At 65.5% G+C, this 45774-nt stretch carries 36 protein-coding genes; 22 read left to right on the top strand and 14 right to left on the bottom strand.

Annotation, left to right across the window (positions count from 1 at the left end; genetic code table 11):
• Positions 1-38: 38 nt before the first annotated feature.
• Together pnp and ACM9LZ_RS08860 are read left to right on the top strand one after the other, a co-directional pair.
• A complete protein-coding gene (pnp, locus tag ACM9LZ_RS08855; RefSeq protein WP_416619021.1) occupies positions 39-2162 on the top strand; it encodes a polyribonucleotide nucleotidyltransferase in 2124 nt (707 codons plus the stop codon).
• Between the two features lie 164 nt (positions 2163-2326).
• Complete coding sequence (locus ACM9LZ_RS08860; RefSeq protein ID WP_416619022.1) at positions 2327-3379, top strand: serine hydrolase domain-containing protein; 1053 nt, start codon at positions 2327-2329, stop codon at positions 3377-3379.
• Positions 3380-3482: 103 nt separating this feature from the next.
• Here ACM9LZ_RS08860 and ACM9LZ_RS08865 read toward each other — a convergent pair whose 3' ends face one another.
• The 7 genes from ACM9LZ_RS08865 to ACM9LZ_RS08895 form a co-directional block, all read right to left on the bottom strand.
• Positions 3483-5294 (bottom strand): FAD-dependent oxidoreductase, encoded by a 1812-nt coding sequence (locus ACM9LZ_RS08865; protein ID WP_416619023.1) that lies wholly within the window; start codon positions 5292-5294, stop codon positions 3483-3485.
• Positions 5295-5320: 26 nt separating this feature from the next.
• Positions 5321-6592: an AMP-binding protein gene (locus tag ACM9LZ_RS08870; protein ID WP_416619024.1), complete on the bottom strand. Its 1272-nt coding sequence runs from the start codon at positions 6590-6592 to the stop codon at positions 5321-5323.
• A 104-nt stretch (positions 6593-6696) separates the two neighbouring features.
• Positions 6697-7449 carry an SDR family NAD(P)-dependent oxidoreductase gene (locus tag ACM9LZ_RS08875; protein WP_416619025.1) on the bottom strand — a complete coding sequence of 251 codons (753 nt, stop codon included), beginning with the start codon at positions 7447-7449 and terminating at the stop codon, positions 6697-6699.
• On the bottom strand, positions 7446-8597 hold the full coding sequence (locus tag ACM9LZ_RS08880) for an LLM class flavin-dependent oxidoreductase (protein WP_416619026.1): 1152 nt from the start codon (positions 8595-8597) through the stop codon (positions 7446-7448). Before ACM9LZ_RS08880 ends, ACM9LZ_RS08875 begins: the two co-directional genes overlap by 4 nt.
• Positions 8598-8672: 75 nt before the next feature.
• On the bottom strand, positions 8673-9077 hold the full coding sequence (locus ACM9LZ_RS08885) for a GlcG/HbpS family heme-binding protein (protein WP_416619027.1): 405 nt from the start codon (positions 9075-9077) through the stop codon (positions 8673-8675).
• Between the two features lie 67 nt (positions 9078-9144).
• Positions 9145-11484: a TonB-dependent receptor gene (locus ACM9LZ_RS08890; RefSeq protein ID WP_416619028.1), complete on the bottom strand. Its 2340-nt coding sequence runs from the start codon at positions 11482-11484 to the stop codon at positions 9145-9147.
• Positions 11485-11611: 127 nt separating this feature from the next.
• Entirely contained in the window at positions 11612-12259 is a 648-nt protein-coding gene (locus tag ACM9LZ_RS08895) for a TetR/AcrR family transcriptional regulator (RefSeq protein WP_416619029.1), read from the bottom strand.
• Positions 12260-12653: 394 nt separating this feature from the next.
• Here ACM9LZ_RS08895 and leuC point away from each other — a divergent pair, with 394 nt between their 5' ends.
• The 7 genes from leuC (at position 12654) to ACM9LZ_RS08930 (ending at position 19606) form a co-directional block, all read left to right on the top strand.
• On the top strand, positions 12654-14078 hold the full coding sequence (leuC, locus tag ACM9LZ_RS08900) for a 3-isopropylmalate dehydratase large subunit (RefSeq protein ID WP_416619030.1): 1425 nt from the start codon (positions 12654-12656) through the stop codon (positions 14076-14078).
• Between the two features lie 3 nt (positions 14079-14081).
• Positions 14082-14714 (top strand): 3-isopropylmalate dehydratase small subunit, encoded by a 633-nt coding sequence (gene leuD / locus ACM9LZ_RS08905; protein WP_416619031.1) that lies wholly within the window; start codon positions 14082-14084, stop codon positions 14712-14714.
• Entirely contained in the window at positions 14711-15568 is an 858-nt protein-coding gene (locus ACM9LZ_RS08910) for an isocitrate lyase/PEP mutase family protein (RefSeq protein WP_416619032.1), read from the top strand. The genes leuD and ACM9LZ_RS08910 overlap by 4 nt, the downstream gene beginning before the upstream one ends.
• Entirely contained in the window at positions 15561-16499 is a 939-nt protein-coding gene (locus ACM9LZ_RS08915) for an NAD(P)-dependent oxidoreductase (protein ID WP_416619033.1), read from the top strand. Before ACM9LZ_RS08910 ends, ACM9LZ_RS08915 begins: the two co-directional genes overlap by 8 nt.
• A gap of 13 nt (positions 16500-16512) precedes the next feature.
• The gene (gene ilvD, locus ACM9LZ_RS08920) at positions 16513-18219 is read left to right on the top strand and encodes a dihydroxy-acid dehydratase (RefSeq protein ID WP_416619034.1); all 1707 of its coding nucleotides are present in this window, start codon (positions 16513-16515) and stop codon (positions 18217-18219) included.
• Positions 18220-18318: 99 nt separating this feature from the next.
• On the top strand, positions 18319-19044 hold the full coding sequence (locus ACM9LZ_RS08925; protein WP_416619035.1) for a GntR family transcriptional regulator: 726 nt from the start codon (positions 18319-18321) through the stop codon (positions 19042-19044).
• 70 nt (positions 19045-19114) lie between these two features.
• Positions 19115-19606: a flavin reductase family protein gene (locus ACM9LZ_RS08930; protein ID WP_416619036.1), complete on the top strand. Its 492-nt coding sequence runs from the start codon at positions 19115-19117 to the stop codon at positions 19604-19606.
• Positions 19607-19808: 202 nt separating this feature from the next.
• Here ACM9LZ_RS08930 and ACM9LZ_RS08935 read toward each other — a convergent pair whose 3' ends face one another.
• Positions 19809-20573, bottom strand: a complete 765-nt coding sequence (locus tag ACM9LZ_RS08935; RefSeq protein WP_416619037.1) for an SDR family NAD(P)-dependent oxidoreductase — start codon at positions 20571-20573, stop codon at positions 19809-19811.
• A gap of 223 nt (positions 20574-20796) precedes the next feature.
• On the opposite strand from ACM9LZ_RS08935, the gene hisD reads away from it, so the two are divergent.
• Genes hisD through ACM9LZ_RS08955 form a run of 4 tightly spaced genes read left to right on the top strand, consistent with a single transcriptional unit; the run spans position 20797 to position 24624 of the window.
• Positions 20797-22083, top strand: a complete 1287-nt coding sequence (gene hisD, locus ACM9LZ_RS08940; RefSeq protein ID WP_416619038.1) for a histidinol dehydrogenase — start codon at positions 20797-20799, stop codon at positions 22081-22083.
• Positions 22084-22093: 10 nt separating this feature from the next.
• A complete protein-coding gene (locus ACM9LZ_RS08945; protein WP_416619039.1) occupies positions 22094-23128 on the top strand; it encodes a LacI family DNA-binding transcriptional regulator in 1035 nt (344 codons plus the stop codon).
• Positions 23129-23149: 21 nt separating this feature from the next.
• Positions 23150-23860, top strand: coding sequence for an alpha/beta fold hydrolase (locus ACM9LZ_RS08950; RefSeq protein WP_416619040.1), 711 nt, complete (start codon positions 23150-23152; stop codon positions 23858-23860).
• Positions 23857-24624 (top strand): HpcH/HpaI aldolase family protein, encoded by a 768-nt coding sequence (locus ACM9LZ_RS08955; RefSeq protein WP_416619041.1) that lies wholly within the window; start codon positions 23857-23859, stop codon positions 24622-24624. The genes ACM9LZ_RS08950 and ACM9LZ_RS08955 overlap by 4 nt, the downstream gene beginning before the upstream one ends.
• Positions 24625-24688: 64 nt before the next feature.
• On the opposite strand, the gene ACM9LZ_RS08960 is transcribed toward ACM9LZ_RS08955, so the two are convergent.
• The 3 genes from ACM9LZ_RS08960 to ACM9LZ_RS08970 all read right to left on the bottom strand — a co-directional run bounded on the left by ACM9LZ_RS08960 (position 24689) and on the right by ACM9LZ_RS08970 (position 29538).
• Positions 24689-25666, bottom strand: coding sequence for a cupin domain-containing protein (locus tag ACM9LZ_RS08960; RefSeq protein ID WP_416619042.1), 978 nt, complete (start codon positions 25664-25666; stop codon positions 24689-24691).
• A 76-nt stretch (positions 25667-25742) separates the two neighbouring features.
• The gene (locus tag ACM9LZ_RS08965; RefSeq protein WP_416619043.1) at positions 25743-28316 is read right to left on the bottom strand and encodes a TonB-dependent receptor; all 2574 of its coding nucleotides are present in this window, start codon (positions 28314-28316) and stop codon (positions 25743-25745) included.
• Positions 28317-28494: 178 nt separating this feature from the next.
• Positions 28495-29538, bottom strand: coding sequence for a LacI family DNA-binding transcriptional regulator (locus ACM9LZ_RS08970; RefSeq protein WP_416619044.1), 1044 nt, complete (start codon positions 29536-29538; stop codon positions 28495-28497).
• Between the two features lie 196 nt (positions 29539-29734).
• Here ACM9LZ_RS08970 and ACM9LZ_RS08975 point away from each other — a divergent pair, with 196 nt between their 5' ends.
• Genes ACM9LZ_RS08975 through ACM9LZ_RS09000 form a run of 6 tightly spaced genes read left to right on the top strand, consistent with a single transcriptional unit; the run spans position 29735 to position 36412 of the window.
• A complete protein-coding gene (locus ACM9LZ_RS08975; RefSeq protein ID WP_416619045.1) occupies positions 29735-30868 on the top strand; it encodes an ester cyclase in 1134 nt (377 codons plus the stop codon).
• Positions 30869-30898: 30 nt separating this feature from the next.
• Positions 30899-32230, top strand: a complete 1332-nt coding sequence (locus ACM9LZ_RS08980) for an ABC transporter substrate-binding protein (protein ID WP_416619046.1) — start codon at positions 30899-30901, stop codon at positions 32228-32230.
• A gap of 4 nt (positions 32231-32234) precedes the next feature.
• Complete coding sequence (locus ACM9LZ_RS08985) at positions 32235-33134, top strand: carbohydrate ABC transporter permease (protein ID WP_416619047.1); 900 nt, start codon at positions 32235-32237, stop codon at positions 33132-33134.
• Positions 33134-33982, top strand: a complete 849-nt coding sequence (locus tag ACM9LZ_RS08990) for a carbohydrate ABC transporter permease (RefSeq protein ID WP_416619048.1) — start codon at positions 33134-33136, stop codon at positions 33980-33982. Before ACM9LZ_RS08985 ends, ACM9LZ_RS08990 begins: the two co-directional genes overlap by 1 nt.
• Positions 33983-34010: 28 nt before the next feature.
• Positions 34011-35066 (top strand): ABC transporter ATP-binding protein, encoded by a 1056-nt coding sequence (locus tag ACM9LZ_RS08995; protein ID WP_416619049.1) that lies wholly within the window; start codon positions 34011-34013, stop codon positions 35064-35066.
• A 5-nt stretch (positions 35067-35071) separates the two neighbouring features.
• Positions 35072-36412 (top strand): amidase, encoded by a 1341-nt coding sequence (locus ACM9LZ_RS09000; protein WP_416619050.1) that lies wholly within the window; start codon positions 35072-35074, stop codon positions 36410-36412.
• A 102-nt stretch (positions 36413-36514) separates the two neighbouring features.
• Here ACM9LZ_RS09000 and ACM9LZ_RS09005 read toward each other — a convergent pair whose 3' ends face one another.
• Positions 36515-38374 carry a family 43 glycosylhydrolase gene (locus tag ACM9LZ_RS09005; RefSeq protein WP_416619051.1) on the bottom strand — a complete coding sequence of 620 codons (1860 nt, stop codon included), beginning with the start codon at positions 38372-38374 and terminating at the stop codon, positions 36515-36517.
• Positions 38375-38512: 138 nt separating this feature from the next.
• On the opposite strand from ACM9LZ_RS09005, the gene ACM9LZ_RS09010 reads away from it, so the two are divergent.
• Positions 38513-38884, top strand: coding sequence for a hypothetical protein (locus tag ACM9LZ_RS09010; protein ID WP_416619052.1), 372 nt, complete (start codon positions 38513-38515; stop codon positions 38882-38884).
• Here the strand turns inward: ACM9LZ_RS09010 and ACM9LZ_RS09015 are convergent.
• Entirely contained in the window at positions 38854-41478 is a 2625-nt protein-coding gene (locus ACM9LZ_RS09015; protein WP_416619053.1) for a TonB-dependent receptor, read from the bottom strand. The two genes, ACM9LZ_RS09010 and ACM9LZ_RS09015, sit on opposite strands and share 31 nt — an antisense overlap.
• A 490-nt stretch (positions 41479-41968) precedes the next feature.
• On the opposite strand from ACM9LZ_RS09015, the gene ACM9LZ_RS09020 reads away from it, so the two are divergent.
• Positions 41969-43522, top strand: a complete 1554-nt coding sequence (locus ACM9LZ_RS09020) for a sulfatase (RefSeq protein ID WP_416619054.1) — start codon at positions 41969-41971, stop codon at positions 43520-43522.
• A 39-nt stretch (positions 43523-43561) separates the two neighbouring features.
• Positions 43562-44995 (top strand): sulfatase-like hydrolase/transferase, encoded by a 1434-nt coding sequence (locus ACM9LZ_RS09025; protein WP_416619055.1) that lies wholly within the window; start codon positions 43562-43564, stop codon positions 44993-44995.
• Positions 44996-45173: 178 nt separating this feature from the next.
• Here the strand turns inward: ACM9LZ_RS09025 and ACM9LZ_RS09030 are convergent.
• Positions 45174-45774 (bottom strand): sodium:solute symporter family transporter (locus ACM9LZ_RS09030; RefSeq protein WP_416619056.1); only part of this gene is annotated, 601 nt, incomplete at its 5' end.

Raw genomic sequence — 45774 nt, forward strand, 5'->3', positions numbered from 1 at the left:
CCGGGGTGTCACGGGTTTCGGATGGAAGGATCGATACAATGTTCAAGGTGTTCCGCAAGGAATTGGATTGGGGTGGGCGCAAGCTGGTCATCGAGACGGGCAAGATCGCCCGCCAGGCCGACGGCGCCGTCATGGTCAGCTATGGCGACACGGTGGTTCTCTGCACCGCCGTCGGCGCCAAGTCGCCGAAGCCGGGCGTGGATTTCTTCCCGCTGACGGTGAATTACCAGGAGAAGGCCTTTGCCGCGGGCAAGATCCCCGGCGGCTTCTTCAAGCGTGAAGGCCGGCCGACGGAAAAGGAAGTGCTGGTCAGCCGCCTGATCGACCGTCCGATCCGTCCGCTGTTCGTCGATGGCTATCGCTGCGAGACGCAGGTCGTCTGCACCGTGCTGAGCCATGATCTGGAGAACGATCCCGACATCGTCGCCATGATCGGCGCGTCCGCCGCGCTGACCATCTCCGGCCTGCCCTTCCTGGGCCCCATCGGTGCGGCCCGCGTCGGCTATGAAAACGGCCAGTTCATCCTGAACCCGACGGCCGATCAGGTGGAAAACGCCACCCTGGATCTGGTGGTCGCCGGTACGCAGGAAGGCGTGCTGATGGTCGAGTCCGAGGCCAAGGAGCTGTCGGAAGAGATCATGCTGGGCGCCGTCATGTTCGGCCATGCCCAGTTCCAGCCGGTGATCGACCTGATCATCAGCCTGGCCGAAGACTGCGCCAAGGAACCGCGCGACATCGCCCCGCCGGCCTTCGACAAGGAAGCCGTCAAGGCCCGCATCCTGGAAGTGGCCGGCGCCGACGTGAAGGCCGCCTATTCGATCCTGGTGAAGCAGGACCGGTATGCCGCCGTGGGCGCCGCCAAGGACAAGGCGAAGACCGAACTGAAGGAAGAGTTCGCGCCGGAAGCCATTTCCGAGATGTTCAAGGAAGTGGAAGCCGACGTGCTGCGCGGCGCGGTGCTGGACACCGGCAAGCGTATCGACGGCCGCACCACAGTCGATATCCGCCCCATCGTGGCCGAAGTGGGCATCCTGCCCCGGGCCCATGGTTCGGCCCTGTTCACCCGCGGCGAGACGCAGGCCCTCGTGGTCGCCACCCTGGGCACCAACCAGGATGAGCAGATCATCGACGCGCTGGAAGGCGAATACCGCGAAAACTTCATGCTGCATTACAACTTCCCCCCGTACAGCGTGGGTGAAGCCGGCCGCATGGGGTCTCCGGGCCGTCGTGAGATCGGGCATGGCAAGCTGGCCTGGCGCGCCATCCACCCGCTGCTGCCGACCAAGGAGGAATTCCCCTACACGCTGCGCGTCGTGTCGGAGATCACGGAGAGCAACGGCTCCTCCTCCATGGCCACGGTGTGCGGCACGTCCCTGTCGCTGATGGATGCCGGCGCCCCGCTGGCCCGCCCCATCGCCGGCATCGCCATGGGCCTGATCAAGGAAGGCGAGAAGTACGCCGTCCTGTCCGACATCCTGGGTGACGAAGATCACCTGGGCGACATGGACTTCAAGGTCGCCGGCACGGAGAAGGGTGTCACCGCGCTGCAGATGGACATCAAGATCACTTCCATCACGGAAGAGATCATGAAGGTCGCCCTGGCGCAGGCCCAGAAAGGCCGCATCCATATCCTGGGCGAGATGAACAAGGCGCTGAACACCGCGCGCGGGGAAGTGTCGGGCAACGCCCCGCGCATCACCGTCATCAATATCCCCAAGGACAAGATCCGGGACGTGATCGGTTCGGGCGGCAAGGTCATCCGCGAGATCGTGGAGCAGACCGGCGCCAAGATCGATATCGAGGATGACGGCACCGTCAAGGTGTCGGCCGTCGACAGCAAGTGCTCCGACGCCGCCATCAAGTGGATCAAGGGCATCGTGGCCGAGCCGGAAGTCGGCGAGGTCTATGACGGCAAGGTCGTCAAGGTGATGGATTTCGGTGCGTTCGTGAACTTCCTGGGTTCGCGCGACGGTCTGGTCCACATCTCCGAGCTGAAGAACGAGCGCGTGGCGAAGGTCACCGATGTCGTGAAGCAGGGCGACGCCGTCAAGGTCAAGGTCCTGGGCTTCGATGATCGCGGCAAGGTCAAGCTGTCCATGAAGGTCGTCGATCAGGCGACCGGCGAGGACATGTCCAAGAAGAAGGAAGAGGCCGAGGGCTGAGGCCCTACGGACCGCTTCCCTTTTCAGGGATTTGAGCTGTGGAAAGGCCGTCGGGGCAACCCGGCGGCCTTTTCTCATGCACAGACGCGGTGCAGGGCGGATAGGGGTGGCCGCGTAGAAGGTTGGCGGGAGCGCGATCCCGTGCCACCACCGGAGCCAGAGCCATGCCCAGCCGCCGCCTGTTCCTGACCGGCCTTGCCGCCGGTCTGCTGCCCCTGATCATCCCGGTATCTGCCGCACCGGCGCAGGCCATGCCGGCCGATCCGCTGTCACCCGACCTGCCGCAGGTCACCGAACAGATTCAGGCCGCCATCCGCCGGCACGGGCTGAATGGGGTGGCCGCCATCGCCCATCACGGGAACAGGGTCCTGTATCGCGGCTATTTCGGCGATATCGGTCCCGCCACGCCCCTGGAGGTCGCATCGGCCAGCAAATGGATCGCGGGGCTCGTCATCATGGCGCTGGTGGCCCAGGGCCGGTTGCGGCTGGACACCAGTTTGGCCGAGGCCGGATTGGCCGGGGAAGGGCCTAAGGCCGGAATCACACTGGCGCAATTGATGAGCCATACCTCCGCCCTGCCCGCCACGGGACCCGTCATGCAGCAGCGCCGCTATCCCACGCCGCGTGCGGCGGCACGGAAGCTGGCCGATATGGATATGATCGGGCAGCCGGGCACGGTCTTCGCCTATGCCGGTGTGTCGATGCAGGTGGCCGCCTTCATGGCCGAACAGGCGGGCGGAGCCGATTGGAACAGTCTGTTCCGGCGCCTGATCGCCGACCCGCTGGGTCTGTCGCCCGCCTGCCGGTGGGGCGACAAATGGGGGGTTGCGGGTGGGCTGGTCGCCAGCCCGGACGATTATGAGCGCCTGCTTCTGCTGATCGCCCGCCAGGGGCTGGCCGGCGACGGACGGCGTATCCTGCCGGCCGACATCTTCCCCATGATGGAACGCGACCGGATCGGCACCGCCGACCGGCGCGGACAACCCGAAACGGCGGCGGCCATGAAAGGCTATGGCATCGGCCTGTGGTGCGAGGCACAGGCAGCCGACGGGTCGTGCCCTGTCATTTCCAGCCCCGGCGCCTTCGGCACCTATCCCCGGCTGGACAGGTCACGCGACCTGGCCATCCTGCTGATGGTCCGGTCGCGCCTGCCACGTGTGGCATCGGACTGGCGGGCCGTCACGGCCGCCCTGGTGCGCGCGGCCGACGGGGGCTGATACTATTTTGCACGAGCGGCGCGCGATGACGGCACCAATGCCCGATGCCACCGCCGTGACAAGGACCCGCCTGCCGATGCCGGTCATGACACGACCTTCGAGATTACGGCCTGCCGGAACCGGGCCGCAGTGACGTCGCGCATGATTTCGGCATGGGGGATCCCGCAGCCGAGCCTGGTGAACCCGGCCGCTCCCCACCCAAATGATGCGCATGGTGGGCGGCCAGATAGCCGAAGGTCATGGCCGGCCCGATGGTGATGCCGCCGGCGACGATATTGCCGCCCGTCACGGCCGCCGCGTCGTTGCCGACCGCGTACAGGCCCGGCACCACGGAACCGTCCATGGAGAGCACCTGGGCATGGTGGTTGGTCGCCAGACCGGCATGCGTGCCGCCGCAACCCGCCGTGGCCTTCACCGCGAAGAAGGGTCCCTGGTCCAGTGGCCCGAGACAGGGGTGCGGCTTGTGGTCCGGGTCGCCGTTCACGATGTCGTAGACGCTCTCACCCCTGCCGAATTCGGGGTCGCACCCTTCGCGCGCATGGATGTTGAAACGATCGACCGTGTCCTTCAGTCCGTCCGGGTCGATGCCGGCGGCGGCGGCCAGTTCTTCTATCGTGCCGGCCGTTTTCAGATAGCCCGAGCTGATAAAGCTGCGGTGGGACATTGGCGACGGCGGCACCTCGCACAGCCCGTAGCGCTGCAGCGAGCGCCTGTCGCAAATGAACCAGGCCGCCGTCTCGGGCTCGTCGCGGGTCGCGCGCAGGAGGGCCGCACCCCAGTCGTGGTAGGAGGCGCCCTCACTGATGAAGCGGCGGCCGCGGCGGGTGACGCAGATCTGCCCCGGCACCGCGCGCTGGATGAACACGGGGAATGGCGACAGGTCGCCCTCGTCATGGGCCGCCCTGGTGACCGGGGAATAGGCGATCGGCGCCAGCACCCGGTCGTCGAACCGCCCGCCCGCAGCCTCGCCCATGCGGATGCCATCGCCCGTGTTGCCGTAGGGCAGCAAGCCCCAGGCGATACTGTTCGTCGCCACGTCACCCATGTCGGCACCCAACAGGCGGTTGCGCAGTGCTGTGTCATGGGGGAACCCCCCGGTGGCCAGCACGACGCCGCGCCGGGCCCAGATTTCGACATCGCGGCCACCGCGTTCCACCAGCGCGCCGGTGACGCGCCCCTGCTCCATGATCAGGCGCCTGACCGGCGTTTCGGTCCACAGATGGACGCCCTTGGCAAGCGCCGCGACGGCCAGACCGCCGATCAGCGCCCGTCCGCTGGTCAGCCGCGTGGGCTGTCCCGCCCGCAGCCTGTCCAGGGTATTGCCGGCCAGCAGCCGGATGACCCGCAGCATCGAGGAGAATTTCCGGCCCGCCGTGATGAAGGTCGACAGGTCCTCGTTGCCGATCTGCATGCCATAGGCCGTCATGGATTTCAGCGGCTTGCGCAGGCGGTGGAGGTCCCTGCCCAGGGGCCGGCCGTCCCATGCGCGCGTATAGACGCAGCGGCCACCCTTGCTGGCACCGGGGGCATTGGGGTGGTAGTCCGGCATCTCCTTGAAAAGCGTGAAGCGGACGGGCGTGTTCTGGACGATGAAATCCAGCATCTCCGGCGCCGCCTTCACATAGGCCTCAGCCCGCGCCGGGTCGAAACAGGGACCCGCCTCATGCCGGAGATAGGCCAGCGCCTCCTCTACGCTGTCGCGAATGCCCGCCGCCTGGGCCAGGCTGCTGCCCGGTACCCACAGCCAGCCGCCGGACCGCGCCGTGGCTCCCCCGAACACCGCCTCCTTCTCGGCAATGATCACATCCAGGCCGAGATGCCGGGCGGCCAGGGCCGCGACCATGCCGCCGCCGCCGGAGCCGACCACCAGAAGGTCGCAGACAGGACGTTCCTGCACCGATGCCTGGTTCTCCATCGTTCCCCCCCCCTCCAACCTTCCGTTCACCGGTCTTGTCTTAGATCCCGCACATGCGACGCCTTGCCCTGTGAGCGGGCGAGGCCGCCCGGCGGGCACAGCGATATCCGTGCCGTGACGCCGATATTCTCCTTGATGAGGCCGGCCAGCACCGCTGCCTGACGTTCAGCCTGCGCGGCATCGACCCCCGGTCGCGGCTCGACCTGCACCCTGACCTCGTCCATGCGCTGCGGCCGTGTGATCTCGATGACGAAATGCGGGGTGAAGGCGTCGCATTTCAGCAGCTGCTCCTCGACCTGGGTGGGAAAGACATTCACGCCGCGGATGATCAGCATGTCGTCGGACCGGCCGACGATCCTGGCCAGGCGGCGATAGGGCAGCCCGTCGGCCGGCAGCAGCCGCGTCAGGTCGCGCGTGCGGTAGCGGATGATGGGAAAGGCCTGCTTGGACAGCGAGGTCAGGACAAGTTCCCCCTCGGCCCCGTCCGGCAGGGGCTCGCCCGTTTGCGGATCGACGATCTCCGGCAGGAAATGATCCTCCCAGAGGGTGAGGCCGGGGGTGCCCGGCACCTCCTGCGCCACGCCCGGCCCCATCACCTCCGACAGGCCGTAGATGTCGGCAGCGGTCAGGTCGAAGGCGGTTTCGATCTCCCGGCGCATGGGTTCCGACCAGGGCTCGGCCCCGAAAATGCCGACGCGCAGCGACGAACTGCGTGGGTCGATGCCTTGCCGGCGGAATTCGTCCAGGATGGCCAGCATGTAGCTGGGCGTCACCATGATGATATCCGGCCGGAAATCCTGGATCAGCTTCACCTGCTTCTCGGTCTGCCCGCCGGACATGGGGATGACGGTGCAGCCCAGCGCCTCCGCCCCGTAATGGGCGCCCAGCCCGCCTGTGAACAGCCCATAGCCATAGGCGATATGGGCCCGCATTCCCGCCCGCCCGCCCGCCGCATGGATGGAGCGGGCCACCAACCCGGCCCAGGTGTCGATATCCTGCCTCGTATAACCGACCACGGTCGGCGTTCCGGTCGTGCCGGAAGAGGCATGGATACGCACAATCTCCGTTTCCGGCACCGCGAACAGGCCGAACGGATAGGCCGCCCGCAGGTCGCTTTTCGTTGTGAAGGGCAGGCGCGCCACGTCCGACAGGGTGCGGATATCCGTGGGCTCCACCCCCGTCGACGCGCAGGCCGCACGGAAGGAAGCGACGTTGCGCCAGGTATGTTCGACGGTCCAGCGCAGGCGCTCCAACTGGAGACGCCGTAGTTCTTCGATGGACCGGGGACCGTAATCCATATCCTTGACCTTTCCTGATCGGGCACACCTCGGGCGCAGCCGGCCGCCTTCGGAGACGAGCCTTCGCCCCCGTCCATCCCGCGCCGCTCAAACGAGAGGGATGCTCAGTTCATGAAGCCGCCATCAGCCGACAGGACGGCACCCGTGACGTAGGAGGCGGCATCGCCGGCCAGAAACGCGATGGCTTTCGCGATTTCCTTGGGATGGCCCAGCCGCTTCACCACGGTGCGGTCGATCATGTCCCGCATGATCTGATCCTTCATGGGATGGCCCCGCAGGTAATTGTGGGGCATGTCCGTGTCCAGGGGGCCGGGGCAGATGGCGTTGACCCGGATGCCGGGCCCCAGCTCCAGCGCCGCGATCTGGGTCAGGGTCAGCAACCCGGCCTTGGCGATGGAATAGGCGGCGGTGTTTGCCGTCGGCTTCTGCGCCGCGGAGGAGGAGACATTCACGATGGCGCCGGTCCCCTGCATCAGGGGGGCAATCGCGCGGATCATCAGGAAGGCCGACTTGCAGTTCACCTTCTGCACCCGGTCCCATTCATTGGCATCGGCAGCCAGAAGCGGAGAGAAGCTGAGGATGCCGGCATTGTTGATCAGCACATCCGCCCGCCCGTACTGCGTGCGGATATGCTGGCCCAGCGTGGACACCTGCAGGGCACTGGTGACATCAACCGCCCGGAAGCGGACGTCCAGCCCGCGCTGGCGGAAGCCGCCCTCTACAGAACCGTCCCTGTCCTTGCGGCGGTCGACGGCGACGACGCGCGCACCGGCCGCCCCGAACAGTTCACATATCTCCAGGCCGATGCCACCCATGCCGCCGGAAACGACGACGACCTTGTCCGCGAAGTCCATCATGCATCCGCTCCGGTCCCGGCCGGCAGGCGCAGCCCGGCCTTCTCCATCAGGGGCAGGATATTGCCGATGAAGTCCGGCAGGCCCCGCTCGTAATCCATCCAGGTCAGACAGAGCCCGTCAACACCCGCGTCGGCCAGCGCACCGATCTTATCGGCAATCTCCTGGTAGGAACCGACAAGGGGATAGCCGCCGATATGGGCCGCGACATGGCGCAGCATGACGGCCTTCTGTTCGTCGGGCATGTTTGTGCCGCCCATCATCAGACGGGTGAAGTTTTCCACTGCCTCCCGGTCGATCAGGGCGCCGCTGTAATGTTCCACATAGGCGCGCGCCGCTTCCGACGTGGGCGCGCCGGCGATGCTGGTGGCGACCCAGACCTGCATGTCCCGTCCCTGCTCGGCAGCCTTCGCCTTCAGCGCCGCCACCTGCTCCACGGCACTTTCCGGCTTGTCCGGATTGGGGGAGATGAAAGCGATGTCGGCCCAGCGGGCGGCAAAGGCGTGACCAGTGGCGGAGAAGGCAGCGTTCATCAAGGGCGGGCGCGGCGTCTGCACCGATTTCGGCAGCTGGAACCCACCCTCGACGGTCATGTATTTGCCATGCAGGTCGAAGGGCTCGTCCAGCGTCCACAGCTTGGTCAGCGCCTCCATCCATTCGGCACCCTGGGCATAGCGCTCGGCATGGCCCAGGGCACCGACGCCGAACATCTTCATTTCCGTTTCCATCCAGCCGGCCACGACATTCATCACGGCGCGGCCATTGGAGATGTGATCGATGGTCGATACCTGCTTGGCGGCGGCCACTACCGGCATCGTCATCATGTTGACGGTACAGACCAGGGCGATGCGGCTGGTGACGGCGGCCAGGCCGGCGGCCCAGGTGAAGGTTTCGAAGCTTTCGCCCCAGGGGTTGGTGGCACCACCGAAGCCGCGCCAGCGGGCGAACGGCACGGCAGCCTCGATGCCGGCCTCCTCGGCCATACGGACCAGACGGACATTCTGCGGCCAACTGATGCGGTGGCGGTCGGGCGAGGTGGTGATCGCCCCGGCACTCGACACGTTGAGCCCGAAGACGCCCAGTTTCATCTTGTTCCGGCTGAACAGGGGGCCGGTGGTCGCACAATCATGGCGATCGGCGGGTTTGCTCATGGCTGGCTGCTCCCATGGAGACGGTGGAAGGAGTCGGCGCCCGGACGGCGCCGACGGGTGCCCGCAAAGCGCGCGTCAGTCCTGCGACAGACGTCCGACCACGGTTTCCGCGATGGCATGATCCTGGGAATAATGCGCGCCGGCAATGCCGACCGCACCCACCGGCTGACCGTCCAGGGTGATCGGCATGCCACCGGGCAGGATGGACAGGCTCGTCTCGCCCATCACCGAGGACAGCAGGATCTGGTCACCCTTCACCATCTCCAGCACGGCGAGCGTGGGCGCGCCGAAGCTGGCCGAGGCGACGGCCTTGCGCTCGGCCACGGTCAGATTGACGAAGCCGGCGGCCTCGCTGCGGCCCGACGCGACGACGCGGCCGGCACGGTCAACGACGACGACGGCGACATTCACGCCCTGACCGGCACCGGCCTTGACGGCGTTGCTGACGATGGTCTGGGCGATATCGAAGGTAAGCGACATTCTGGTCTCCATGGGAAGGCTGGTCTTGGGTTTGAAACCGGCGGTCCGCTTGCGCTTGCCGGCCATGTCACTGGAACCGGTAGCGCAGGGTCACGCCATAGGTGGCGGGCGCGCCGGCGAAGCGGGTGGTGAAGTCGGAATTGCGGGACACGCCGCCGACATAGAAGCGGTTCGTGATGTTCCGGCCCCACAGTTCAAGCCGCCAGCGCGCATCTTCCGCCTCGATCCCGGCACGCAGGTCGATCAGGGCATAGCCGGCGATCTTCAGCTTGTCTTCCAGCGCGGCGACGGCCGGATCACCGCTGAGCAGGGTGCCCGTCGTGTTGCTGCGGGCGGTCAGGGTGCCGCCGATGAAACCGTCGAACCCGTCAAAGGCGGGGAAGCCGTATTGCGCATCGACGCTGCCCTGCCAACGCGGCGTGTAGGGGAAGCGCTGGCCCTCGAAATCGGCCGGCGTGCCGAAGGGGCCGGTGGGATTGATCGGGTTGCGATCGACCTGCGTGTCGACATAGGTGCCGCTGGCCGCGATGATCAGCCCGTCCACCGGACGCAGGGTGGCCGTGATCTCCCCGCCCTGGATATGGTTCCTGGGGATGGACACCAGGCTGGGCAGCGGGCCGAACACGGGATCGACCAGGAAGCCGACAAGCTGCTTGTCGGTATAGCGGCTGTAGAATGCTGCCGCCTCCACCTGCACGGCGCGACCGAAAGCCAGCTTGGTGCCGGCCTCGAAGGCCAGCACGGATTCCTGCGGCACCGGCGCAAGCTGCACGGAGGCGGAAGCCGGCAGGGTAGGGAAGCTGCCCGACTTGTAGCCCTTCGTCACATTGGCATAGACGAGGCTGCTACTGTCGACATTCCAGTTCAGGCTGCCGCGCCAGGACAGGTTGTCCTCGTTCAGCGAACCGGTGACCAGGGGCAACGGCACACCGGCCGGCCCCAGCGTGCCGCAACCGCCCAGCGGCACCGTCTGCGGCTGACCGCTGATCAATGTGCCCAGCAGCCCGAGGGCGGCCGAGATCTGGCCATTGCCGGTATCGCGGACGCAGCCGCCGAAATCCCGATCCTGGTCGGTATAGCGGACGGACCCTTGCAGCACCAGGCTGTCCGCCAGCGGCACATCGAGGCTGCCGAAGATCCCCTTCGACTTGATCTCCTGATCATTGTCGACGAAGACCTCGTCGAAGACCATGGGGCCGACCGCCGTGCCCGACGTGATCAGCGGGTTGAGTTCCAGGCGCTCGAAGACGCTGTCATCCTGATAATTGGCGCCGATCATCCAGCGCACGCCCCGGCCCGCCGTACCGTTCAGGCGCAGTTCCTGTGAGAAGGTGCGGATGCGGCCCCGGTCATCACTGCGTCCCGAGGGGTATGTGGTGCCGTCAAGGTCGAGCGGTATGCTTTGCCGATAATGCGCGTAGGAGGTGAGCGACGACAGGGAGACATCCTCGGTCAGATCGGCGTCGATCCGGCCGGCGATCTGGTAGAGCCGGTCGTCACGGGCGAAATCGACACCCGGGTCCCAGGCCGCAGCGCGCGGGTTGTCGGGTGCCGTGGGGAAGGTGGCCAGCGGGAACGGCAGGGGCCGGGCGGTGGGTCCCGTCACCAGCGGCGTATAGGCCACCGTCTGCGGTTGTTGCGTGTCGGACGTGTCGCGCCATCCGGACAGGACCAGTTCGGCACGGATAGTGTCAGTCGCCTCCCAGGCCAGCGTGGCGCGGCCGTTGATGAAGCGCCGTTTGCCGATACTGTCGCCGTTGGTGTAGCCCTGCTGCCAGTCATCCTGGCGCTCGCCCCGCACGGCCAGACGGCCCGTCAGGGTGGGCGCGAGGTTGCCACTGATGAAGGCCTCCCCCGTCAGCGCGTTGAAGCGGCCATAGGACGCTTCCGCCCCCACCTGCAGGTCATCGGTCGGCTTGGCCGCGATGTAGTTGATGGCACCGCCCGTGGAATTCTGCCCGAACAGGGTTCCCTGCGGGCCCTTCAGCACCTCCACCCGTTCCAGGTCCAGCATGGCGCCGCGCGTCATGGCGGAAAAGGGCAGGGGCTGCTGGTCGATATAGACGGACACACCGGGACTGACGCCCAGTGTGGTGTCGTTGAAGCCGATGCCGCGCAGGAAGAAGACCGGCAGGCCATAGACGGTGCGCTGGAAGGTGAAGCCGGGCACCAGCTTGTCCAACTGTTCGGCGTTGGTGATGCCCTGCAGCTTCAACTGGTCGCCAGTGGCCGCACTGATCGACATCGGCACGTCGCGCAACCGTTCGGAGCGCTTCTGCGCGGTGACGATGATTTCCACCAGCTCGTCGGTGCTGGCTGCGGGCGCGTTCTGGGCCACGGCCGATGCGCTGGACGCCAAAAGCGCCCCAACGATCAAGCCGCCCACACTTCTGCGGTGATGCATCATGTTTCCTCCCGATGTCCGGCTGGGGGCCGGATCTGCGTTGGGAGGATTTATGAATGATCACTCATGAAACTACAATATGTTTTATGAGTGATGTCTCGCAAAACTTTGAGCCCGATCGGTGGCGCCGTCACGCATCCGCAAACTTCGCCTGGAAATAGGATTTCATGATCAGGGCGATCTCGTCGCGGACATCCTGAAGCGATCCCGCCCCCCGCCGGTGCAGCGCATAGGCGGATTTCAGGATCTGCAGGGCGACGATGGCAACCAGCCGATGCCGCTCGTCCGGTTCTTCCCCAGCCGTGGCGGCAACCAGCTTCATCAGTTCAACCTCGAACTCGCCCTGGGATTCGGGGCGGAGATGGACCTGGGCCTGCGCCTCGTCCAGCGTGGCGAAAGCCGGATGGCGGCCTATGCACTCAAGTGTTGCCGTGATCAGGGCATCGGCAAAGGCCGGCCAGTCCCTGCGCGGCACCTGCATGCAGGCTTGCCGCCAAGCCTGCTGCAGGTCGGCGGCGTAACGGTCCACCAGGGCGCCGCCGACCGCCACCTTGCTGGGAAAGAACTGGTAGAGCGACCCTACCGGCGCACCGGCACGCTGAGCGATGGCATTCATTGAGGTCGCGCCATAGCCGATTTCAGCGAAAAGCTGCTCGGCCGCCGCCAGCAAGGCTTCGACCCGTTTCACGCCCCTGCTGCGCCGGGGAGCCTTGGCCTGTGATGGCTGATCCGCGGCGGCGGCAACCGGAGCCGCCAGCGTTTCCGTCGTGTCCTTCATCCCCATCCCCGTGCGGGCCCATCCCCATGCGGGCCCATCCCCATGCGGGCCCATCCCCATGCGGGCACGCTGCGACATGTCATGCATGGGGCCACAGCTATTCGCCAAATCGCCGCTCGGTCAATGCCAAAGGATGGGAGAGGCCGTCTGCGGAAGATGAAAACAATCTCCCGCCGGGGTCGCGAACACCGCTTGACAGCCAAATTGTATACACGCATACATATCTCGACGCGCGGATGCCCATCACTGGCATCCCTTCCCGGCCCGATATCCGCTTACCCGTTTGCCCGGACCGTCCACAGCGATCCTGTGGTCCGGAAAGGACGCGGATCGTCCAGCCCATTCCCTTCTGCGCCCGCCCTTCCTCTCCCGGCCCCTACCCGGAGTCGCCCTCATGGCAAGAACATTCTTCGAGAAAATCTGGGATGACCACGTTGTCGCCGATCTCGGCGATGGCGCCTTCCTCATCCATATCGACCGCCATTTCCTGCACGAGGTCAGCGGGGCGGTGTCGCTGAAGGAGATCGACAGCCGCCAACGCACGGTCCGCAACCCGGAACTGACCTTCGGCACCGTCGACCATGTGCTGGAAACCGTGCCCGGCCGCGGCATGACCACGCGCATGCCGGGCGGAAACGACTTCCTGCGGGAGTTCACCGAACGGATCGGGCCGCACGGTATCCGCTTCTTCGGCCTGGACGATCCACGCCAGGGCATCGTGCATGTCATCGCCCCGGAACTGGGCGCCATCCTGCCCGGCATGACTTTCATCTGCGGCGACAGTCACACCTGCACCGTCGGCGCCGTCGGCGCCTTCGCCTGGGGCGTGGGGTCCAGCGACAGCGAGCATGCGCTGGCCACCCAGACGGCCATCCTGACCAAGCCCAAGACCCTGCGCGTCAATTTCACAGGCAAGCTGGCACCGGGCGTCCATGCAAAGGACATGATCCTGGCCCTGATCGCCAAGTACACAGCCAATGGCGGCACCGGCTATGCCATCGAGTTCGCAGGGGAAGCCGTGCGATCGCTGCCCATGGATGGTCGGCTGACGCTCTGCAACATGGCGGTGGAGTTCGGCGGTCGCACCGGAACAGTGGCCCCGGACGAGATCACCTTCGCCTATCTGAAGGACCGTGAATTCTCACCGAAGGGGGACGACTGGGACATCGCCGTTGCCTATTGGCGCACATTGGCCAGCGACCCGGATGCCGTCTACGACATGGAATATGAGCTGGATTGTTCCACCCTGGAACCCCAGGTCACCTGGGGCACCAGTCCGGAACACAGCATCGCCATCGGCAGCGTAATGCCGGATCCGCAGGACGCCGCCGAAGCGGTTGCCCGCCATTCCCGCCAGCGGGCGGCCGATTACGCGGAGATCGCGCCAGGCGACGCTGTGAAGGGCCTGCCCATCAGCGGCGCCTTCATCGGCTCCTGCACGAACAGCCGCATCGACGATTTGCGGGCCGCCGCCGCCATCCTGAAGGGCCGCAAGGTGGCGGACGGCGTCACGGCCATCTGTGTCCCCGGCTCCACCGCCACCAAGCTGCAGGCGGAGGCGGAGGGGCTGGACCTGATCTTCAGGCAAGCCGGGTTCGAGTGGCGCGAAGCCGGCTGTTCCTTGTGCATGAGCGGCGCGACAGGCGGGGAGAGCTTTCCCCGTGATGCCCGCGTCATCGCCTCCACCAACCGCAATTTCGAGGACCGGCAGGGGCCGCATGTCCGCTCGCACCTGGCCAGTCCCGTGACCGTGGCCGCTTCCGCCATCGCCGGCCGCATTGCCGATGCGCGGGACCTTGCCCCAACGGAGGGGAATTGACCCATGAGCATGAAGCCTTTTGTCGTCGAGACCGGCGTCGCCGCCGCCCTGATGCGCAACAACATCGACACCGACCAGATCACGCCGGGCCATACCGGCATGAAGGTACAGAAGACGGGGTTTGGCGAGGGCCTGTTCTTCAACTGGCGCTATCTGCCCGGCGGGGGCGAAAATCCCGACTTCATCCTGAACCGGCCGCCGTTCCGCGAAACCAGGTTCCTGCTGGCCGGCACCAATTTCGGCTGCGGCAGTTCGCGGGAATTCGCGGTGTGGGCCTTGCGGGACTTTGGCATCCGCGCCGTTATCGCCCCCAGCTTCGGCGCCATCTTCACCAGCAACTGCTACATGAACGGCGTGGCGCCCATCGCCCTGCCGGAAGACGCGGTGAGCACCCTGGCGGCGGAGATCACGCCAGAGGCCTGCATCATGACAGTCGATCTGTCGCGGCAGGTCATCCGGTCGCCCTCGGGCCGGGAATACGGCTTCCACATTCCGGACCTGCAGCGCGAGAGGCTGCTGGAGGGCTTGGACGCCATCGACGCAACCCGCAAGCGCGAGCCACAGATCGCGGCCTTCCAGGCCGCCGACGCCGTGCGCCGCCCCTGGGTCTACAAGGTGGAAGGAAGAACGGCATGACCTGTTTCACCCCGCTCGCTGACCTGCTGGCCCGCGAAAAGCCGCTGCTGCTGCCGGTGGCGCATGATGCGCTGTCGGCCCGGATGATCGAGCGCGCCGGCTTTGCCGCCGCCGCCATCGGCGGCTTCGGCATCATCGGTTGCCGCACCGGCCTGCCCGACCTGGGCCTGGCCAGCTTCGGCGAGATCAGCACCGCCGTCCGCGACATCGCCGCTGCCACCGGCCTGCCGCTGATCGTCGATGGCGATGACGGCTATGGCGACGTCAAGAACGTGGTACGCACACTGCGCACCTATGAGGAGATGGGCATCAGCGCCCTGGTGCTGGAGGATCAGGTCAGCCCCAAGAAATGCGGCCATGCCGCCGTGACGCGGGAAGTGGTGCCGGTAACGGTGGCGGAAAAGAAGATCGCGGCGGCCGTGGCGGCCCGGCGGCGGCCGGACCTGGCCATTATCGCCCGCACCGACGCGCGCCTGGTCGAAGGGCTGGACGCCGCCATCGACCGCGGTCACCGCTATATCGCCCAGGGGGCCGATGCCCTGTTCGTGGAGGCGCCGACGTCGGTAGAGGAACTGGAGCGGATCGGCCGGTCATTCACGGTGCCGCTGATCGTCAACGCCGCCGAGGGCGGGCGGACGCCCGTGCTGACGCCGGAACAATATCGCGAGCTGGGTTTTTCCATCATCCTCTACCCGGCCACCCTGCTGCTGCGCATGGTGGGGCTGTTCGAACGGACGCTGGCCGCACTCCGCCGGGGCGAATTCGCCGACGAGGGGCCGCTGCCCGCCTTCCAGACCCTGACCAGCATCATGGACATGGATGCATGGATGGAGATCGACCGCCGCCATGCCTGACCGGATCATCCTGCAGACGGCGCGTCTGCCCGTCCCGCAGCAGCCCGCCGACCGGCTGGGCCACCCGGTCCCCATCCTGGATGCGTTGCCGGACGGGGATGCCTGGCTTGCAGCACAGGGGGCCGGGGTGGAGTGCCTGATCACCCATGCGATGCGGGGCGCATCGGCCGACCTGCTGGCCCGCCTGCCCAACCTGCGGCTGATCGCCAATTTCGGCGCGGGCACCGACCTTATCGACCTGGAACAGGCGCGGGCGCGGGGCATCATGGTCACCGCCTCCGGCGCGGTCCTGGCCGATGACGTCGCCGACCTGGCGATATGGCAGGTCCTGACCCTGCTGCGCGGCACGGCGGGTGCCGACGCTTTCGTGCGGACGGGACACTGGCGGCAGGGTCCCCTGCCGCTGGGCCGCGGCGCGCGGGGGCGGAGGGTCGGCATTCTGGGTTTCGGACGGATCGGACAGGCCATCGCCGCCCGGGCCGGGACCTTCGGCATGGACATCGCCTACCATGCACGCCGCCCGGCCGCCGCCAGCCCCCATCCCCGCTTCGACACGCCCGTCGATCTGGCGCGGTGGGCGGAGTTGCTGATCATCGCCCTGCCCGGCGGACCGGAAACGGCAGGACTTGTCGGGCGGGCTGTCATCGACGCCCTGGGGTCCGCCGGAATGCTGGTCAATATCGCGCGCGGCAGCATCGTGGACGAAGCAGCCCTTGCAGCCGCCCTGACCGAAGGGCGTCTGGCCGGCGCGGCACTGGATGTCTTCCATACCGAGCCCGATGTGTCGCCCGCCCTGCTGGCCGCCCCCAACCTGCTGCTGACGCCGCATGTCGGCTCGGCCACGCGCGATGCGCGCCTGGCCATGCTCGACCATGTCGTTACCAGCATCCTGGCTTTCCACGCCGGAAGGCCGCTGGACGGCATCGTCTGAGAAAGGCACCATCTTGGCCAAGCCGCCTTACCGCTCCGCCACCATCACCAGCGGCATCGTCCGAACGACGACACGCAGCTTCCTCTATGCCCTGGGCCAGGATGACGAGGATATCGCCCGGCCGCATATCGGCGTCATCCATACCGGCGGGGAGATGAGCCCCTGCAACCTGACCCTGCAGGCCCAGGCCCAGCATGCGAAGACGGGCATCCATGCCCATGGCGGCACGCCGCATGAATGCCCCGTCGTCTCGGTGTCCGACGGCCTGTCGGTGGCGCATTCCGGCATGCGCTTCTCCCTGATCTCCCGCGACCTGATCGCCGACAGCGTCGAGGCGACGGTGCGCGGCCATCAATGGGACGGGATTTTCGGCATCGGCGGCTGCGACAAGAACATTCCCGGCATCATCATGGGCATGGTCCGCTGCAACGTGCCCTCCGTCTTCCTCTATGGCGGGTCCGCCCTGCCCGGCCGCCGGCACGGGCGCGACGTCAACATCGTCGACACCTACGAGATGATCGGCAAGGTGCTGGCCGGGACGGAGCCCGTATCGGAACTGGAAGCCATGGCACGGGCCTGCCTGCCTGCCCCCGGTTCCTGCGCCGGCCAGTACACGGCCAACACCATGGGCATGGTGTCCGAAGCGCTGGGCCTGGCCCTGCCCGGTTCCTCCATGGTGCCTGCCATCTTCTCCGAACGCGCACCGCTGGCCCGGCGCGGTGCCCGCGCGCTGATGGCGGCCGTGACCGGCGACGGCCCCCTGCCCCGCGACATCGTCAACCGCCGGTCGGTCGAAAATGCCTGCGCCCTGGTGGCCGCCACGGGCGGATCGACCAACGCCGCCCTGCATCTGCCGGCCATCGCGCATGAAGCCGGCCTGTCCTTCACCATGGACGACGTGGCCGCGGTGTTCGCCCGCACGCCGCTGATCGCCGATCTGAAGCCCGGCGGCCGCTTCCTGGCGCTGGATGTCTTCCATGCCGGCGGCGCGCCGGTGATCCTGAAGGCGCTGCTGGCCGGCGGTTACCTGCATGGTGATTGCCTGACCATCACCGGCCGCACGATCGCAGAGGAACTGGAAGGCGCCCCCGCCCCCGACGGGCAGGTGGTGCGCGGTACGCAGGATGCCCTTGCCCCCACGGGCGGCGTGGCCGTGCTGAAGGGCAGCCTGGCGCCCCAGGGGGCCTTGCTGAAGGTCGCGGGGCTGACGACGCTGACCCATCGCGGCCCCGCCCGTGTGTTCGAGAATGAGGAGGAATGCCTGAAGGCCGTGAAATCCATGGCCTACCGGCCCGGCGACGTCATCATCATCCGCAACGAGGGTCCGCGCGGCGGCCCCGGCATGCGGGAGATGCTGGGCATCACCGCCCTGCTCTATGGCCAGGGCAACGGGGAGAAGGTGGCGCTGATCACCGACGGCCGCTTCTCCGGCGCCACACGGGGCCTGTGCATCGGCTATGTCTGCCCGGAAGCGGCGGATGGCGGGCCCATCGCCTTCATCCGCAATGGCGATATCGTCAGCATCGACGCCCGGCCAGGCGAGCAACGGCTGGATATCGAGTTGCCGTCGGCGGAACTGGCCGAACGCCGGTCCACCACACCTGCCAGACAGCGGCCCCGGCTGGGCGGATTGCTGGAGAAATACCGGGCCACGGTCGGCCCCGCCCATCTGGGCGCCGTCACCCATTCCGGCGCCGTGACCTGGAAACGTGATGAATGATGGCCGCCCTTGCCCGGGGCGCTGTGCCGCCGATTGAACGACCCGGCCCACGCGCTTATACAATCCCGGCGGGATCGCCCGCGCTGCCACGAGGAACAGATGATCGAACCGGGGACGGGCACGAGGGGCGAGGCCGTGGCAGCATGGATCCGCAAGCGCATCGTCAATGGCGAGTTCCCGCCCGACACGCATCTCCAGGAACAGGTCATCGGCAACCTGACCGGCACCTCGCGCACCCCGGTCCGCGAGGCGCTGAAGCTTTTGCAGCGCGAACAGCTCGTGATCTATTCCCCCAACCGCGGCTACGTCGTCCGTCGCTTCAGCCTGAAGGACATCCTGGATGCTTTCGAGGTTCGCGCCATGCTGGAAGGCATGGTCTGCCACATCGCCGCCGCCAAGGGCCTGGACGGGGAGACGCAGACGGCGCTGCTGGACAATGTCGCGGAAATGGGGCGGGTCGCCTTCAGCACGGTCTGGGGGGAAGGAGAAAGCCTGCGCTGCTTCGACCTGAATTTCCATTTCCACAGGCTGCTGATCGCCGCGGCCGACAACCAGATGCTGGCCGCTACCATTGCGCAGACCCAGCGCCTGCCGCTGATCTTCGATTCAGAGCGGCGGCTGCAGAACGTCTCGCGCGTCAGCCGCCTGTTCGAAAGCGGGGACATGCGCCGCTCTTGCCGGGACCACGAGGAGATTCTGGCCGCCATTCGCGCCCGCGACGCCGCCTCGGCCGAACGGCTGATGCGGGAACACATCCTGAAAAGCCGCGCGTCCATCGCCCAGAACTTCGCCCGCGCCTATCCGGAGAATGCCGGGGGATCCTGACGCGGCGGGGACTGGCAGCAGCATCCTTTCTTCAACCCATGCCGGCATGACCGGCTGCCGGGAACCCGCCATGACCCAAGACACTATCCCCGATCTGTTGAAGATGGCTCTTCGCCGGCTGGCGAAAGCGGTCGTCGTCATCACCGCCGCCCATGAAGGCACCCGCCATGCCATGTCGGCCACGGCGGTCAGCGAGATCAGCTTCGATCCCTGTTCGATGCTGATCTGTGTCAACAGGTCCGCCTCGCTGCACCCCGTGCTGGCGGCCGGTGCGCCGTTCGCCATCAACATCCTGCACCATGATCACGAACGCATCGCCCGGCTATGCGCCGGGCAGGCGAAGGGCGAGGCGCGTTTCGCCGAAGGGGACTGGCGCGAGGCCGCCCTGTCCGTCCCCCGCCTGGCCAGCGCGCAGGCCAGCATTGTCTGCCGCAACGTCAAGCAGGTGGAGCACGGCACGCACGGAATATTCATCGGTGACGTCGTGGAGGTGTTTACGGACGGCGAGCCCGACCCGTTGGTCTATGTCGACGGCCGCTATGCCCGCATTGCGCAGGGTTGATGCGGTCGCTCCTGTTCAGTACCGGCGCTAGGGGCAGCATGGCCGCTGACCACGATCAACGCCATGCTGGCTGCCAGCGGTTTTCCCTTGACTGGAAACCGCTGCGGCGGCGACCGCCGCCGCGCGGCAAATGCCGCGTGAAGCCAGGCCATGGCGACATGAATCCTGCGTCCGCGTCAGGGCACGGGCCTCAACGCAGCCATCATTGCGCTGTCCACCCCCCATCGACCAGGAGGGCCGCCCCCGTAACCAGGCTGGCGGCGGGGCTGGCCAGAAACAGCACGGCCTGCGCCACCTCGCTGCCCTGACCCAATCTGCCCAGGGGAATGCGGTTCAGCACGAAATCACGGAAGGCAGGATCGTTCAGCATGGGCGCCGTCATCGGCGTTTCGATGAAAGTCGGCCCGACGGAATTGACCCGGATCGCCGCCGGCGCCAGTTCCACGGCCATGGCCTTGTTCAGCCCCTCCAGCGCATGCTTGGTCATGCAATAGACAGTGCGGTTGGGGGAACCGACATGCCCCATCTGGGAAGAGACATGGACGATCGAGCCACCCCGGCCGCCGCGTCTGATCGCCCGCACTGCGGATTGTGCGACCAGGAAGGCCGTGCGCACATTCAGACCCAATAGATGGTCCAGGGTTTCCGGTGTCACGTCCGTGAAAGGCTGTGGCCGGTTGGCGCCGACATTGTTCACCAGGATGTCCAGCCGGTCCATTTCCTCCACCCGCGCCATGAAGGCCGGGTCGGTGGCATCCATCGCCCAGGGATCGATACCGCCCGCGGGCGCCGCAGCGGCCAGTTCGTCCAGATCGGCAGCCGTTCGCGCCACGGCCACCACCCGCGCACCGGCCGCCGCCAGCAGCAAGGCGCAGGCGCGGCCGATCCCTCGTCCGGCACCGGTGACCAGAGCGACCTGCCCTTCCAGGCGGTAGGCCGCCAGCGGATCCTGCGGAGGGATGGACATGCGTCACCTCACCTTGTGTATGCAAATGCACTATGTATGCGAATGCACTATGTATGCGAATGCAATCCAAAGCCGATATAGACGGCTTTCACTGCGGATTGAAAGTGAAAAAATTCGCTTATAAAGCCATTAATCCATATTGCATACGCATTCATTCCTTTATAGGCTCCACCCGATCCGTACCGGCGGCTGCCGGAAAACTGAACAGGAAGGGAGCAGGGTCATGGCGCGGTGGCTGAAGCAGGGCGCAGAGCCGGAGATGGTGGCGTCCGACGACGCCAAGGTGCGGGCGACGGTGGAAGGCATCCTGGCGGAGATCACCGCCGAGGGAGATGAAGCCGTCCGTCGCTATTCGCAGAAGTTCGACAATTGGGCGCCGGAGAATTTCCGGCTGAGCCGGGCGGAGATCGACGCCTGCTATGCCACCCTGTCGGAACAGACGATCGCCGATATCCGCTTCGCCCAGACCCAGATCCGCAATTTCGCCCAGGTGCAGCGCGACGCCTTGCGCGACGTGGAGGTGGAAACACTGCCCGGTATCGTGCTGGGCCACAGGAACCTGCCGGTGAACTCCGTCGGCTGCTATGTCCCCGGCGGCAAGTATCCGCTGGTGGCATCGGCGCATATGAGCGTGGTGACGGCCAAGGTAGCAGGCGTGAAGCGCGTCATCGCCTGCGCCCCGCCCTATCAGGGCAAGCCCAACCCGGCCATCGTCGTCGCCATGGACATGGCCGGCGCGGATGAAATCTACAGCTTCGGCGGCGTGCAGGCCATCGGCGCCATGGGGCTGGGCACGGCCAGCGTGGCCCCCGTGGACATGATCGTCGGCCCCGGCAACGCCTTTGTCGCGGAGGCCAAGCGCCAGCTTTTCGGCCGTATCGGCATCGACCTGCTGGCCGGGCCGACAGAAACCCTGGTCATCGCCGATGACAGCGTGGATGGGGAGCTTTGCGCCACCGACCTGCTGGGCCAGGCCGAACATGGCTATAACAGCCCGGCCGTGCTGCTGACCAATTCGGAGAAGCTGGCCCATGACACGTTGGCGGCCATCGAGCGGCAATTGCAGACCCTGCCCACCGCCGCCATCGCCGGCAAGGCCTGGGAGGTTTATGGCCAGGTGATCCTGGCTGCGGATGAGGCGGAGATGGTGGCCATCGCTGACGAGATCGCATCGGAGCATGTCCAGGTCATGACGCGCGACCCGGACTATTTCCTGGCCAACATGACCAATTATGGCGCCCTGTTCCTGGGGGCCATGACCAATGTTTCCTATGGCGACAAGGTGATCGGAACCAACCACACCCTTCCCACGCGCAAGGCGGCGCGCTACACCGGTGGTCTCTGGGTTGGTAAATTCATGAAGACCTGCACCTACCAGCGTGTCCTCACCCCGGCAGCATCGGCCTTGATCGGGGAATATTGCTCGCGCCTGTGCGCGTTGGAGGGCTTTGCCGGGCACAAGGCGCAGGCAGACATCAGGGTGGAACGATATGGCGGGAAGGCCGCCTAAGAACAGGGTCATGCAGCCGGTGGCGGAAACCTTGCCGGACATGGGCAACCGCCGCGCCACCTCCTATGACGTGGCGCGGATGGCCAATGTCAGCCAGAGTTCCGTCAGCCGGGCCTTCACATCCGGGGCCAGCATCTCCGAGGATGTCAGACAGCGGGTGCTGGAAGTGGCGGCGCAGTTGGGCTACCAGCCCAATGCCATCGCCCGCAGCCTGATCACCCGCCGGTCGGACCTGATCGGGCTGATGATCGGGCAGGCGACCAATTTGATCTACCCGGAGGTGCTGTTCGAACTGTCGCGGCGTATTTCGGCCTCCGGCTCCCGCGTGCTGCTGTTCGCGCTGGAAAGCGAGGCGGAGATCGGTGCTGCGATGGAGCAGCTCTGGCGCTATCAGGTGGACGGCGTCATCAGCGCCGCCCGACTGTCGGCCGAGCAGGTGGGAGAGTTCGCCACCCGTCGCGTACCCCTGGTGCTGTATAATCGCGTACTGCCCGACTGCGCCGTCACCGCCGTCAGCGTGGATCATGCCGACGGTGAAAGGCGGCTGGTGGATCGCCTGGTCAAGGCCGGCCATCGCCGTTTCGGCCTGATCAGCGGCCCCGCCGACAATGCCGTCAGCGTGGAACGCATGGAAAGCGCCCTGGCCCGGCTGCGCCAGCACGGGCTGGACCAGGTGGCCGCGGCACGCGGCGCCTATACCTATGAAAGCGGTGGAGAAGCATTCGGGCAGTTGGTGGAGATGCTGGCGGGACCGCCCGATGCCGTGATCTGCGCCAACGATGCCATGGCCATCGGGGCCGTGGATGCGGCCCGCCATCACTACAAGCTGTCGGTGCCGCAACAGGTGTCGATCGTCGGGTTCGACGGGGCCGGCACCGCCCGCTGGCTGTCCTATGACCTGACCACCATCCGCCAGCCTGTACGGCGCATGGCGGAAGCCGCCGTGCAGATGCTGATGGAGCGCATCGACACGCCGGACATGGAACCTGAAACCCGCCTCTATGCCGGGGAACTGATCCAGGGAGGGTCGGCCCGGCTGGGGTGAACATCCCGGAAGGAAAAGCCGATGACCATCCCGCCCCTGATCCTGCTGCCCGGCCTGCTGTGCGATGCGCGATTATGGGCCGGGCTGGCGTTGGAGATGAAGGGCATCGCGCATAGCGTCACGGCCGATCTGACACGGGATGACAATATCGATGCGATGGTCGACCGGGTGCTGGCCGATGCGCCGGAACGGTTCGCCCTGGCCGGCTATTCCATGGGCGGCATCGTCGCCCTGCATCTGGCCGCCCGCGCGCCGGAACGGGTCAGCCATCTGCTGATCCTGAACAGCACAGCCCGGCCCGACCCCGACCATCGCCGGGAGATCCGTGACCGGCAGGTGGGCGAAGCCCGCACCGGGAACCTGTCCCGCCTGCTGCGCGAAGAGATGCTGCCGTTCTATTTCGGGCCCGATTTTGTCCACCGCGCCGATCTGGCCGCCCTCGTGCTGTCCATGGGGGTGGAGATGGGCGCAGATATCTTCGCCCGGCAGATGCGCGCCCTGCGCGACCGGGCCGATGCCCGCCCGCTGCTGCCCGCCATAACCTGCCCCACCCTGGTCCTGGCGGCCGAACATGATGCGCTGTGCCCGGTGGACCGGCACGAGGAGATCGCCGCCGGTCTGCCCGACGCCCGGCTGGTGGTTACCGGCGGTGTCGGCCACATGGCCCCCCTGGAACGCCCCGAGGCGCTGGCCGCCGCAATCCGCCCCTTCCTGACCGGAGCCAATCCATGAGCGATGATGCTTTCCATGCACGCCTGAAAAGGGGCGACCTTCTGACCGGCTGCTTCTGCAAGATCCCGTCGATGCAGAATATCGAAGTGCTGGGCGGCAGCCCGCTGGATTGTCTGGTGCTGGACGCCGAACATGGACCGTTCGACCGCGCCAGCCTGGATCAGGCGCTGATGGTCCTGCGGGCCGTCGGCAAGCCCGCCATCGTGCGACCGCAGGCGGCCACACCGGAACATATCCTGTCAGCCCTGGACAGCGGGGCCGACGCCCTGCTGCTGCCCCATATCCGCAATGGGCGGGAAGCGGCCGACGCCGCCCGCTGGACAAGGTTCGGGCCGGGGGGGCGTGGCTTTGCCGGTCATACCAGATCGGCCGATCTGGGCCGTCGCCCCCTGCCCCTGCATTTCCAGCGGGCAACGGAAGCCGCCTGCGCCATCGCTCAGATCGAGGATGCCGAAGCCTTGGACCATCTGGACGAAATCGCCGGCACGCCGGGCATCGATGCCCTGTTCATCGGCCGCATCGACCTGACCATCTCGCTGGGTCTGCTGGACCCGAAGGCGCCGGAAGTGCTGGCAGCCTGCAACCATATCTGCGCGGCGGCGAAGAGGGCGGGTAAGCCGGTCGGACTGTTCACGCCCGACCTGACAGAACTGCCGCACTGGCGGTCTCTGGGTGCCAGCCTGTTCCTGCTGGGCTCCGACCAGGGGTTCCTGCAACAAGGGGCAGCCCGGCTGGCAACGGATGTCACGGCCGCCCTGCAATGACAAACGGGAAAGGGGTGCTGCCATGACGGCCGCACCCCTTTCCTTTTCATTCATGCGCCGGATATCAGGCCGCGAGAACCGGTAGCGGAGTGTCGCCGCCACGCACGGCCAGCAGGATGCAATCGTCCTGGCCCTGCTGGTGCAGGCTGTGCATCAGGCCCTTTGGCACGCTGAACGTGTCGCCCGGCCCCAGATGCAGTTCGCCGCCGTCCCAGCGCAAAGCCGCCGTCCCGGACATCACGAACAGCACCTCCACCTCCGCCCGTGCATGAAGGTCGGTGCCGTCGCCGGGCGTCAGGACCAGGCGGCGCAGGATGAAACCGTGCGGCCCGGACAGCGGAGCGTCCGGCCCGATCAGAGCCGCCTCCGGCATACCGGCACCGGCAACCTGAGGCACGGCACGGTCGGCACGCACGACACAGGTTTCCAGGGCGATGGTATCGATCCGGTCGAAGCTGGACAGGGCTTCCGCCGGCAGTGGCTGCACGGGTCGCATACCCGGTGGCACGGTGCGCCCGGCAGCCGTATCCACCAGCGCGCCATTTTCCAGCAGCACCAGCCCGTGACCGCGTGCGCGCTCGATCACGTCGGGTGCCCAGGTCACGCGGCCGGGATCGTCCCCGCCCAGTACGGCGAACAGGAACCCCGTGTCGGTCCCCACATTCTCGAAACCACGAAAGCAGTTGGTTGGAATGGAAATGACATCGCCCGGCTTCAGGATGATGGTGCTGTCCTTCTTGTCCACGCCCATGGTGAAGGCCCAGGTGCCGGAGAAGACGGCGAACACCTCCGCCGTTTCATGGCTGTGCTGTGAATTCACACAATGTGGCGGCTGCCGCGCACCACCGATATTGAAACCGTGCGGTTCGCCGATATGGACATGCTGGTCGGGGTTTTCGGCCACGCCCGGACCGATGATGGTGAAATTCTCCTTCCGGTTCGATCCCGGCGTGCGGGCATCGATGAAGGCCGTCGTGCAGGGGCGCAGGTCGGCATAGCGGACCAGGCGGGCGGACAGGGAGGCCGCATCGGGAATGGACATCAGGTTCGGGCCCTCCGGTGGGCCGTGTTGAGGAAGGAAACGGGGCGGCCAGCGGACCGCCCCATAAGGTTGGAGATCAGAAGCGGACGCTGCCCTTGAAACCCCACAGGCGCGGCGGAGCGTAGCTGGCCTGCAGGGCACCGGCGCCATAGACGTAGCGGTTGGCGACGGCCTTGTCGGTGACATTGTCCACGAAGGCCTGCAGGCGATACTGGTCGTTCACATCCCAGATCAGGCGCAGGTCGATCTTGGCGTAGCCCTTCTGGTAATCCATCGGGGAATTGAACGGCGTGCCGTAATAGCCATCGGAGAAGGTGACGGTGGCCAGCGGCGTCAACCGGCCCTCGCTCCCCACATCCATCCCGTATTTGGCGGTGACGGAGCCGGTCCAGCTCGGCTGGTGCGGGATTTCCTTGCCCGACAGGTCGCAGCCATAGGTGCCCGTCGTGCCTGCCACCAGGCCACAATCATAGCCAGGCGCGAAGATGCGGGTACCGTTGGGCAGCAACAGTGTCGTACCGAAGGAGAGCGGCGTATCGGGGAAGCGCGTATATTCCGCATCCATCAGCGACAGGGTGCCGGTCAGGCTGAAATCGGAAGTGACCTGCCATTGCAGTTCCGTCTCTAGGCCATAGGTGCGGGCGCGGGCGGCGTTGAACACACCGGAAATGGTGGAACCGCCCACCGGCACGGCGCGCTGTTCCTGCAGGTCGCTGTACCAGTTGTAATAGAAGGACAGGTTGAGCTGCAGGCGGTTATCCAGGAAGCGGTTCTTGGACCCGACCTCCAGCGCCTTGACCGTTTCCGGATCGAAGGTGGGGGCCAGACCCGCCGCCGCCTGACCGGAATTGAAGCCGCCGGAACGGAAGCCCGTGGAATAGGAAGCATAGAGCATGTGATCGTCGGCCACCTCGTAGTCGGCAGCCAGACGATAGGTGAATTCCTTGAAGTTCTTGGGATTGTATGAGGCCCCCGTCAGCACATTGGTGTTGTAGGGTGCGCAGGCGAAGCCGGGGGCCGCACCAGCGAAGGTGCAGTTGGTGGTGCCGCGCGTGCCGAACGAGCTGTCGGGAATACGGCGCAGCATGTCCAGTGTGATGGCACTGGTATCCGGCGTCTGCACGCCCGTCGGGCTGGTCAGCAGCGGCAGGATCAGGCTGGCATTGGCGAAGGCGAAATCCTTGCGGTCGCGGGTGTACCGGCCGCCGGCGGTCAGGTTCAGCCTCTCCATCACCTGATAGGAGGCCTGGGCGTAACCGGCCAGCGATTTGGTGGTCGCACGCTGTGCGTCATAGGTACCACCCGACGCCGGGGGCAGATTCAGCACACCGTTGGGCGTGTGAATGATGCGCGCGAATTGCTGGTTGATGAATGCGCCTTCCAGCTTGTCATGGAAATAATACAGGCCCGTGACCCATTTCAGCGGCCCGTCACCGTTGGACAAGGCCTGAATTTCCTGGCTGAAGGTCTTGGCGGCGGTCAGCGAGGCGTCGATGGCGACGGTATTGCCGGAAAAATCGCTGTCCGCCGTGCGCACCGCCTCGAAATCGACATAGCCGGTGATGGACTTCAGGGTTACCCCGTCCAGTTCATAGGCCAGATCCAGTGAGGTGGACCATTTCTCCAGATCCAGGAAGGTCTTGTAATCGGTGTCGATGCGATAGGGATCGTCGAACTTGTAGATAGGCACGCCCAGATCGACGCCGACACCGGCCGACGTCGTGCAATCGGCGATGCCGTCGCGGTTGCCGGGTCGGCCATTCACCAGTACGGGTGTTGCATTGAACAATGGCTGGCAGGTCTGGCCATAGACATAGGTGCCGCGCTGCTTGTAGCCGAAGGCCGAACCGCCGGCCCCACCCTGCTCATTGTAATCGGCCCGTGCCGTCAGGGTGAAATTCTCCGCCGGCTCCACCTTGAACGAGGTGCGCACATATTTGCTGTCATCATCGAACAGGTTGCTGCCGGCGGGATTGTCGTTCTTCACCCAACCATCGCTTTCATCGCGCAGGGCGGCCACGCGGAAGGCGGCGTTTTCGCCCAGCGGCACATTGATGAAGCCCTCGGTCTTGATCTTGCCATAGGAGCCAAGCGTCAGGTCGGCGCCCCCCTCCAGCACACCCAGTTCAGGCGCCTGCGTCGTCAGCACGATGTTGCCGCCGAACGTGTTGCGGCCATAGAGCGTGCCCTGGGGGCCGCGCTGCACTTCCAGCTGTGCGATATCCACGAAGCCGGCCATGGCCTGGCTGGAACGCGACTGGTAGATGCCATCGATGAAGAAGCCGATGGTGGTATCGCCATTGATGGCGACATTGTCGGTGCGCACGCCCCGCATCGACGGGCGGGCGTCGCTGCCCGACCGGGCGAAGCTGAAGCCCGGCACCGCCCCTTCGAGGCGTGAAATATCGGTCAGGCCACGCTCTTCCATGGCGGCGGCGGTGAATGCGCTTACCGACACGGGAACATCCTGCAGGTTCTCCGCCCGGCGTTGCGCCGTCACGATGATTTCCTCCAGCACAATGCCGGACGACGCGCCATCTTGGGACTGCGCCAGCACCGGAACCGCCGGTATCGTCAGCGCCAGACCCGAAAGGCCAGCCAGCCAACGGCTGCGCAGGGCGCGGCGGCTGGTCTGGATGGAAGCGTTCATCTGATTATACATCCCCGAAGTCCCCTCTGTTCGCCATTCGGCATTTATCACTGCGATGGCTTGAACGCTAATCTGAAATGACTGCGCATGCAATGATATTGCATCAAAATTCCGGAAGATTCTTGAATATACTCATTTTTCCTTTTAATATCATATATATAGTTCATGCATTCGCATGCTAACCAAGCCGTGCCGTGCGACCGGCCTGGAACTCCCCGAAGAAGAAGCGCTGCTCTGCCGGCAGGGTCGGGTCCTCAATCCGGGCCAGCAGCAGATCCACAGCGGCAGCCACCATCCGTTCCACAGGCTGGCGGGTGAAGGTAAGCTGGTAATTCAGCCCCTGGGCGGGATTGACCACGCCGAACCCGGTCACCGAAACCTTGTCCGGCACGCCAATCCCCTCCGCCCGCAGCCGGTCTATGCAGCCCAGCGCCACCGCGTCATTGACGCAGACCAGCGCGTCGGGCAGCCCGCCCATGGCCGCCTTCACCTGATCCAGCGCCGGCCCGGCACTGCTATAGACATAGGGCAGCCGGACAATGACGGGGTCATCGATGCCGGCGGCGGCCAGCCGCGTCACGGCACCGGCCACCGCCTCTTCCCCGATATAAGAGCTGGAAGGACCGGAAATGATCCCGAACCGCCGATGTCCGCCCGCCAGCAGCCGCCCGACCATGGAGCGCGCGCCCTCCCGGTAATTGCAGCAGATGGCGGATGCCTGCGCCTCCAGCACGCGGTTGAACAGCACCAGCGGAATGCCCCGTTCATCGAACCGTTCCGCCAGTTCGGCCGTAATGGCGGCCGTGGTCAGGGCCGCGTCGACACGGTGCGACAGGATACGGTCGGCGACATCGGCGATGGAACGGTCGGCGCCGGTGGTAAACAGCAGCACGTGATATCCCTGCTCGGCCAGCCGCTCGCTGACCTCATAAAGCAGTTCGGGATAAAGCAGGTTGGTCCGCGCCTCGATCAGCATGGCGACCAGATTGGACCGGCCGCTGGTCAGGCCGCGGGCCAGGATGTTGGGCTGGTACCCCAACTCCCGCGCCGCCGTCATCACCCGTTCACGCAACGGCGCCGACACTTTTCCGCCCGGCGTGAATGCGCGCGACACCGTTGCCTGGGAAACGCCGACAAAATTGGCCACATCCTGGGCCGTGACGGCACCCGCCGGCTTCTCGGCCGGGCGTGCCCGCTCCCCCCGCCCCTTTTCGCGTTCCATGATATCTCCCTTGGAAATTATGGCCTATTTCATCAATACGCCAATCAAGCCGCCCTTCCCAGCCCGCATCGGATCAGGCTTTCAAGTTTTTGAATTTTTCATTGCATACGCATTCACAGGCCTTTATCGTCCCTCTCCACGGCATGCGATGCCGACCCATCGACAGGAACGACCTATGGCGGACGGAGAAGAGGCAGTGGCCAAACCCGCAACCACGGCGCTGGCGCGCGGCATCCCGGGCGGGGCCACAGCCAGCGCCACGAACGGCGTGTCGCGGGTGCGGCACATCGATATCAACGAATTGCTGAGCCCGCGGACGGATCGGCGGCAATCGTTGAACGGCTATCAGGAATGCTATTCCGATATCGTCCATTATATCGCCTATTGCACTCATCGCATCTGGGCGGAGAAGGGCATCGGCCTGATCTATGATCATTACGATCCGGCCTGCCTGGTTCACACGCCCTACGGCACTTCCTCCGGGGTGGATGATGTGGTGGCCAGCACCTTGCAGATGATGCAGTCCTTCCCGGACCGTTCCTCCCGTCTGGTGAATGTGGCCTGGTGTGGCGATGACCGGAAGGGCTTCTACACCTCGCATCTGGGCCAGAGCCGGATGACCAATCTGGGTCCGTCCGCCTATGGCCCGGCCACGGGCCGCAAGGTCAGCATCCGCCATATTGCCGATTGTGAATCGGTGGCCAACCGCATCACCCGGGAATGGCTGGTGCGGGACAACGGCGCCCTGGTCCGCCAGATCGGCCTGGACCCGCATGAGGTGGCCAGGAAGATGGCGGCAGCGGAGGTGGCCCGCGGCAGCGATCCCGTTCGCCATGGCCTGACGGAGCGCGAGCCCGGCCAGCGCCTGCCCACCTCCCGTTATCTGCCGGCTACCAGCGTGTCGGCGGAAGAACGGCTGCGTGTTATGTTCCATGAGATCTGGAATGCCCGCCGCCTGGACCGGCTGAAGGAATTCTATGCCCCCAACGCCTATGTCCATACGGCCCCCGGTCGGGACATCCAGGGGCTGAACGGCATCACCTGGCAGATCATCCGCCTGTTGGCCACCATGCCCAACGCTTCGATCAGCTTCGACCATTTCTGCGACGTGCAGGAAACCGACGGCTATATCGCGGCGGTGCGCTGGACACTGAACGGTACCCATTCCGGCAACGGCATGTTCGGCTCGCCCAGCGGCAACCCGATCTCCATCCTGGGCATGAGCCATTTCCGTTTCGAGGGCGATCTGATCGTGCAGGAATGGACGGTTTGGGATGAAATCTCCGTGCTGATGCAGGTGCATGCCCCCGTCAACGCGCTGGGCGTGTAACCGGCCGGGCCCGTGGGGGAGGAGGATGGGATGGTGGGGACAAAAGAGGGCCCGAGCCGGCGCAGCCTGCTGGCCGGCGGGCTGGCGGCGGGAATGCTGGCCGCCCTGCCCCGGCGGGGCCGCGCGCTGGCCGGGTCACGGATCAGCGTGATGGTCGTGGCGGCGTCACAGTTCCGGGGATTGGAACTGCGCACGCCGGAATTCACGCGCACCACGGGCATCGAGGTGGAGTATCTCACCACCCCGTTCCGTAACCTGCAGCAGAAGGTGTCGGCCGTCGGCGTCGCCCATGACGGCACGGTGGATATCGTCACCTACATGGATGCCTGGGGACCGGCCAATGCCTATTGGTATGCCGATCTGACGGAGATGATGACCCGCGACGGTCTGGGGCTGGATCGCTATCCGGCGGCCTTCCATCCCGCCTGCCGTGATGGCGACCGGATCACCGGCCTGCCCGTCCGTGGTGCGGCGCAGACCTTCTATTACCGCCGCGACCTGTTCGACCGGCACGGACTGCCGGCCCCCGCCACCTGGGCCGACGTGGTCCAGGCCGGCAAGGTTCTGGCACAGGCCGAACCCGGCGTGGCGCCGCTGAACCTGTATTACGGCAATGATGGCAGCCAGCAGAACCTGTTCGTGTGGCTGTCCCTGATCTGGAGTGCCGGCGGCGACCTGTTCGCCCCCAACGGCACGCCCCTGCTGACCAGCGGCGTGGTCGCCGAAGCCACACGTTTCTATATCGACCTGCATCGCCGCCACACCATCACCAACCGGGGCGCCGTATCGTTCGTGGAGAAGGATGCCGCCATCTCCTTCGCCCAGGGCAAGGCGGCGATGTCGCCGCTCTGGTCCTGGAATATCGGACAGTTCATGGACCGGTCACGGTCGGTCCTGACACCGGACCAGATCGGTTTCACCAATATGCCGGCGGCCACGGCGGGACGGCCCCCGGTCGCCTATGCCAATGTCTTCCCCATGTCGATCAACCGTTACTCCCGGCACAAGGAAGCGGCCTGGACCTATCTGAAATGGCTGGCCGACCCGGACCTGGAACGACGCAACGCCATGGAAAAGCAGGTTTCAGGGCAGGCGCTGGACAATAACATCGTCGTGCAGCGCGCCAACCTGGCCGATCCCGCCATCAGCGCCGCCAATGGCGGCACGCTGGCGCTGGCCGCGCAGGCGCTGGAGACGGGCCGCGTCTGTCCACAGACAGCCGATTGGCCGGAGATCGGCGAGACGCTGTCCAACATGATCACGCGCGCCGCCAACGGCAATGATATCGACCGGCTGCTGGAGCGGGCGCAGCGGGATGTAACCGCCACGCTGCGCCGCGGCGGCCTGGACATCGACGGGTGACGCCATGGGCTGGATCGAAAAGAAACTGAAATATCTGCTGGTGGCGCCGGCCCTGACCATCGTCATGGCCCTGGCCGCCTTTCCGCTGCTGCAATCGCTGATGGGCAGCCTGTTCGTCTGGCGCCTGAACCGGGCGCCGGGACCGACCAAATTCATCGGGCTGGCGCATTATGAACGCGCGCTGACCGACCCGCTATTCTGGAACTCGGCCATGGTCACGGGCCTGTTCACGCTGTCCAGCGTGATCCTGACCACGGCCTTGTCGCTGGCCTTCGCCATGGCCCTGTCAGTGCCGGGCCGGTCCACCAGGCTGATGCGCGTGCTGCTGATCCTGCCTTTCGCCATGAGCCCGGCATTGATCGGCATGTCCTTCCGCTACATGTTCAACGCCGATTTCGGCGTGGTGCCGGCGCTGCTGGGCCTGGTCTGGGAACCACTGGCACATGTGGATTGGCTGGCTGATCCGGTCGCCGCCCTTGTCGTGGTCATCCTGTGCGATGCCTGGGGCTGGTTCCCGTTCATGACCATGATGATCATGGGCGGGCTGCGCACCGTCCCGCGGGAGGCGCAGGAGGCGGCGCGCGTCGATGGCGCCACGCCGTGGCAGGTGTTCCGCGACGTCACCCTGCCCTGTCTGAAGCCGGTGCTGCTGGTCGCCATGGTGCTGAAGACCATCTTTTGCCTGAAGATGTTCGATCAGGTCTTTCTGCTGACCAATGGCGGCCCCAGCCATGCCACCCAGACCTTGAGCCATTACATCTATACCCAGAGCATGCGCTTCTATGACCTGGGCTATGGATCCGCCCTATCCTGGCTGCTGGTCCTGCCGATGGCGGCTCTGGTCTTCTTCTACACGCGGCAGATCCTGCTGCAATCCTCCGCCCGCCAACGGGATGCACGCTGATGGCCACGATCACCCGTCCCAACCCGGCAGCACGGCGCCCGCAGGCGACCCCGCTGCTGCGCGGCCTGTTCCTGTCCTTCATGGCCTTCGCCATCCTGTTGCCGGTCATCTGGATCGCGTCCGGCGCCTTCAAGCAGCTGGTCGACATTTTCCAGCTCCGCATCCTGTTCACGCCGACGCTGGATAATTTCGGCGCCATCGCCGATGCGCCCTTCCTGGCTTATCACAAGATGGCCAACAGCCTGATCGTGGCGCTGTGGGCCGTGATCATCACCATTCCGCTGGCCCTCCTGGCCGCCTACAGCCTGTCGCGATACCGGCTGCCGGGCGAGCGGCTGATATTGTTCGCGCTCCTGTCGACGCAGTTCCTGCCCTCGGTGGTCGTGGTGCTGCCCTTTTTCCTGCTGTTCCGCGATTTGGGCCTGCTCGACACCAGGACGGCGCTGGTCGCCATCAAGGTGGCCATGATGATGCCGTTCGCAGTCTGGATGCTGAAGGGTTTCATCGACGGCATTCCCATCGAGATCGAGGAGTCCGCCCGCGTGGATGGGGCCGCATCGCTGCGCGTCATCCGCGACATGGTGGTGCCCATGGCCCTGCCCGGCATCATCACCACGGCCATTTTCTGCTTCATCATGGCCTGGAACGAGTTCCTGTTCGCCCTGATCCTGACCTCGCGCGATGCGGTGACGCTGCCCATCGCGCTGTCCATGCTGACCACCGACGAGGGGGACTTCTGGCACTTCCTGTCAGCCGCCGGCCTGCTGGTCATGCTGCCGATGATCGGGCTTGCCCTTCTGATCCAGAAACATTTCACCGGCGGGTCCACCGCAGGTTCGTCACGCTGATCCGGCCGACCCGGCAGAGGAGAAACACATGGCCACCGTCCATCTGGACAATATCGCCAAGAGCTGGGGCGCGGTCACGGCTGTCAGCCCGCTGTCGCTGGACATTGCCGACGGTGAATTCCTTGTCTTGCTGGGCCCATCCGGCTGCGGCAAGACCACGACCATGCGAATGATCGCCGGGTTGGACGAACCGACCGGCGGCACCATCCGCATTGATGGCCGCGACGTCACCCATCTGGAGCCGCGCGACCGCGACGTGGCCATGGTCTTTCAGAATTACGGGCTCTATCCGCATATGACGGTGGCGGAGAATATCGGCTATCCGCTGAAGCTGGCCGGTGTTCCCAAGGCGGAACGCGCCCGGCGCGTGGCGGAAGCCGCCGAGCGGGTGGAACTGACCCCCTATCTGGAACGCCGCCCCGCTGCCATGTCGGGGGGGCAGCGCCAGCGCGTGGCCCTGGCCCGCGCCATTGTGCGCCAGGCCAAACTGTTTCTGATGGACGAACCCCTGTCGAACCTGGATGCCAAACTGCGTGGCACCATGCGCTCCACGTTACGCGCCCTGCAGCGCGACCTGGGCATCACCACCATTTATGTCACCCATGATCAGGTCGAGGCCATGACCATGGCCGACCGGGTGGTGGTGATGGAGAAGGGCCGTATCCAGCAGATCGGCACACCGGCCGATGTCTATCATCGCCCGGCCAACCTGTTCGTGGCGGGTTTCCTGGGGGCGCCGCCCATGAACTTCATTAATGGCCAACTGTCCGGCGGCGTGTTCACGGCGCCCGGTATGGTCGTGCCTGCCGACAGCAACATGACGCGACCCGCCATTCTGGGCGTGCGGCCGGAAGCCATCCGGCTGACCGGGCCCGCCGCCTCAATGGCGCAGGGCCGGGTCCGCGCCGTGGAATTCCTGGGCGATGCATCGCTGCTGCTCATCGACCGGCAGGATGGCGGCACCCTGACCGCTCGTGTGGCGGTCGCCGACGCACCGGTCGTGGGCGCGCCGGTCGGGTTGGACTTCACTACAACGCGGCTGTTCGCTCCGGCGGCCGATGGCGGCCAGGCGCTGGATGATTGACCGCCATGGCCGTCATCGACCCGCATTGGCTGGATATTGGCGGCATCCAGGCCGCGTATCGCCAGGGAACATTGACGCCGTTGCGGCTGGTGGAAGCGCTGATCGACCGGATCGATCGCGTTGACCCGCTGCTGAACAGCATCGTGCATCTGGATCGCCGGCAGGTGCTGGAAGATGCCAGAGCCGCCACGGCGGAACTGAAGGCCGGGCGGCCGATGGGACCGCTGCATGGCGTGCCCATCGGCATCAAGGATATCATCGATGTCGCAGGCCAGCCAACCACCTGCCATTCCCGTTTCATGCTGGGCAATATCGCCCGGCATGATGCCGCGCTTGTTTCGCGACTGCGGATGGCGGGCGCCATTATCATGGGCAAGCTGGCGACCCACGAATTCGCCATCGGCGGCCCCAGCTTCGATCTGCCCTTCCCGCCCGCCCGCAATCCCTGGAACCGCCATCACCACCCCGGCGGGTCAAGCAGCGGGTCGGGCGTAGCGGTAGCCGCCGGCCTGATGCCCGCCGCCATCGGAACCGATACGGCGGGATCGATCCGCAATCCGGCCAGCGGCTGCGGCATTGTCGGACTGAAGCCCGCTTACGGCGCCGTGCCGCTGGACGGCGTGTTCCCGCTGGCCCCCAGCCTCGACCATGCCGGCCCCATGACCCGCAACGTGGCCGACGCGCTCCTGCTGCTCTCCGTCCTGTCCGGCGATCCTGTACCCCCATTGCCGTCGGTCCAGGGGTTACGCATCGGTTTCATCCGCCACTTCCATGAACGCGACATTCCGGCGACACCAGAGGTGGCGGCAGCACTGGAGAATGTCGCACATCGCCTGTCGGCGGAAGGCTGCATCGTCACCGGGATCAACGTTCCGGCACTGACCCGGTTCGCGGCCGCCAATCTGACGATCATGCAGGCCGAAGCCGCCGCAATCCATGCCGACCGCCTGCGTAACGCACCCGGAATTTTCGCCGCCCGCACCCGCGCCGCCCTGTTGCCGGGCCTGGGCATAGAGGCCGGCCGACTGGACGCGGCGCGTGTGGAGAAGGCAGTGCTGACCGATGCACTGACGGAGGCTGCCGCGGCCTGCGATGTGGTGATGACAGCCAGCAGCATGGATGTCCCGGCCCGGTTCGACGACGACGACGCGATTACCCGGGGATACGGCCTGCAGGCCCGAACCGTCTTCAATCTGACAGGTTGGCCAGCCATCGTCCTGCCTGCCGGCCTATCCCATACGGGGCTGCCCTTGTCGGTACAGTTCGCCGCGGCCAAGGGGCGAGAGGCATGCCTGTTTGCTGTCGCCAAATGCCTCGATCGCCTCAGCAGCTCACCCCCGATTTGATACTATTTTGCACGAGCGGCGCAACGGCGGGGCATTGAAATTGTACCGCCCCTGATCTGGCGCCCTGAGGATGTCCAGTTTCCGGAGTGCGGGCAAGGATCATCAGGGATGATCCGCCATGATCCGTCCTTCATCCAACCGGAGAGGCACCAGGCCGAACCGTTTGCGATAGGGGGCGGTGACATCGTTGCCGAACATGGTGGTCCACCATTGGCCGCCCCGGTCCTGGAACAAGGTGCCATGTCCGGCATGGGGCGCCCCCACCTGTCGCTTGCTGTAGGGCCCCAGCACCGAGCGGGCCGCGCCATACATCATGTCGTAGGTGCCATGGGTGCGCAGCGGGCCGTTCCATTCGGCACCCGTGATGAAATAGGTGTCGCCCAGCCGGATCAGGCCATTGCCTTCATAGCCCACCTTCTCCCCGTCGGTATCGAGCAGTCGGACCGGCGGTTCTTCGAACCCATCCCGCCGGGCATTCAGCCGGCCCAGATGGCCACCGCCCCATAACAGGTAGAGATTGTCCCCATCCTCGAAGATGAAACCGTCGATGCCGGTCACAAGATTGGCTTTGGCGACATTCCGATAGGGTCCCTCGGCCCGGCCGGAGAGGCTGCGGTAAAGCCAGGTCCGCCCACCCACGTCGCGTTCCATCATGGAGAAGGCGAGATAGAAGGTACGGTCCCGTGCCACCCATTTGATTTCCGGTGCCCAGAGGGCAGCCAGATTGCGGAAGGTGACGCCAAGCCCGTCACGATCGAAGCGGAGGCTGGTTTGCGTCCATTCCCGCAGGTCGTCGGACCGCCATAGCGCCAGGACACCGTCGGCCTCCCGGTTGCGGCTGGTGGTGCCCACCAGATAATAGGTCCCGTCCGCCGCCATCGTCACGGAAGGATCGCGGATCGCGGTTTCCGGCAGGGCCGGCCTGGCATGGGCCACGGGGCTGTTCTCCGTCAGCACCGATGCCGCCGGCCGCAACCGGCCGCCCTCCGTCCGGTCCAACGGGACCAGGCCGACCTGCTCGCATATATGGGCCAGATGATCGGCACATTGCGGATTGTAACTGGCGAACAGGCGCCCATCCGCGTCGCGCAGGACCGAAATGCGGCCAGCATGGGGGACCGCCAGGAAACGCCGGCTGAAGGGGCCATAGGGTGTCGGACCCGTGGCCATGAACACGTCCTCCGTCGGGGCCCGCATGCGGCCCGTCACCTCGCTGGCCACGACGACATAGCGGTCGCCGTCCCTGAACATCGTCGCCCCCTTTTCACCGATCCGTGACCGGACGGGCCAGTCCTGCCCCTCCGGCAACTGGCCAAACAGGGACGGATCGGGTTTCAGGAAGCGGGGGGGCTCCGCCAGTGCCTGTAGATCTGGGGTCAGGCGGGCAATCATGCCGCCCTCCCACAACAGATAGGCGGCATCATCGTCGATAAACAGCGACGGATGTGTCGCATTCTCCACCAGGCAGGGGCTTTCCTGATAAGGTGCCGTCGGTTCGGCAACCCGCCCCACGGCGATGCGGGCACAGCCATCCTGGTCCTGGAAGGTCAGGTACAGCCGATTCCCCCGGATTGCGACCTCCGGCGACAGCAGCCGGCGTCCCTGCGCATGGACGGCCCCCAGTGCCCGCCACTGCTTGGCATCAGCTGACACCCACAGACGGAAACCGTCTTTGGGACCGTCCCGCTGGGGTGTGCCGGTCAGGAACAGGGTGCCGTCAACGGCGCGGGCCAATGAGGCGTCCTGAAGCGCACGCTCGCGGAAGATCGCCTGCACCGGCCTGGCATCGGCGGTGGGCAGGGTCGTGGCATTGCGGTCCATCGACGGGTGGTCCAGGAAGATGTCATCCACAACCTTGTGCTGGGCCGGTGAGGGCGGCGTGGCCAGCAGGCACCCCACCAGACAAAGGATGTGGGCCGGGCGGTTGCCCGTTTCACGGTTCCGGCGTGCGGCGAAAAACATGCAGATTCCCCGGGCAACGGTCATAATAAATATGATATATATGATGATGAAATGGCTCCTTGCCGTCAAGCCATGCTGTCATGGCGCGATGGCAAGGATGAGAGGCTGCACGGCCCCTGCCATTCAGGAAACGGGGGAATGATGAACATCTTGAAGGATCATGCGCGTGGCGATCTGGGGCGACGTGCCTTTCTGAAATCGCTGCTGGCTTCCACGGTGCCGCTTGCCGCTGGGGTGGCGTTCGCGCCGCCGGCGAACAGTGGCGGCGGCAGGGTCACATCCAGGACCCCGAACATCATTCTCAATCGCCGGCGCCAACATTCGTTGGCTCGGGCGCGCCGCACGAGCGGTGCTGTGGCAGTCGCCGCCGGACCAACTTGCGATGCGTTCTACTCATCGCAAGTTGGTACAACCTGGAAAGAACACGCCCTGGATGATGGCTGCGATGCCATCATCCAGGGCGGGAACACAAGGCCTCGTCAGAGGCGGAACCGCATGCCGACGCGATAGACGCTTTCCAGGAACCGGGTCTGCCACGGATAGGACTGGCCCTGGGCGTTGAAGGTGCGGCGGTTCTGGGTCGGGGTGTGCAGGATGTTGGTGGCGTTGAAGGAAAGGGTGATGTCCTCCACCGGGCTGAAGGTGGCGGAGAAATCCAGTGTGCCGCGCCCATTCTCCTTAACCGGCAGGGTCGGCCCCAGCACATTGGCCCCCAGGGCCGGATCCTGGACCTGGCCATAGCTGACGACATAGCTGGACCGGTAATTGTAGGAAACCCGCAGCGACAGCGGACGGGTGTCATAGAATACCGACATGTTCAGGACATGGTCGGAGACGCCGGCAATCGGCTGCTTGCCGGGCAGGGTCGCCGCCAGCCCCGGTGCCAGTTCGGACGCATGGTCAAGATAGGTATAATTGACCATGCCGCCGACATTCTCCAGCCAGTTGGGCAGCCATGGCGCCCTCAGGAAGGTTCGCGCACCAGCCTCGATCCCCTGGATCCGGCCCTCACCGCCATTTTCCGGACGGTTGACGTTCAGGCGGTTGAACTCGGGGTCGCGCACTTCGGTGGTGAAGTTGGAAATGAACCCCGTGATATCCTTGCGGAAGACGCCGACCGTGATGGCGCCGGAGCGGCTGAAATAATATTCCAGGGATGCGTCGTAGTTGGTCGCCTTGACCGGGTTCAAGTCGGGGTTGCCGCCCGAGGCGGAACGAACGCAGTCCGGATGATTGGGGCCGTTTTCCGGCACGGCGGGATCGGCGATGCAGACCGGCGGCGGCAGGTTGATCGTCAGCGACGGATCAAGCGCGCCGAAACCCGGCTTGGTGCGGGTTTTGGTGAACGCGGTGCGGAATTGCAGTTCCGGCGTCATCCGCAGGCGGGCGCTGACATTGGGCAGAAAGTCGTTATAGGCGTTCTTGCGCGTGACCGGCTGGACCACGACAACCTGTCCGCCGGGCCCCTGTTCGGTGGAACGCGCGGTGCCGGTGACAGCGTTCTCGGTTCGCACCGCGCGCAATCCCACCAGACCGTCGATCGGCATGCCGGCGATCTCGTAATCATACCGGGCCTGGAGATAGGCCGTGTATGATTGCTCCTCCCCTTCATAGATCGCGTCGCCCCAGGCCGGGCGCCCGGCAGGAACATTCACCAGTGCGCGAAGATCGTCCGCATGTGCGGTCAGGCTTCCGGTTGTCGGGGTCAGGAAGGTACGGATCGATGTGGCATCATCCCCGCGGAAGCCAGGCGGCACCATGGAGTATTCCAGCGGCAGCAGCGGATAGAACTGTCCGGCGGGCGCGGTGCCGTTGCGGGAGAAATTATAGGCTTCGTTTTCCTGTGTATTGTAGCGGATGCCGACCTGAAGATTGCTGATCCACGGGCTGGAAAGCGCATAATCGGCATCCATCCGGGCCTGGACACTACGCCCGTGCGTGCGGTCTCCGGTCTCCGCCAGCCCGGTAAGGCGATAATTGTTGGGGTCGGTCAGGTCGAAATTCGTGAAGGTGACCGTGCCGCCGCCGACACCGGCATCCGTGTCGAAATCAAACGACCGGTTGGGCTGTGACCGCAAGGTGTAATTGGCGCGGAAATTCGTCGTGGTGAAGGTGGAGTCCGTAAACGCGACATCGCCGGTAAGCCGCAGGTCATCGCCATGCCAGATGAAGCCGCTGCCGGTCTGGTAGGTATCGGTCTTTCCGTCGACCACACCCTGCCCGCCGCTGGGCGTGGCGCCGGCGGTGGCCGTGAAGCTCTTGACCAGATTGCTGTCGGGGAAGAGGACGATATCGGTGAGGTTGGCGAGATCGCCCGTGCCGACATTCAGATTACGGCCGCCACCCTTGCTGCGGTATCCCTGGAACAGACCATCGATATAGAATTCAAGGTCGGTGCGGGGACGCCACTGGAAGACGGTCGCGGCATTGGGACGCCAGCGCTTGGCCGTCACATAGTCGATATTGACGAAGGTAGGATAGCGGATCGGATCGGCCGTCGGGGTCAGGCGGCGGTTGGAAATGGTCTGGCTGACAGCGCGGGAGGAATCGATGAATTTCGTGTCGGCATAGGCGCCTTCCACCAGGAAGCCCATGTCGCCGATACCGGTCTCCCATCGTTTGCTCACCAGCAGATTGGCGTCGATGCCATTCTGCCGGGCCTGGTACCAGTGCAGGTGGCTGATGCCGCCGGCGACGCGGTCCTCCTTGAAATCCAGGGGCCGGCGGGAGCGGACATCCACGAGGCCGGCCAGCCCGGCCTCCTGCAGATTGGCGCTGGCGGACTTATATACATCAAGTCTGGCGATGCTGTTGGAAGGGAAATCCTGCAACTGCACGAAACGGCCGCCGGCCGTGAACATCTCACGGCCATTATATGTCGTGGCCAGATCGGGAAGGCCGCGGATGCGGACCCCCTGGGCGGCACCGTTGTTGCGCTCCACCTGGACGCCCGTGATACGGGCCAGGGATTCCGACGCGGTCACGTCAGGGAGCTTGCCGATATCCTCGGCCACCACCGACTCGATGATCTGATCGGATTGACGCTTCAATGCCTGCGCGGATTCCAGGCTCTCGCGGATGCCGGAAACGACGATTTCTTCCATGACCGCGGTCTGTCCGGTGGCGCTGGGGCTTGAGCTCCCGGCGTTCTGTGCCAAGGCGGGCGTGACCGCCATCAGCCCCAGAAGCGAAGTGGTTGCGGCCAACCGGGCACGATGCGTGGTGCGCACTTTAGTTGCCTCCCAAATTTGGTTTTGAATTATCTATCTCAATAATATGATATATAGCGGTCAGCAAGGCAATAATATGATTTAACACAAATTGACATACCCTTGCGCCATGGCCGCACACCGGATCGATCGCCATGACACCGTATCAAGGATACCGGCGAGCCCCGCAGGGTCGGCATACGGCAAAGTCCTGCTCCTCTGCAGGATCGGTGCGCGCGACGCCAGAATGAGTTTGCGTGTTCCTGTTATGCGCAGAATGACGACCTGTGACTGTAGCGTTGCATCGTGACTTGATTAATCAGATTTATTAGGCTTATGTTTCGGGGCAAGAATGAAAGTGAAAAGGGGGACGCGGATGTGCAACGTGACACGCCGGCGCTTGCTGGGCTCTGCCATGGCGGGAGCGCTGTTGAGTGGCTGCACGGGCAGCATAGCCAGGGCGGCCACCGGTTCGGTGAACGCCAGGACAGGCAAAAAGCCCAATATCCTGTTGATCCTGGTCGATGACCTGAAGCCGCTGATCGGCGCCTATGGCGACCGCATGGCGATCACGCCCAACCTGGACCGTCTGGCGGCGCGTGGAACGCGGTTCGATGCGGCTTATGCGAACGAGGCCGTCTGTGCGCCCAGCCGGATCAATCTGATGACCGGTTCGCGCTCCACCTCCACCGGCATCTATGATTTCGGCATGAACTTGCGCGACTACCTGCCCGATGCCGTGACCATGCCGCAACATTTCCTGGCGTCGGGCTACCGGACCGAAAGCATGGGCAAGGTGTACCATATCGGCCATGGCACCAAGGACGACAAGGCCGGCTGGTCCGTGCCGCACCATAAGGACAAGCTGATCGAGTATGTGGAGACAGCCAGCACCGGCGGCCTGCCAACGCAGGAGGAGGCCCTGTTCGAGGAGGTTCCCAGCGACGATGGCGATCCCTTTGCCTATGCCCGCACGCTGGCCAAGGGTGCGGCGTGGGAAAAGCCCGACGTTGCCGATGATGCCTATGCCGATGGACGCACGGCCGATTACGCGATCGGCAGGCTGCGCGCGCTGAAGGGCGGTGGCCAGCCCTTCTTTCTGGCGGTGGGCTTTGCCCGGCCGCACCTGCCTTTCTCCGTGCCCAGGCGTTATTGGGACATGTACGATCCCGCCCGTCTGCCTCTGGCAAGTTTTGAGCAGTTGCCGGAGGGCGCGCCGCGCTATGCGGGCAAGGTCGGCGGTGAGATCGAGGCCTATCGCGAGGTTCCCGCCGGGGTCGCCGGCAAGGATTTCCCCGATGAACTGAAACGCACGCTCATCCACGGCTATTATGCCAGCGTCACCTATGTCGACCGGCAGATCGGCAAGGTGCTGGACGAGCTTGACCGCAGCGGACTGGCGCAGGACACGGTCGTCGTCCTGTGGGGCGACCACGGTTTCCATCTGGGAGACCATGGCCTGTGGACGAAACATACGAATTTCGAGCAGGCAACGCGCATTCCGCTGATCTTCGCCGGTCCGGGCATCGCGGCCGGCAAGGTGACGGGTCAGTTGACCGAAACGGTGGACATTTTCCCGACCCTGGCGGCCCTTGCCGGGACGGGCGCACCGTCCGGCCCGCAGCCCAAGGACGGCATGAGCATGATGCCGGTCCTGACCGATCCGGCGCGCCGGGTCCGCGATCACGCCTATCACTGCTATCCGCGCGGTGAATGGCTGGGAGAGGCGATCCGAACGGATCGGTACCGTCTGGTCCGGTGGAACAACGAGCGCCTCGGTGAACGCAGTTTCGAACTGTACGATCTGGTCACCGACCCGCAGGAGACGCGCAATCTGGCCGATGCAGAACCCGCCCTGCGGGACCGGCTCGCCGCCATCCTTGCAACCCACCCGGCCGCCAAACCTGTAAAGCCGAAAAAGCCGCGCAAGGCCGGTTGATCCGGTCGAGGCGAGGAAACACCAGACGGGGGGAGCGACATGACATCCTGGCGAACAACGCGCCGCGCGGCATTGCGCATGGGGGCGGCGGCGGCGGCCCTGATGCTGACGGGAAGCGCACCGGCCTTATCGGCCGCAGCATCCCCTGCGGTCCGGCAACCCAACATCCTGTTCATCCTGGTGGATGATATGGGCTTTGCCGATCTTTCCATCTCCGGCAACCGGCTGGTGGCCACGCCCAATATCGACGCGCTGGCCCGCGACGGCATGGTGATGACGCAGTTCTACAATGCGGCACCGATCTGCTCGCCATCGCGTGCGGGCTTCATGACGGGGCAGTTTCCGGCGGCCAACCGCTTTGTCACCTTCATCGCCCATCGCCGCCGTAACGAGCAGTTCGGGCAAGCGCACTGGCTTGATCCGCAAATTCCGGTGCTGCCGCGTGCCTTGAAATCCGTGGGCTATGCCACCGGCCATTTCGGCAAATGGCACCTGGGCGGCGGGCGCGATATCGGCGATGCCCCATTGCCGTCGGCCTATGGCATCGATGAAAGCTACACCCAGTTCGAAGGGCTGGGGCCGCGCCTGCTGCCCAACGATCTTGATGGCGACCTGGCACGGCAGAGCGCGCAACTGGGACAGGGGCCCATCGACTGGGCGCCGCGGGCCGAGGTGACGGCGCGCTTTGTCGACAAGACGCTGGACTTTGTCCGCCGTCACCGTGATGGGCCCTGGTTCGCCCAGCTTTGGCTGGACGATGTGCATACGCCCTGGAAGCCGAATGCCGAACAGATTGCCGCCGTGAAGGGCAAGGGCAAGAATGAGGCCGAAGACCGGTTCCTGGCCGTGCTGGTCGCCATGGACGCCCAGATCGGCCGCCTGATGGAGGGGCTGCGACAGGCGGGCGCGCTGGATAACACCTTGATCGTCTTCACCTCCGACAATGGTCCGACGGTGGGGGCGCAGACGCCCGGTTCCGCCGGTCCCTATCGCGGCCGCAAGGCCAGCCTTTATGAAGGTGGCGTGCGCCAGCCCCTGATCGTCCGGTGGCCGGGGCAGGTGAAGCCCGGTAGCTGGGATGCCACCACCGTCACGCAGGCGGTTGACCTGTTCCCGACGCTGGCCCGCATCGCCGGCGCCGCGGCGCCCGAAGGCGTGGATGGCATCGACATTGGCAGGGCATGGCGGGGCTCCCCGCTGATGAAGCGGCCCGACCTTTACATGCATGTTGCGCGGCCGGCAGCCGAAGCCCAGTTCGGTCCGCTCTATTCGATCCGTTCGGGTGCGTGGAAACTGCTGATGAATGCCGACGGGTCGGGCATGGAGCTTTACAATATCGATGATGATCCGCGTGAACAGGATGACCGCGTCACGCAAAACGCGGACGTGACGAAGCGCCTGTCGGCCAAACTGTCGGCCTGGATCGCCAAATTGCCGACACCGGGACCGGCCGTGGGAAAGGCGATGCAGTGACGCCAGGATTTCATACGTATCTGCCTTGATCAGACCCTATGATCCTGATCAAGGCATCCCACATGCGCCGGGCGCCGCCATCCGGCGGCTTTGGCACGCGCGCGCATGGGCGCATGAGCGCGCGGGCGCTCAACGCGCCAGCCAGGTTGCGATGAGTTCAGCTCACCGCAACCTGGTATCAGTGCCAGGTCGCGTAAAGGGCGATGAGGATCAGGATGACGCCGATGCCCGCGATATTGAAGGTGGAGGGTGTGGCAAACGACACGCCCCGCATGGAGATGCGATTGGCGCCGCCCCGGCTTTTCAGGGCCAGGCTGATAATCACGGCCAGCAGCAGGCTGGCGATGAAGACGATGCTCATCCGGTTCATGAAGGGGATATGCGGCGCCCCGATCTTTAAGGCATAGGATAGCAGGACCGAGGCCAGGGCGGCGGCAATGGCCCCGGCCTCATTGGCCTTTTTCCAGAACAGGCCCAGCAGGAAGATCACCGTAATGCCCGGCGTGAAGAAACCGGAGAATTCCTTGATGAACTGAAAGGCCTGATCGGTGCTGGCAAGCAGCGGCCGGGCGGTGGCCAGCGCCATGATGACGGCGACGGCGGCGGCGATGCGCCCGACCAGGACAAGGTGCTTTTCATGCCCGCCCCGGCCGGCTTCCGCCTTGGAATTGATGCCGCGCGCCTTGGCATAGAGGTCCAGGGTGAAGATGGTGGCCACCGAATTGATCTTGGACGCCGTCGACGCGATGATGGCGGCGATCAGGGCGGCGAAGACCAGG

This window comes from Niveispirillum fermenti (assembly GCF_048066175.1).
Classification (GTDB): Bacteria; Pseudomonadota; Alphaproteobacteria; order Azospirillales; family Azospirillaceae; genus Niveispirillum; species Niveispirillum fermenti.

Excerpts from the sequence above, each read along its gene's own strand:
- ACM9LZ_RS08950 (WP_416619040.1), top strand. The coding sequence starts at position 23,150 with ATGACCATCCCGCCCCTGATCCTGCTGCCCGGCCTGCTGTGCGATGCG.
- ACM9LZ_RS08985 (WP_416619047.1), top strand. The coding sequence starts at position 32,235 with ATGGGCTGGATCGAAAAGAAACTGAAATATCTGCTGGTGGCGCCGGCC.
- leuD (WP_416619031.1), top strand. The coding sequence starts at position 14,082 with ATGAGCATGAAGCCTTTTGTCGTCGAGACCGGCGTCGCCGCCGCCCTG.
- ACM9LZ_RS08960 (WP_416619042.1), bottom strand. The coding sequence starts at position 25,666 with ATGTCCATTCCCGATGCGGCCTCCCTGTCCGCCCGCCTGGTCCGCTAT.
- ACM9LZ_RS09010 (WP_416619052.1), top strand. The coding sequence starts at position 38,513 with ATGATGAACATCTTGAAGGATCATGCGCGTGGCGATCTGGGGCGACGT.
- ACM9LZ_RS08925 (WP_416619035.1), top strand. The coding sequence starts at position 18,319 with ATGATCGAACCGGGGACGGGCACGAGGGGCGAGGCCGTGGCAGCATGG.
- ACM9LZ_RS09000 (WP_416619050.1), top strand. The coding sequence starts at position 35,072 with ATGGCCGTCATCGACCCGCATTGGCTGGATATTGGCGGCATCCAGGCC.
- ACM9LZ_RS08915 (WP_416619033.1), top strand. The coding sequence starts at position 15,561 with ATGCCTGACCGGATCATCCTGCAGACGGCGCGTCTGCCCGTCCCGCAG.
- ACM9LZ_RS08935 (WP_416619037.1), bottom strand. The coding sequence starts at position 20,573 with ATGTCCATCCCTCCGCAGGATCCGCTGGCGGCCTACCGCCTGGAAGGG.
- ACM9LZ_RS08885 (WP_416619027.1), bottom strand. The coding sequence starts at position 9,077 with ATGTCGCTTACCTTCGATATCGCCCAGACCATCGTCAGCAACGCCGTC.
- pnp (WP_416619021.1), top strand. The coding sequence starts at position 39 with ATGTTCAAGGTGTTCCGCAAGGAATTGGATTGGGGTGGGCGCAAGCTG.
- ACM9LZ_RS08970 (WP_416619044.1), bottom strand. The coding sequence starts at position 29,538 with ATGGAACGCGAAAAGGGGCGGGGGGAGCGGGCACGCCCGGCCGAGAAG.
- hisD (WP_416619038.1), top strand. The coding sequence starts at position 20,797 with ATGGCGCGGTGGCTGAAGCAGGGCGCAGAGCCGGAGATGGTGGCGTCC.
- ACM9LZ_RS08995 (WP_416619049.1), top strand. The coding sequence starts at position 34,011 with ATGGCCACCGTCCATCTGGACAATATCGCCAAGAGCTGGGGCGCGGTC.
- ACM9LZ_RS09025 (WP_416619055.1), top strand. The coding sequence starts at position 43,562 with ATGACATCCTGGCGAACAACGCGCCGCGCGGCATTGCGCATGGGGGCG.
- ACM9LZ_RS08945 (WP_416619039.1), top strand. The coding sequence starts at position 22,094 with ATGCAGCCGGTGGCGGAAACCTTGCCGGACATGGGCAACCGCCGCGCC.
- ACM9LZ_RS08860 (WP_416619022.1), top strand. The coding sequence starts at position 2,327 with ATGCCCAGCCGCCGCCTGTTCCTGACCGGCCTTGCCGCCGGTCTGCTG.
- ACM9LZ_RS08895 (WP_416619029.1), bottom strand. The coding sequence starts at position 12,259 with ATGAAGGACACGACGGAAACGCTGGCGGCTCCGGTTGCCGCCGCCGCG.
- ACM9LZ_RS08980 (WP_416619046.1), top strand. The coding sequence starts at position 30,899 with ATGGTGGGGACAAAAGAGGGCCCGAGCCGGCGCAGCCTGCTGGCCGGC.
- ACM9LZ_RS09005 (WP_416619051.1), bottom strand. The coding sequence starts at position 38,374 with ATGTTTTTCGCCGCACGCCGGAACCGTGAAACGGGCAACCGCCCGGCC.
- ACM9LZ_RS08930 (WP_416619036.1), top strand. The coding sequence starts at position 19,115 with ATGACCCAAGACACTATCCCCGATCTGTTGAAGATGGCTCTTCGCCGG.
- ACM9LZ_RS08875 (WP_416619025.1), bottom strand. The coding sequence starts at position 7,449 with ATGATGGACTTCGCGGACAAGGTCGTCGTCGTTTCCGGCGGCATGGGT.
- ACM9LZ_RS08990 (WP_416619048.1), top strand. The coding sequence starts at position 33,134 with ATGGCCACGATCACCCGTCCCAACCCGGCAGCACGGCGCCCGCAGGCG.
- ACM9LZ_RS08910 (WP_416619032.1), top strand. The coding sequence starts at position 14,711 with ATGACCTGTTTCACCCCGCTCGCTGACCTGCTGGCCCGCGAAAAGCCG.
- ACM9LZ_RS08965 (WP_416619043.1), bottom strand. The coding sequence starts at position 28,316 with ATGAACGCTTCCATCCAGACCAGCCGCCGCGCCCTGCGCAGCCGTTGG.
- ACM9LZ_RS08880 (WP_416619026.1), bottom strand. The coding sequence starts at position 8,597 with ATGAGCAAACCCGCCGATCGCCATGATTGTGCGACCACCGGCCCCCTG.
- leuC (WP_416619030.1), top strand. The coding sequence starts at position 12,654 with ATGGCAAGAACATTCTTCGAGAAAATCTGGGATGACCACGTTGTCGCC.
- ACM9LZ_RS08955 (WP_416619041.1), top strand. The coding sequence starts at position 23,857 with ATGAGCGATGATGCTTTCCATGCACGCCTGAAAAGGGGCGACCTTCTG.
- ACM9LZ_RS08890 (WP_416619028.1), bottom strand. The coding sequence starts at position 11,484 with ATGATGCATCACCGCAGAAGTGTGGGCGGCTTGATCGTTGGGGCGCTT.
- ACM9LZ_RS08870 (WP_416619024.1), bottom strand. The coding sequence starts at position 6,592 with ATGGATTACGGTCCCCGGTCCATCGAAGAACTACGGCGTCTCCAGTTG.
- ACM9LZ_RS09015 (WP_416619053.1), bottom strand. The coding sequence starts at position 41,478 with ATGGAAGAAATCGTCGTTTCCGGCATCCGCGAGAGCCTGGAATCCGCG.
- ACM9LZ_RS08865 (WP_416619023.1), bottom strand. The coding sequence starts at position 5,294 with ATGGAGAACCAGGCATCGGTGCAGGAACGTCCTGTCTGCGACCTTCTG.